The 52,026-nt window shown below is 50.1% G+C and carries 31 protein-coding genes, 2 rRNA genes and 4 pseudogenes; 13 read left to right on the plus strand and 24 right to left on the minus strand.

Going from position 1 to position 52,026, the window contains the following annotated elements:
* Positions 1–405: pseudogene (locus JMI88_RS36670) on the minus strand (hypothetical protein); the annotation flags it as partial.
* 395 nt (positions 406–800) lie between these two features.
* Here JMI88_RS36670 and JMI88_RS36675 point away from each other — a divergent pair.
* From JMI88_RS36675 to JMI88_RS36685, 4 genes and pseudogenes are all read left to right on the plus strand, one after another.
* Positions 801–1,643 carry a sulfurtransferase gene (locus JMI88_RS36675; RefSeq protein ID WP_201367041.1) on the plus strand — a complete coding sequence of 281 codons (843 nt, stop codon included), beginning with the start codon at positions 801–803 and terminating at the stop codon, positions 1,641–1,643.
* A gap of 546 nt (positions 1,644–2,189) precedes the next feature.
* Positions 2,190–2,255 (plus strand): annotated as a pseudogene (locus JMI88_RS41045) (zinc-ribbon domain-containing protein); the annotation flags it as partial.
* 51 nt (positions 2,256–2,306) lie between these two features.
* Positions 2,307–4,973, plus strand: a complete 2,667-nt coding sequence (locus JMI88_RS36680) for a bifunctional serine/threonine-protein kinase/ABC transporter substrate-binding protein (RefSeq protein ID WP_236023226.1) — start codon at positions 2,307–2,309, stop codon at positions 4,971–4,973.
* Positions 4,974–5,057: 84 nt separating this feature from the next.
* Complete coding sequence (locus JMI88_RS36685) at positions 5,058–7,946, plus strand: protein kinase domain-containing protein (protein WP_201367049.1); 2,889 nt, start codon at positions 5,058–5,060, stop codon at positions 7,944–7,946.
* Between the two features lie 106 nt (positions 7,947–8,052).
* On the opposite strand, the gene JMI88_RS36690 is transcribed toward JMI88_RS36685, so the two are convergent.
* The 6 genes from JMI88_RS36690 to JMI88_RS36715 all read right to left on the minus strand — a co-directional run bounded on the left by JMI88_RS36690 (position 8,053) and on the right by JMI88_RS36715 (position 11,260).
* On the minus strand, positions 8,053–8,310 hold the full coding sequence (locus tag JMI88_RS36690) for a DUF167 domain-containing protein (protein ID WP_201367055.1): 258 nt from the start codon (positions 8,308–8,310) through the stop codon (positions 8,053–8,055).
* 4 nt (positions 8,311–8,314) lie between these two features.
* Positions 8,315–8,602, minus strand: coding sequence for a YggT family protein (locus JMI88_RS36695; protein ID WP_201367057.1), 288 nt, complete (start codon positions 8,600–8,602; stop codon positions 8,315–8,317).
* A gap of 2 nt (positions 8,603–8,604) precedes the next feature.
* The gene (locus tag JMI88_RS36700) at positions 8,605–9,099 is read right to left on the minus strand and encodes a DUF6391 domain-containing protein (protein WP_201367058.1); all 495 of its coding nucleotides are present in this window, start codon (positions 9,097–9,099) and stop codon (positions 8,605–8,607) included.
* 63 nt (positions 9,100–9,162) lie between these two features.
* Positions 9,163–9,900 carry a YggS family pyridoxal phosphate-dependent enzyme gene (locus JMI88_RS36705; RefSeq protein WP_201367059.1) on the minus strand — a complete coding sequence of 246 codons (738 nt, stop codon included), beginning with the start codon at positions 9,898–9,900 and terminating at the stop codon, positions 9,163–9,165.
* Positions 9,901–10,265: 365 nt separating this feature from the next.
* Positions 10,266–10,670 carry a methylmalonyl-CoA epimerase gene (gene mce, locus JMI88_RS36710; protein WP_201367060.1) on the minus strand — a complete coding sequence of 135 codons (405 nt, stop codon included), beginning with the start codon at positions 10,668–10,670 and terminating at the stop codon, positions 10,266–10,268.
* Positions 10,671–10,702: 32 nt separating this feature from the next.
* Positions 10,703–11,260: a ribonuclease FAU-1 family protein gene (locus tag JMI88_RS36715; RefSeq protein WP_201367061.1), complete on the minus strand. Its 558-nt coding sequence runs from the start codon at positions 11,258–11,260 to the stop codon at positions 10,703–10,705.
* A gap of 273 nt (positions 11,261–11,533) precedes the next feature.
* On the opposite strand from JMI88_RS36715, the pseudogene JMI88_RS41050 reads away from it, so the two are divergent.
* Both JMI88_RS41050 and JMI88_RS36720 read left to right on the plus strand, forming a co-directional pair.
* Positions 11,534–11,668, plus strand: a pseudogene (locus JMI88_RS41050) (zinc-ribbon domain-containing protein); the annotation flags it as partial.
* A 78-nt stretch (positions 11,669–11,746) separates the two neighbouring features.
* Positions 11,747–15,652, plus strand: a complete 3,906-nt coding sequence (locus JMI88_RS36720) for an ATP-binding protein (protein ID WP_236023227.1) — start codon at positions 11,747–11,749, stop codon at positions 15,650–15,652.
* Here JMI88_RS36720 and JMI88_RS36725 read toward each other — a convergent pair.
* From JMI88_RS36725 to mnmE, 6 genes are all read right to left on the minus strand, one after another.
* Positions 15,609–16,598, minus strand: a complete 990-nt coding sequence (locus tag JMI88_RS36725) for an MBL fold metallo-hydrolase (protein ID WP_201367063.1) — start codon at positions 16,596–16,598, stop codon at positions 15,609–15,611. The genes JMI88_RS36720 and JMI88_RS36725 overlap by 44 nt on opposite strands.
* A 45-nt stretch (positions 16,599–16,643) precedes the next feature.
* On the minus strand, positions 16,644–17,504 hold the full coding sequence (locus JMI88_RS36730; protein WP_201367064.1) for an amidohydrolase family protein: 861 nt from the start codon (positions 17,502–17,504) through the stop codon (positions 16,644–16,646).
* 171 nt (positions 17,505–17,675) lie between these two features.
* Positions 17,676–20,641: ribosomal RNA gene (locus JMI88_RS36735) — 23S ribosomal RNA — on the minus strand.
* Positions 20,642–20,946: 305 nt separating this feature from the next.
* Positions 20,947–22,427, minus strand: a 16S ribosomal RNA gene (locus JMI88_RS36740).
* The 16S and 23S rRNA genes sit together here, the layout of an rRNA operon.
* A 660-nt stretch (positions 22,428–23,087) precedes the next feature.
* Positions 23,088–24,296 carry a hypothetical protein gene (locus tag JMI88_RS36745; RefSeq protein WP_201367065.1) on the minus strand — a complete coding sequence of 403 codons (1,209 nt, stop codon included), beginning with the start codon at positions 24,294–24,296 and terminating at the stop codon, positions 23,088–23,090.
* A gap of 214 nt (positions 24,297–24,510) precedes the next feature.
* The gene (gene mnmE, locus JMI88_RS36750) at positions 24,511–25,938 is read right to left on the minus strand and encodes a tRNA uridine-5-carboxymethylaminomethyl(34) synthesis GTPase MnmE (protein WP_201367066.1); all 1,428 of its coding nucleotides are present in this window, start codon (positions 25,936–25,938) and stop codon (positions 24,511–24,513) included.
* 294 nt (positions 25,939–26,232) lie between these two features.
* Here mnmE and JMI88_RS36755 point away from each other — a divergent pair, with 294 nt between their 5' ends.
* The gene (locus JMI88_RS36755) at positions 26,233–29,577 is read left to right on the plus strand and encodes a glucodextranase DOMON-like domain-containing protein (protein ID WP_236023228.1); all 3,345 of its coding nucleotides are present in this window, start codon (positions 26,233–26,235) and stop codon (positions 29,575–29,577) included.
* Positions 29,578–29,658: 81 nt separating this feature from the next.
* On the opposite strand, the gene fdhD is transcribed toward JMI88_RS36755, so the two are convergent.
* Both fdhD and JMI88_RS36765 read right to left on the minus strand, forming a co-directional pair.
* Complete coding sequence (fdhD, locus tag JMI88_RS36760) at positions 29,659–30,522, minus strand: formate dehydrogenase accessory sulfurtransferase FdhD (RefSeq protein WP_201367067.1); 864 nt, start codon at positions 30,520–30,522, stop codon at positions 29,659–29,661.
* Positions 30,519–30,788, minus strand: coding sequence for a hypothetical protein (locus tag JMI88_RS36765; RefSeq protein ID WP_201367068.1), 270 nt, complete (start codon positions 30,786–30,788; stop codon positions 30,519–30,521). Before JMI88_RS36765 ends, fdhD begins: the two co-directional genes overlap by 4 nt.
* 214 nt (positions 30,789–31,002) lie before the next feature.
* On the opposite strand from JMI88_RS36765, the gene JMI88_RS36770 reads away from it, so the two are divergent.
* Positions 31,003–31,455 carry a Fur family transcriptional regulator gene (locus tag JMI88_RS36770; RefSeq protein ID WP_201367069.1) on the plus strand — a complete coding sequence of 151 codons (453 nt, stop codon included), beginning with the start codon at positions 31,003–31,005 and terminating at the stop codon, positions 31,453–31,455.
* A gap of 180 nt (positions 31,456–31,635) precedes the next feature.
* On the opposite strand, the gene JMI88_RS36775 is transcribed toward JMI88_RS36770, so the two are convergent.
* Together JMI88_RS36775 and aroC are read right to left on the minus strand one after the other, a co-directional pair.
* Complete coding sequence (locus JMI88_RS36775; RefSeq protein ID WP_201367070.1) at positions 31,636–33,273, minus strand: penicillin-binding transpeptidase domain-containing protein; 1,638 nt, start codon at positions 33,271–33,273, stop codon at positions 31,636–31,638.
* Between the two features lie 369 nt (positions 33,274–33,642).
* Entirely contained in the window at positions 33,643–34,806 is a 1,164-nt protein-coding gene (gene aroC / locus JMI88_RS36780; RefSeq protein WP_201367071.1) for a chorismate synthase, read from the minus strand.
* 849 nt (positions 34,807–35,655) lie between these two features.
* On the opposite strand from aroC, the gene JMI88_RS36785 reads away from it, so the two are divergent.
* Both JMI88_RS36785 and JMI88_RS36790 read left to right on the plus strand, forming a co-directional pair.
* Entirely contained in the window at positions 35,656–37,005 is a 1,350-nt protein-coding gene (locus JMI88_RS36785) for a helix-turn-helix domain-containing protein (protein WP_201367072.1), read from the plus strand.
* Positions 37,006–37,797: 792 nt separating this feature from the next.
* On the plus strand, positions 37,798–39,231 hold the full coding sequence (locus JMI88_RS36790) for a sensor histidine kinase (RefSeq protein WP_201367073.1): 1,434 nt from the start codon (positions 37,798–37,800) through the stop codon (positions 39,229–39,231).
* A 693-nt stretch (positions 39,232–39,924) separates the two neighbouring features.
* Here the strand turns inward: JMI88_RS36790 and JMI88_RS36795 are convergent.
* Positions 39,925–40,722, minus strand: a complete 798-nt coding sequence (locus tag JMI88_RS36795; protein ID WP_201360104.1) for a class I SAM-dependent methyltransferase — start codon at positions 40,720–40,722, stop codon at positions 39,925–39,927.
* Between the two features lie 126 nt (positions 40,723–40,848).
* Complete coding sequence (locus JMI88_RS36800) at positions 40,849–42,465, minus strand: ISL3 family transposase (RefSeq protein WP_201360153.1); 1,617 nt, start codon at positions 42,463–42,465, stop codon at positions 40,849–40,851.
* 213 nt (positions 42,466–42,678) lie between these two features.
* Between JMI88_RS36800 and JMI88_RS36805 the strand changes: the two genes are divergently transcribed.
* A complete protein-coding gene (locus JMI88_RS36805; RefSeq protein WP_201367074.1) occupies positions 42,679–43,506 on the plus strand; it encodes a cyclase family protein in 828 nt (275 codons plus the stop codon).
* 336 nt (positions 43,507–43,842) lie between these two features.
* Here JMI88_RS36805 and JMI88_RS36810 read toward each other — a convergent pair whose 3' ends face one another.
* Positions 43,843–44,160: a hypothetical protein gene (locus JMI88_RS36810; RefSeq protein ID WP_201367075.1), complete on the minus strand. Its 318-nt coding sequence runs from the start codon at positions 44,158–44,160 to the stop codon at positions 43,843–43,845.
* A 264-nt stretch (positions 44,161–44,424) separates the two neighbouring features.
* On the minus strand, positions 44,425–45,306 hold the full coding sequence (locus JMI88_RS36815; RefSeq protein WP_201367076.1) for a transglutaminase-like domain-containing protein: 882 nt from the start codon (positions 45,304–45,306) through the stop codon (positions 44,425–44,427).
* Positions 45,307–45,449: 143 nt separating this feature from the next.
* Here JMI88_RS36815 and JMI88_RS36820 point away from each other — a divergent pair.
* A pseudogene (locus tag JMI88_RS36820) lies at positions 45,450–45,599 on the plus strand (HTH domain-containing protein); the annotation flags it as partial.
* A gap of 737 nt (positions 45,600–46,336) precedes the next feature.
* Here the strand turns inward: JMI88_RS36820 and JMI88_RS36825 are convergent.
* The gene (locus tag JMI88_RS36825; RefSeq protein WP_201367078.1) at positions 46,337–48,514 is read right to left on the minus strand and encodes a PAS domain S-box protein; all 2,178 of its coding nucleotides are present in this window, start codon (positions 48,512–48,514) and stop codon (positions 46,337–46,339) included.
* A 945-nt stretch (positions 48,515–49,459) separates the two neighbouring features.
* Between JMI88_RS36825 and moaC the strand changes: the two genes are divergently transcribed.
* The gene (moaC, locus tag JMI88_RS36830) at positions 49,460–49,957 is read left to right on the plus strand and encodes a cyclic pyranopterin monophosphate synthase MoaC (RefSeq protein ID WP_201367079.1); all 498 of its coding nucleotides are present in this window, start codon (positions 49,460–49,462) and stop codon (positions 49,955–49,957) included.
* 6 nt (positions 49,958–49,963) lie between these two features.
* Here moaC and JMI88_RS36835 read toward each other — a convergent pair whose 3' ends face one another.
* Positions 49,964–51,010 (minus strand): hypothetical protein, encoded by a 1,047-nt coding sequence (locus tag JMI88_RS36835; protein WP_201367080.1) that lies wholly within the window; start codon positions 51,008–51,010, stop codon positions 49,964–49,966.
* A gap of 34 nt (positions 51,011–51,044) precedes the next feature.
* Entirely contained in the window at positions 51,045–51,944 is a 900-nt protein-coding gene (locus JMI88_RS36840; protein WP_201367081.1) for a hypothetical protein, read from the minus strand.
* Between the last annotated feature and the right edge of the window lie 82 nt (positions 51,945–52,026).

Below are 52,026 nucleotides of genomic sequence, written 5' to 3' on the forward strand. Positions count from 1 at the left end.
ATCATCTTCAAATGAAGAGAGGTCCAAAGTATTCGCCTTGCGTAAAATTAAGAGCTGAATATGATTGGCCACACGATCTTGCAAAAGTTGCAGCACAACCGTATTGGTGCTTGTCAATGATCGATCCAGCAAACTCACCAGCAATTGTAAAGTAACTGGTAACCAGATCGGTGAAATCGAGTGAACACGAATGCCACGAATCACACTATCGATCACCAGCTGTGCAATAGATACGGTGACGACTGGTGTAAGGCCACGTAGAATACTCAAACAACCCAAAAAGAGCGTCAGAGGAGCATGGGCAGACCAGACCAGAGCGAAGACGCGCGGTAAACTGGCAAAGGCAATAAACACCTGAGCAATACTGAATTTCTCGTCAGAAGATTTGGATTTTTTAGCAGCCATGCACAACTCCCAGCAAACCGGAGGAAACGACTACCGCAAGAGGGCGTTCAAACAACCAGGCTATCAATATAGTGCGCATAGAGTATCGCTATTACTCATCTATTATACCAGATATTATATCTCAAGAAAAGTAATTCATGTTTAAGGAGTATGGTACCGAATATGAATTTAACAATAGAATGTAGGCAAATACTTTGACATATTATATATTGCAAATTACGGCTGGCGATTATTTAGTATGAACACTGTACGGTCAGAAATTACATAGAAAAAGGCAAAAACGATACAGTTTTCCCTTGACATCAACCATAAACAGCTTTTATACTACAGTAGAAGTTTTGAATGTTGATCTACTAAATCAACAATAGAAGGCTACATACAAGGAGGCCAGACATATGTCCGAGTATGCACATCCAGAAGCACTCGTCGATACAAATTGGGTTGCGGACCATCTAAATGATCCCAATGTACGCTTAATTGAAGCGGACGAGGACGTATTGCTATACGAAGTTGGCCACATTCCAGGCGCAGTTAAATTGGACTGGCACGTCGATGTCCAGAATCCGCTGAGCCGTGATTTTATTGACCAGGAAGGGCTGGAGAAGCTCTTTAGTAAATGGGGTATTACTAACGACACCACCATTGTACTCTATGGTGATCGCAACAACTGGTATGCAGCTTACTCATACTGGCTATTCACACAATTTGGCCACAAAAATTTGAAGCTGCTCAATGGTGGTCGCACAAAATGGGAGGCTGAGGGCCGTCCTTACACCAAAGAGGTACCTCACTACGGCCCCACAACGTACCATGCGCAGCCTGCTGATGAGAGCATCCGTGCATTCCGTGACCAGGTAATGGCAGAGCTAAAAAATCCAGAACTGCGTCTGATCGATGTACGTTCACCTCAGGAGTATAGCGGCGAACTGCTGCACATGGTTAACTATCCACAGGAAGGCGCACAGCGCGCCGGACACATTCCAGGCGCCAAGAACATCCCCTGGGCTGTAAGCGCGAACGCCGATGGCACCTTCAAATCAACGAGCGAATTGCGCGATATCTATGGCAACAAGGATGTCACGCCCGACAGGCAAGTCATCACCTACTGCCGTATCGGTGAGCGCTCTGCCCATACATGGTTCGTTCTGACGCGCCTGCTGGGCTATGAGAATGTCCGCAATTATGACGGTTCCTGGACCGAGTGGGGCAGCCTGGTCCGCTCACCAATCGAACGCTAATCATCCAGGGACGCCTGTTTCGTAGTCCCTGATACTTCAGACCCTGCTAAAGACCTTGTTCTGGCAGGGTCTTTTTTTGCGCTACTTCTCATTTTAACTTTTCACACAAGATTGCGTATGTAATAACAGGATACAGATTTTCAACATAAAATACTCGACTTATATTGAAAAATTAAGTATAATTTTTCTACTTATGTGCACAAGCATATCAGAGCTTTTCTTGTCACGCATAGTAACAAGAGTCTATAATAGAGTATTCGATGCACTAAATGAGATATAAGATAATTTATGCTCATAATGCACATAAATATTTTTGGTCAGGCAATTATTTTATCTCATTTTCTAATAGACTCTTTCTGACGTCCTTTATAAATGAGAGTGAGGACAAGAACTCAAAACGAATAGCCAGAATTAGCGCGGCACATAGAATATATAGATAATATGTTGGCCAGTATATTATTTTTACGATAAGCCGGTATAAGACGCAAACTATGGTATCAATCATAGGATACGTCTTAAATTATGTCTTAGAAGGCAGGCAGAAAGATGAAATGTCCTTACTGCGGCACGGAACTTCGAGATAACGTTCGCTTTTGCGGAAATTGTGGGAACAAAGTAAGTTCGCCCTTAGACTCTTCCACGCCTTCAAACAGCGGCAGCGTTGTGTCGAGCTCGCTTAGCTCAGGCTCACGCTTGCAGGGTGGTCGCTATATCATCAAGAAAATCCTTGGCCAGGGAGGCATGGGAGCCGCCTTGCTGGCCACTGATATTCGTCTTGATGGCAAATCTGTAGTCATCAAAGAGTTGATTTCAGATAATGTGGATCAGAACCACCGCCTGGAAGATGTGCGCAATTTCAAGCGTGAAGTCGCAACGCTAGCCCACATTGATCATCCGCTGGTACCAAACGTAACGGACCACTTTCAAGAAGGTACGCGCTACTTTATGGTGCAGGAATATGTGGACGGCGAAAATCTAGAAGAGCGCCTGAATCGTATCAATCAACCAATGAATGAGCGTGAAGCTTTGATCTGTGCCTCTGAAGTTTTGGATGTGCTTGATTACCTCTCGCAACAGATGCCACCAATCGTGCATCGTGATATCAAGCCCGCCAATATTATCATTGGGACGCGAGATCGACGTGCTCACCTGGTAGATTTTGGGATTGCCCGCGCGGATGAGGCACGCAACTCTAAGCGCAAGCAGACCTCCGCGCTAGGCACCCCTGGCTACGCGCCCCCCGAGCAATATCAGGGCAATGCTGACCCACGCTCAGATCTCTATGCTCTGGCAGCTACCCTGCACCACTTGCTTACCAACCGTGACCCGCGGAATCATCCACCTTTTTATTATCCAGCCGCGCGTTCATTGAATCAACAACTATCACCAGACATCGAACGAATCCTGACCAAAGCATTGAATAACGATATCAATCAACGTTATCAGAGTGCCGCAGCAATGAAAAACGAGATTGATACGATTCTACGGCAACGCTTTGGGATCTCTGGCAATATCGATAGCTATACCCTGGGTACATCGGGCGCAATGCGAGCCATAACGAATGCGCCAACCCGGCTATCCAATTCTACGTCGGACGCGACGTTGCCATCGACACCACAAAACATGTCGCAGCCTACCTCGCAGAACAGCGCTACGCCACCGACACTGGCACCGCCACCACCGCCAATGAATTCATCTGTTGGACAGGGCAATGCGGCAGCATCATTCACACCGGTTCAGCCATTGCCAGCATTTCCCAATCAACCAATATCACAGCCTGGTTATCCCTACCAGCCACCGCAACAGATGCAGCCTCCGAAAAAGAGACGAGGCGGACTAATATTGTTGATTGTGATATTGCTGCTGGTGCTCATCGCCGGAGGAACATTTGGAACGTATTACTTTCTGACGGCGAGTAAAGGCAGTTCGCCCATTAGTGTAACAATGATTAAGGGAGAGCCTATTGGTATCAGCGATGGGACGGCGGCCTTCGACACCACGCTAGAAGATGGTTCACTAAAAACGCAGGCAGCGCAACAACTAAAACAAGATAAGAATAATGTCAATGCGGCCATCTCGCTCTTAAATGAAGCGACAAGTAAGAATTCCAACGATGCCGAGGCACTTATCTATAAAGAGGATATCCATGTCACGCAGTCAGGCAATCCTTACGTGACGATAGTAGTCGCCACAATGATCAGCGGTGATCAGGTCCAGGTGGGTCGCGATGATCTCCAGGGAGCTTACGTCGCACAGAAAGAATTCAATGATGGGGCCAAACTACGCAACGGCACCCTGGTACGTCTGCTCATAGCTAATACGGGCAGTCAAACTGATGCCGTCGCGACGGTAGCGCAGCAGATCGTCAAACTGCAGCAGTCTGATCCTACCTTTGTGGGGGTAATGGGCTGGCCATACAGTGGACGCACCCAGGCTGCCATTCAGATCCTGAGCCAGAACCATATTCCAATGATCTCACAGACGGCATCCAGCGATGCGCTCAGCAACGCGTCGCCCTACTTTTTCCGTGTCGTACCACCCAACAAGCAACAAGGTATCCAGGCCGCGAAATACGCAGAGCAAACACTACATGCCAGGACCGTCACGCTCTTCTACGATCCACAGGATTCATACAGCCAGAGCCTGGCGCAGGATTTTCGTCAGCAGTATGAAGGGATAGACAAAAACAAAATCATCACTGAACAATACACGATAGGAAAAGCAGACACCATTGCCAGCGCCGTACATGATAGCGCCAACAAACCGACGGACCTGATCTACTTTTCAGGCTACGCCACCGATGTAAGCACAGTACTGAGCGATCTCCCTCCAGGAAATTTGCCTGTGATGGGAGGCGATGCTCTCTATGAACTGGGAGGCTATCAGAGTAGCGCACGAGCCAATTTTAGTCGCCTGCGCTTTACCTCATTTGCTTATCCTGATGAATGGGATGTGCTAAAATATAGCGCCCAGAAACCTGGCTTTTTCAATGAATACTCGTCAGCATTCAATCCCGATGGGCAGCACCCTGGAGGCGCATATGGCTTTACGCGTGCAGACAATGATGTTATTCTCTCCTATGATGCAACTGTTACTATGTTGACTGCGTACAATATTGCATTGAACATAGGGAAACAAAATCCTACCCCTCAAGATTTACGTCAGGCATTGCTTAAAATCAATGGCGCTAATGCTATTCAAGGGGTAAGTGGACAAATCAGCATTGGAGCGAATGGAGATCCAGTCGATAAAGCAATTCTCGTCTTATACGTCGATCAGACAGGGCATATCCATATGGAGCCCTCTTATCTGGGACGCTTTTTGAAATAGTGATGGGGATTGCGCTATTAATATTATGATAGTATCTCTACACGCTCGCTCTATAGCGATGAGATTGGAATAATAGGCACAACTATGAAATGTCCTTTTTGCGGTACGAATAATCCGGCCGATGAAACCTTTTGTGCCAATTGTGGTGGTTATCTGGATACATCAGCTAGTAGTCAGACAGTGGGTGGCCAACCCGGTACCAATAGCAATCAAACGGCCACACCAACTCAGGCAGCTGGTAGTGGTAGCAGTGGTGGCACTGGCACAACAACACAGGGCGGGGGCCACGGTACTTCAAGTACTCTGACGCCCAATGCGAAGCTACAAAACAGTCGCTATATCGTCGAGAAGGTGCTAGGCCAGGGTGGTATGGGCGCCGCCGTTCTGGCGAAAGATTCACGTGTCTCAAATAAACACGTGGTCATCAAAGAGCTTATCTCAGACGAAAATGATCCAAAGCAACGGCAAGAAGATGTGCGTAACTTTGAGCGCGAAGTAGACACGCTCGCCAGCCTGGATCATCCACTTATTCCAACCGTGACAGATAGTTTTCAAGAGGGTTCTCGCTATTATATGGTGCAGGAGTATGCACCAGGTGAAAACCTGGAAGACTATATGGAACGGGTCAATAAGCCGATGCCTGAACAGGAGGCACTGACCTATATTGCTCAAGTACTGGATATCCTGGCATATCTGGGTGAGCAGAAGCCACCGATTGTGCACCGGGACATCAAACCAGCCAATATTATTATCAGTAGCCGCGACAAGCGAGCCCGGCTGGTAGACTTTGGAATTGCCCGCGCCGATGAGGCCAAACATGCCCAGCGCAAACAGACCTCCGCGCTGGGTACACCTGGTTATGCGCCGCCCGAGCAGTACCAGGGCAACGCCGATGTACGCTCGGATATCTATGCGCTGGCTGCCACGCTGCATCACCTGGTCACCAATCGCGATCCACGCAACTATCCCCCATTCAACTATCCAGCAGCGCGCACATTGAATAAGCAGGTCTCTCCTGAACTTGAGCGCATACTGGAGAAAGCCCTGACTCTGGACATTAACAGGCGCTATCAAAATGCCTTACAGATGAAGCAAGATATTGACAGGCTCTTACAGCAACGCTTTCATGCTGCTGGAGATACCAGTTCTTATCTTCTCAACACATCGGGCCCCATTCCAACTCCGTCCGTAGCGGCCAAACCTGCCGCCAACAGCGCAGGTTCAGCCTATGCCGGAGGTTACAGTGGATCAAATCCACCCGTTCACAGTCAGGCAGGACAATACCCGGCCAATCAAGCGGGCTATCCTTACAGAGCAAATCAGGCTCAGCGGCCACAAAATCGTAGAGCCAACCAGCAACAGCAAATGGGTGTATTTCCTCCTGCCCAACCCCAGAAGAGAAATGACAATAGCTATATTCTGTGGAGCTTTCTGCTGCTGATCGTTGTCCTGATCATTATTGGTGCTCTCATCTTTATCCTGCCTAACATGGGGCATCCAATACCACCCGGAGGCGGTGCTCAGCCGATCAACCACACCGGTCAGACAAGTGCCAAAGGTGATCAGACCACTGCTGACCCCATCAGTGTCACCAACATCAAGGGCGAATACATTGGTTTGAGCGATGGCAAATCAGTCTTTGATACCGGGCGCAAGAATGCCGACTACAAAAAACAGGCTGTGCAGGCAATGATACAGGGTAACACGAGCCAGGCAAACACCTTCTGGAACGATGCCCTCGGTCAGGATTCCAGTGATGCGGAGACGCATATCTATCAGGAAAATATGCGCATCCTCTCTTCGGGGAAGCCTTATATTACGTTTGTGGTGGGCACGGTTCTCACCGGACCCAATGCAGGCATAGGCTACGACAATCTGCAGGGTGCCTATGTGGCCCAGCATGAATGGAATCAGCAGAATACATTGGGCAATGTCAAAGTACGTCTGATTATCGCCAATACCGGCAGTGACTCGGGCAATGCCGCCACAGTTGCCAATCAGATTGTGAAGGCGGCCGCCAAAGATCCTACCATCGTTGGAGTCATGGGCTGGTCCTTGAGCTCACATGCAGAAAACGCCTCAAATATTCTGACCGCTGCCCACATTCCCATGGTCTCGGCGACAGCCTCTAGCGATAGCCTGACCGGTCTTTCATCCTACTTCTTCCGCGTTGCACCATCGAATCAAACCGAGGCCACTGTTGGCGCAACCTATGCGAAAAATAAGCTGCAGGCGCAAAAGGCCGTCATATTCCTGGACGACGGAGATTCATACAGCCAGAGTCTGGGTAACGACTTCAAATCAGCCTTTGAAGCGCCCGCCATCGGTGGAAAAGTTATCCAGATGATTACCTATCACAAGGACGATCAGGCTTCAGTGATCGCTGGCTTGCAGCAACTACAATCGGATCCAGGTCTGATCTACTTTGCAGGTTACTCCAATGATATGGCAACCTTGCTGGGCGAGCTACCCAAGCATCCAGCACTGGCCAAGACCCAGATTCTGGGTGGTGACGCGCTCTATGAGCTGGCAGGCTATCCTGAAAGCGTAAAGGGAGAACTGCATCGCCTGCACTTCACAGCCTTCGCCTATCCAGATGAATGGGACATACTGAAACAAACCAGCAAAAAACCGGCTTTCTTCAAAGATTATACCGACGACTATAGTAGTTCAAATCCAACTGGAGTCTATGGTTTTAGACGACCGGCTAATAACGTAATCCTGTCCTACGATGCGATGACGGCCCTTCTTAGCAGTGCTAAACAGGCGCTCCATGGAGGAACCGCGCTGAAATCCACGGATTTGCAGCAGGCCTTAACCGGCGTGAAAAACCTGCAAGGAGTGAGTGGACAGATTACGTTTGGTCAAAATGGAGATCCGGTAGATAAAGCAGTCGTTGTTTTGTACTTTGATGAGCTGGGACGTATCCATATGGAAAATGACCTGGGAACAGGCAAGTTTCTAGCACAATAGCCAGACCCGTTCTGTCTCAAACAAAGAGGAAGACCTTCATTTTTATACATTGGTGCATCATTCGCGCGATGCGCGAATGATGCACCAATGTATAAAAATGAATTTATCATACCTGAGCTAGCTTCTGCTTCAGTTCTTCAGGGGTTAGCTGTTCGATATTCACCACCTTTTGACGACTGGTTGCCCCTCGTACTATGCTGATAGCGCGCCTGGGTAGCGCCAGCCGATTAGCCAGCAGGGCAACCAGGGCCTCATTGGCTGCTCCATCCACAGGAGGAGCGGTCAGGCGAGCCTTTAAAACCTCGCCGTTCCATTCCAGTTGATTGCGCGTGCTACGCGGGATCACGCGTACAGAAACTAACATGACACTACCAGCCGTACGGCAGAGCCTGTAGCAACAGCACCTGAAGTATCAACAGCCCAAACCAGGCCACGAAGAATGAGAGATCAAACATGCCTACCTGACCCACGACGCGCCGCGCCGGCACGATAAAAGGATCAGTCAGCCGGGCCAGGAAACGAATGAAGGCATAGCGCTCATCCATGCGAAACCAGGAAGCGATGGCACGAACTAGCATAGCCAGGATCAAAAAATTGATGCCATAGCGAACCAAAAAGGAAAAGATGGGCACTGGCAATGGTGGTGGCGTATACATAGTTACTCCTGAATTGTACGAACTTCGATAAAGGTAAAGCCAAGGACTTTGCGGCGCGTGATATCAGTCACGCGTACACCTGTCAAATCGGGTAGCGTGGTAAAGTGTTTCTGTACATATTCGCCTAAAGGGCGGGCAGCCATCCATCCGGCCACTGAAGATGCGGCGGCAGAGGCGACGCGGGTCCGATTATTGCTTGACACCATCCCCAGCAAGGTACCAATAGTAACCATCGAAACACCCACCGCCAGATTTGTGCCACAGTTAGGATGAATCGCCAGCTCGGCTTCACCTGCCTTCAGGCGCGTCAAGGCCTCATCTAAGGCGCGTCTTAATAATCCCAGATCAACATCACCAAAGATAACAAAGCCATCCGAGTTCGAGCGTGCGCTGGCACTCAAAGAAGGGTCCATATTACCCATGATAGTAAATGTAGCATGCTCCAGGGCATGATTTTGTCGTGTCCGTCGGCTAAACACCAGATCATCAATCTTCACGAAAAACTCCTTTCGCACCATCAACACTGTCAGATAGAAAGGCCCGCCACGAGCAGCATTAAGCTATTTTTTGACACGCTCACCAAAGATGGCACGCCCAACACGCACAATAGTTGCCCCCTCTTCAATCGCCACAGGATAATCATCGGTCATACCCATTGAAAGCTGATCCCAATTAGCATCTCCCACTTCCTCACGCAATCTATCTCGCAGGTGCCGCAGAGCTCGGAACACCGGCCGCACCTGTTCTGGATCGTCTACCAGTGGGGCCACAGTCATCAAACCCTGCACTTCTAAATGAGAGAGAGAAAGGATCTGGCGCGCGATGGCAGGTGCCTCATCAGGAGTCATACCTTCTTTGCTGGCTTCACCTGAAATATTGACCTGCAACAAAACTGGTTGCCGCACATCCTCTCCGCTAGCCTGACTCTTCTTCTCAGCAACACGTTGGAGTGCTTCAGCTACATGCAAGCTATCAACGCTATGAATGCAGCGAAACGCACCAAAAACTTTCTGCGCCTTATTAGTCTGCAGATGCCCAATCATATGCCAGTAAAGATCGGGTAGGCAAAACGCCGCTTGCTTCTCCAATGCTTCCTGCACACGGTTCTCGCCAAAATCTCTGATCCCTAGATTATACGCTATTTTCACATAATCGAGTGACTTTGTCTTGGAGACAGCGACCAGAGTTATCTCTTGAGGTAGACGTCCAACACGCTGCGCGGACTCAGCAATACGAGCACGGACATGGGCAATATTCTCAGCAATAAGCTCCTGGTTAATGGGGGACTGATTTATCACGATTTTCTCTCTACTGGCTACGCTACATCAATTTAATCTTATTATATCAATATTGTACACCAGATATGACAGAGAACACACAATATGCACAGCATTTTCTTTAACTCTAACCATACCTGGTCGACAATCGCTTTTTTCTGCTAATAGTACTACGTATATTCTCCTGCTACTGTTGTAAGACTCACGCCACACATCATTTCAAGCCATTGTATTTACCTCATATCTTGAACAAGAGCTGCGATAAGTATAACGGCTACAATCATGCGGGGACGGCACACAGGGAATGTTAAGCTAGCTCTACTCGTTGGGCAGAAGATTCAAGCATCGTACAGAGAGGTAATGCAACAAAAAGTAAAGTGCTTAATCTACTTTTCCAGTAACTCTAGCAATACGCCGTTGGTGGCTTTGGGGTGTAGGAAGATCGCTCTTCCTTCGGCGGCCAGACGCGGCTGCTGATCCAGTACAGCGGCCCCTTGATCCTTTAATTCTTGCAGAGCTCCATCAATATCCTCGACCTCCAGGCACAAGTGGTGGAGACCCTCGCCTCGCCGCTCTAGAAACTTTTGCAGGCTAGCATTGTCTGGCGTCGGTTCGATCAATTCTATCTGGCTGCCAACCGGGCCACCCAGAGGAAGGAAAGCAATACGCACCAGTTCGGTGGGGACCTCTTTGATCTCGGTAGGGGCAATTCCCAGAGTATCACGATAAAAGGTCAGGGCTTCTTCCAGATTACGGACAATAATGGCAACATGATCAATACGCCTGGGCATGCGGTCTTTCTCCCTCTTGCATCTGCTCAATGTTACAACTTGTTGCAATCAGTATGCAACTGATTCAAGTTTAACTGGTGTGGCACCACAGAAAAGAGGCCAATACTGCGCTGAATGGTGCTGGTAATCGTCTGCAGCGCCATCAATGCACTGACGCGTGTCGACTCATCATAATGCAGTATATCGGCCATGTGCTCAAATTCCATTTGCGTTAAAATTTCATAGCTCAAATCAGGTTTAATCAGCGTGCTCAAATCAAGATCGACATAAGCAATATGGTCTAGCAGAATCTGCGCGGGCCGAATGATATTGGCATACGTATGGATAAGCACATTTTCATTATAAAACGCACTGAGCATATACCAACGGTCAGGCCAGAAAAATTGAAGGCAATTATTGCGCAAATTGCGCGTACCCGATGACCAATTCATTGGAGTACCAGAGGGAAGCCACAAACGTACACATCTATCAAGCACAGGAGATTCCTGCTCATTTCCAAGTTGGAGATCAGAGCTTAATTTATACGCTCGCCACGTCCCACGCAGCATTTTATCATAGCTATGGCTCTCGACTAAAAAATCTCGCTGCATAATATATCTCCCTTCATCAACATCCATAGTACGGAACAAAGAGAAAAACGTCAAGTAGAAAATGTGGCAGCCCCTACCCTTACAAACTAGATGCTCAAAGTTATTTCATAATATACATAGTTCAAAACCCCAATCCTTAGCAAAAACTTCCAGGGACTGAAAAAACTGAAAAGGAAAGAGGAATATTTTCATTCTCATCTGAAGTGTTGTACAATAAAGAACCATAGAGTAAAATAATTCAGAGCCAAGAAAGAACAAAAAAACTGGATTTGTATGCGTTGTCCTAATTGCCAAACCCTCAATCCACCCAATGCCAAATTTTGCCTGGAATGCGGAAATCGACTGTCCGGCTGCCCCAATTGTGGCACGATCAATTCTTCAGGAGCCAAGTTTTGCATCGAATGCGGAATCGCGCTACAACCTAAACGCGAGCCTACCGCACCGCTCACCCACACGCCCGTAGTCGATGCCGACAGGACACAGCCAATGCAGCAGATTAGCGCACCTCAAATCGACGCTTCATTGCTTGCATCCGCCGAAGAGAGGCGCGTGGTGACAGTGATGTTCGCCGATATTACGGGCTCAACCCCATTGGCTGATCGCCTGGACCCCGAAGATATGCGCGCGATCCTGACGGGCTACTTTAACTTGATGACGGCACAAATCCGGAAACACGATGGGACAGTTGAAAAATATATTGGCGATGCCGTCATGGCGGTCTTTGGTACGCCGGTCACTCACGAAGACGATCCAGACCGCGCCATTCGGGCTGCACTGGATATGCAAGCAGCATTGAACAGCTTTAACGAGCATCGCCTGGCCCGCGATCCCGAGGCCACACGACTACAGATGCGCATAGGCATCAATACTGGAGAGGTGGCCACACCTAGCGCCACAGCTACGCAACACCAGGATTTCCTGATCACTGGCGACGCGGTGAATATCGCCGCTCGTTTGCAACAAATGGCTACCCCAGAAACTATTCTGGTGGGAGAACGAACATATCTTTCTAGCCGGGCGGTCTTTGACTTTAAGGCCATTGCGCCGTTACACCTCAAAGGCAAGTCAGAACCAATCTCAGCCTATGTGGTTCAGGGTCTACGCCAATCTACACTGGACATCGCCCAGCATCCGCGTGGCTTGACTGGCAGCAACTCGCGGCTAGTTGGCCGGGACCTGGAATTAACCCTGCTACATGCCAGTTATGCTCGCGTGCAGACCGAGCGGCGCCCCCATCTCATCACTATTTTAGGCGCTCCTGGCATTGGTAAGTCGCGTCTGGTGCGCGAATTTATTACCCGCGAGCAAGAACTGGTTAAGAGCACGTCTTCAATTGGCGAGATGACGCCACCACTGGTCCTTAAAGGTCGTTGTCCTCCCTATGGGGAAGGGCTGACTTACTGGCCCCTGATCGAGATACTGCGCACAATTTTGCATGTGCGGAAAGAGGATACAGACGATATTGTCCATCAGCGTTTCGTTGAATTTTTACGCTCAACCTTTGCGAAAGCCAGAATCAATGAATCACCTGAAAACATCGCTGAAACGCTGCTGCGTAGCGTTGGACGTGGCTTGCTTGGCAAGCAGATGGCGTCTAATAGCCCCGGTTACGATGAACGACCTAAGCCAGATCAGAGAACAACCATCAGCAGCAATACAGACAAGCAAAGCGGCGCTCAAGGAGCCTTACTGCGGGCATGGCGTGTGCTGCTGGAGGCGCTAGGAGAACTTCAACCGCTGATCGTAGTCATTGATGATATTCAATGGGCAGATGAAGCGCTGCTGGATCTCTTTGAGTATCTGACTGAGCGTATCACTTCTGTACCATTGTTATTTATTTGTCCCGCCCGACCTGACTTTTTGGAACATCGCCGCGATTGGGGTGGCGGCCATAGAAATTTCACAGCCATCGAACTGGATTCCCTGACCTGGGAAGAAAGCAGCGATCTGATAGATGCGCTCTTGAACACCAGTGAGTTACCCGAGACACTGCGCTATACTATTCTGGCACGCTCAGAAGGCAATCCCTTCTTTGTGGAAGAAATTGTACGCATGTTTATCGATCAAGGTATTCTGGTACGGAAAGAGAATCATGAGCGTGGTCAAAGCTATTGGCAGGTTGAATATCCCAGACATGGGATGATGGGGGAAGTAGGACAACCGGTACAGTCCGTCAATAATGAGCCTCCGGAAGAGGGATTGCTAAGCAATCCTTATTTAATCCCGCTGCCTCATGTGCCAGATACTATTCAAGGTGTACTGGCCGCACGTGTTGATCTGCTCAATCCTACTGAAAAATTGGTTTTACAACATGGTTCGATTATTGGGCGCAACTTCTGGCTGTCCTCATTGCTAGAATTATCGCAGGGCTTGAGTCCGGATGCTGTGATCGAGGCCCTGGTAGCATTGATGCGCCGTGACTTTATCGCCGAAATTAGCAACAAGACCGCCAGTCCCACCACGCCGGATCGGGCTTTTATCTTTAAGCATATCCTGATTCGCGATGTCGTATACAACAATATCCCTCGCCAGCGGCGCGCTCATGAACATGCGCGCATTGCGCTCTGGCTAGATGAGCAGGTTGCCAATCAGCAGGCTAACTTTGTCGAGTTAATTGCTTATCACTATCAGCGCGCACTAGCGGCATGGTCGCCCAACGCCGCTATCGACTATATTGAAATCTATAATCAGCATCATCCTACGGCTCCCCCAATCCGCCTGACCAGAGAAAACTTACGCGATCGGGCCGTCAAGTATCTGACTTTGACTGGAGATCAGGCCATGGATAGCTATTACGCTCTCCGTGCCCTGCAGGCCTATAATGATGCGTGTGATTTACTGAATGATGCCCATGCAGATAAGTTGACCCAGAGCATCATGCTGACCAAGATTGGTCAGGCCCATGCCCAGCGTGGCAACCTCGATGAGGCCTGGCGCCAATGGCGACGCGCGCTGCAGTTGATTCCTCAGGATAACATGGAAGCCAACAAGTCGCATTTACTCAAACTATATGAAAAAATGTCTCTGCTGGCGACACGCTGGTTGTCACGTTTTGACACTCAGCCCGATCCGCAGGAGGTCCGTCAGTATATCAATGCCGGGCTAAAAATTTTGGAAGGAACGCCCACCAGTCGCGAGCATATCGCTTTTCGTACCTACCTGGCCTTCTGGTATATTCGCCAGCTGGGAACGGCACCCAGTGATCAAAAAGCTGAGCTGGCGGAACAGGCTTTGCTCAGTGGCAATCAAGCACTACAAATGGCTGAGGAATTGAATAGTCCTCGCACGTTGTCTCTAACGCTGGATGCCATGGGATTTATCTATTTTGAGTATCATCAATATACCAGGGCGTTAGAGCTACAAGAGAGACGCTTGCAACTTGAGCACCTTATCTATGACCGTGAGGAACTCTACGACCTCTATTTCTCGTTAGGAAACGCCTACGAGCAGGTAGGAGAATATGCTACCTCGCTGACGTATTATGGTCGGGCCTGGAACAATGCACTCACGATGGAGAGCCCCTCTATGGTGCTCACCGGCATGGTAGGACGTATGCGCGTCTGGCAGCGTTGGAATCGCTGGGGTGATGCGCAACAGGTGGCACACGATATTCTACAATTTATTGAAAAATATCAGCAGGATGAGAAGCGCCAATTATGGGCGCTGGAAACACTATCCACCATCGCTTACCATCAAGGCAAGCAAGAGGACGGCGACAGATACGCCCAGCAATATAAACGCTTAATTACCCAACAGGGTGAACGCGGAGCCTACGCGGAAAGTGCTCCTCTGGAAACCAAAATGCATGCTATCCATCTCGCACAAGAGAATTGGGAACAGGCTTTATCTGACTATCGCATAAAATTTGAGCTCAGCGAACCGTTTCCCAATCCTGCGATACTGGCAACGCTGGTGGACCTGCTGGTTATTACTAATAATAGTGATGGGCAGGAAGCCTTATTCGACCGGGCGATTAAACTCTGTGAAGAGGCAGGGTCGCGCAAGAGTCTGGCGGTCGCCTTGCGCGCGCGCGGAAATATGCTTATGCAGAAGCAACAATGGGAACAAGCCGAAGAAGATCTACGTCGCTCCCTCGATTATTGTGAGAAACTGGACCTGCCCTGGGAGCGCGCCCACACCCTTTATAACCTGGGATTACTCTATCGCTCTCGCTCTGACACCCATGTCAGCAAGGAACAAAGTAACAGCGATATCCAACTCATGCGCTATTATCTGGAGCAAGCGCTAGGCTTCTACGAGTCGCTGGAGGCCCGTCCTTCCATCAGACGCACGCAGAGGCTGCTAAAAGAAGAGCAGAACGCGGAGCTAACCACCTCTTCGGGCAGGATCAGAGCCATAACTGAGTTGAGTCCCAGATCTGACCCATTGTAGGAGGAAGAGCAGAAATATGAATATGCGCCAGATTGACATGGGCCGAACGCAAATATAAACGCATACTTTCCAGAGCAATAGCTGGTGTGTTATTGGTGCGGCTCAAGTGCGCCAGCCAGAGCCAACGCATGCCAGTCTCGCACCAGATCTGCAGTATCGCCTCCCCAGCCTGATCATTCGAGAGATGGCCCGTTGGACTCAGAATACGGCGCTTCAGATGCCAGGGATAGGGGCCACGCACCAGGCGCTCTCGGTCGTGGTTAGACTCTAAAATCAACAGATCAGCATGTTGCATCTGCTCAAGCATAGCTGGCGTGACTTCACCACTATCGGTTACCAGGCAGACACGACAACCGCCAGCATGGAGCAGATAGCCGCAGGGAGCGGTGGCGTCATGCGAAATAGAAAATGAGGTGATCTCGATATCACCAATTGTCAGGCGTGAACCAACCGGGAAAATCCGATGAGGAAATGTCAACTGTGACTGAGAAGTCGTCTGGCTAATCGCGTTATCCGGTTCTGCAACGACCCTGGTTGCCGTCAGTAAGGTGGTCGTTGCCTCTACCTCTTCAGCAGCAGCTTTTATGAGTGAATGTGACATAACTTCTTCGACGCGAACTTTTGCCACCACCGTCCGACCCGCATCTGTTTTCCACACACCAGACCGTAAGCCGTCTTGAATGGCCAGTAAGGTCCTCATATCCGCAACCACCGGCAAAGCATGGCGATTGACCAGCTGGGGAAGCGCATGGACATGATCACTGTGCTCGTGGGTAATTAAAACAGCCTGAATCTGCGCTAAAGATACACCAACCGAGGCCAGGCGCATTGTCAATGTACGAGCGCTCAAACCGGCATCCAGTAGTAGTTTTGTGCGTCCCAGTGGACCAGCCTCAACCAGGAATGCATTGCCGCTACTACCGCTGCCAAGAGAAACCACTCGCATAATAAAAATACCTCGCCGGGATAAACAATCCCCCAAAATACAATGTTAGCCGCATAAAGCGGGATCATATAGACTCAATAGATTTTGCGCATTGCGCCCAAGCACCATATCCAACGCAGCGGCATCCAGATTAGTCTGCTGAATGTGTTTAATAACGCGCTCCTGCCGTAACAGGCCATAATCACTGCCAAAAAGAATACGGTCAGCACCTACTAATTGTGCGACGGTAGAAAATATTTCTGGCCGATATAAAAAAGGAGTCGCAGCCGTATCATACCACACATGCGAGGAGATCCGTTGAATTTCTGGCATCAGCGTATAAAAAGGCAGGCCACCACCCCAATGGGCGGCCACAAAACGCACTTCGGGAAAGGTCGTCAAGAATGTAATCACGTCTTGCAGCGAGACATTTCCTTTACCTGGATACAGATGACCCACTGGCTCGCTACAGTGAGAGAGAACAAGTAGTTGATAATGCCGGACTACGTCCATCAAAGGGGAAAGCAAATGGACATCGCTTAAGCGATATCCCTGTCCATGGGGCATTAATTCGCCCAGCCCGATCATTCCGGCTTTTGCACAACGTTCTAACTCATATACAGCCCGCTCACCAGCCAGAGGCTGTAAAACAGCCATCCCATAAAGACGGCCTGGATAACGTCGCAGAGCATCAATGACATAGCTGTTAGTTTCTTCAATCAGTGCAGGATCAGTCCAGCCAAAGGAAAAAGTAACGGCAGCATCAACGCCTGAAGCATCCATTTCCGCAATAAGATCTTCAGCACAGGCCAGCTGGGCGCGAGGATTAGTGTAGAGGGTACGGAACCAGGGATCACGCTCGCAATAGCGCTTACGCTGTGTACAAACTTCGGGAGGAAATATATGAGTATGAAAATCAATGAGCATTTCCCTGCTCCTTATCATAAAACACAAAAAAGGATTTGCCTGTTAGCAAATCCTTACAATGTTGTCCTGATCAACTGGAAATGGTATTCCCTCAATTTTGCCGAGCGCACTGCCATCCAGAGCATGAAGCAGAGGGCTCGCATTCTTGAGCCACGATGAAGATACAATGGGTGAAACAAGCCGTACGATCATTAGGGCGACTTCGCTCCGCCTGTTACCAGGTGTCCACGTGTCGTCTATTTACCAGGTCGTCTTCCTGGGATCTTGACTTTCCGAAGAAAGTGGGAGAACTCGTCTTGGGTGCGGCTTCGCGCTTAGATGCTTTCAGCGCTTATCCCTTCTCGACATAGCTATCCAGCTCTGGCCCGGGCAGGCCAACTGGCACACCAGCGGTCGAGCCATCTCGGTCCTCTCGTACTGGAGATGACGCCCCTCAATTCTCCTGCGCCCACGACGGATAGAGACCGAACTGTCTCGCGACGTTCTGAACCCAGCTCGCGTGCCGCTTTCATGGGCGAACAGCCCAACCCTTGGGACCTACTCCAGCCCCAGGATGCGACGAGCCGACATCGAGGTGCCAAACCTTGCCGTCGATGTGAACTCTTGGGCAAGATAAGCCTGTTATCCCCGGGGTAGCTTTTATCCGTTGAGCCACACTCCTTCCACTCGGGAATGTGGGATCACTAAGCCCGACTTTCGTCCCTGCTCGACCTGTCCGTCTTGCAGTCAAGCTCCCTTGTGCCTTTACACTCTCATGGGTGATGTCCATCCACCCTGAGGGAACCTTTGGGCGCCTCCGTTACCCTTTGGGAGGCGACCGCCCCAGTCAAACTACCCGCCTGATCCTGTCCACGTCCCGGCTCACGGTGACGTGTGAGAAACAAAACACAACGAGAGTGGTATTTCACTGCTGTCTCCCCTACCCCCACAAGGGTAGGTTCTCCGACTCCCACCTATGCTACGCACGCTCTGCCTCGTTTCCGGGTCAAGGTGTAGTAAAGCTCCACGGGGTCTTTTTGTCCTGTCGTGGGTAACCCGTATCTTCACGGGTACTTCAATTTCGCCGAGTCCTCTGTCGAGACAGTGCTCAACTCGTTACTCCTTTCGTGCGGGTCGGAACTTACCCGACAAGGAATTTCGCTACCTTAGGACCGTTATAGTTACGGCCGCCGTTCACCGGGGCTTAGATTCGCAGCTACGTGCACCGCTCCTCGTAACCTTCCGGCACTGGGCAGGAGTCAGCCCCTATACTTCCGCTTGCGCGTTCGCAGAGACCTGTGTTTTTGGTAAACAGTCGGTTGAGCCAATTTCTTGCAACCCCCTCACGCTCCTGGTAAACCAGGCTCGCTACTAGGGCACCCCTTCTTCCGAAGGTACGGGGTCAATTTGCCGAGTTCCTTAACAGAGGGTCGCTCGATCACCTGGGGAGTGTTCCCCCTGCCTACCTGTGTCGGTGTGCGGTACGGGCGGAGACGACTCTGGCGAGAGGCTTTTCTTGGCGGCCTAGGGGCCGATGACTTCCGCGGACTTGTCGTCCGCTCGCTGCACGTGTCATGCACAGGAAACCGGGATTTGCCTCGGCTTCGCACTTCAGCGCACAGACCCATCCTGTCCAATCGATGGGCTCACCTTCCTTACCGCGTCCCCCCATTGCTCGTAACGAGCATCTCCGGTGCAGGAATCTCTGACCTGCTTTCCATCGCCTACGACTATGACGTCCTCGGCTTAGGACCCGACTCACCCTGGGACGATTGACGGTGCCCAGGAACCCTCAGGCATTCGGTGTGTCTGGTTATCACAGACATGACGCTACTCATTCCGGCATTCTCACTTCTGTTCGCTCCACCAGTCCTCACGATCTGGCTTCTCTGCCCAACAGAACGCTCCCCTACCAATCCACCTTGCGATGGATTCCATGGCTTCGGTACCATACTTGAGCCTCGATACGTTGTCGGTGCCACGACACTCGACCAGTGAGCTATTACGCACTCTTTAAATGGTGGCTGCTTCTAAGCCAACATCCTGGCTGTTTGGGCGTTGTGACCCCCTTTGACACTAAGCATGGATTTGGAGACCTTAGCCGATGGTCTGGGCTGTTTCCCTTTTGACGACGAAGCTTAGCCCCCGCCGTCTCACTTGCATGCATGCTGTCCTGGCATTCGCAGTTTGCTTGGGTTTGGTAACCTGCACGAGGCCCCTAGCCCATTCAGAGCTCTACCTCCAGGATAGTACAACATACAGCTGTACCTCAATACATTTCGGGGAGAACCAGCTATCTCCGTGTTCGATTGGAATTTCTCCCCTATCCACAAGTCATCCCCCAGTTTTGCAACACTGGTGGGTGCGAGCCTCGACGGACTGTCACATCCGCTTCACTCTGCTCATGGATAGCTCACACGGTTTCGGGTCGCATCGCCGCAACATCCGCCCTCTTCAGACTCGGTTGCCCTGGGGCTCCCCAGCTTTAGCGCTGGTTAACCAGGCTACGACGATGCACTCGCCGGATCATTCTACAAAAGGCACGCCATCAGCCCTTAGTAGCTCGTGCTACAGTGGCCTCTGACTGCTGGTGAGTACGTGGTTTCAGGGTCTCTTTCATCCCCCTCTCGGGGTGCTTTTCACCTTTCCCTCACGGTACTTGTTCGCTATCGGTCGCTAAAGATGTGTAGCCTTGGAGGGTGGTCCCCCCAGCTTCCCACAAGATTGCACGTGTCTCGTGGTACTCAGGATCCTGACCCACACCAATAAACCGTTCTCTACGAGACTCTCACTCACTCTGGTCACGCTTTCCAGCGTGTTCAAGTAGTTCATCGGTGTTTGCTGTCAGTCCTACAACCCCACTGGTTCCGAAGAACCACTGGTTTGGGCTCTTCCCGGTTCGCTCGCCACTACTACGGGAATCTCGGTTGATTTCTGTTCGTCGAGTTACTGAGATGTTTCAGTTCACCCACTGCCCCCCGTCACTGCCTATGTGTTCAGCAGGCGGTCTCCAGACATCACTCTGGAGGAGTTGCCTCATTCGGATTCTCGGGGTTCATCGCTTGTATGCAGCTCCCCCCGAACGTTTCGCCGGTCTCCGCGTCCTTCTTCGGTCTTTAGCGCCAAGGCATCCACCTCGTACTCTGTGTAGCTTGTTCTCTTCGTTCAGATCTACATCATGTCTCTGAATGCTTTGACTTGTTCTCAAATCGAACAAATCGATCCTCTGCTTCAACTCTGGCTGGCATTGATCGCTCAGCAAAATTGAAGGAATACTATCTTCAGTTGTTCAGGTGCACTGTTGGTCATCATACTCCCCTGAGAGCAGAAGCTGTACCCCAACAGCTCAAGAGTGGAAACCAGCTTCGCTTCTGGCAACACAGCGACCGTGTCCTGTTCGACCTGGAAGTGGAACAACCTCGTGTGTTTATGGCTTCCATAAACGGTTGTTCAAGCTCCCTAGAAAGGAGGTGATCCAGCCGCACCTTCCGGTACGGCTACCTTGTTACGACTTCACCCCAATCACTGACCCCACCCTCGACGCTTGCCTCCCCGAAGGGTTAGCCCAGCGGCTTCAGGTGTTGCCAACTTTCGTGGTGTGACGGGCGGTGTGTACAAGACCCGGGAACGTATTCACCGTAGTGTGCTGACCTACGGTTACTAGCAACTCCAACTTCATGGAGGCGGGTTGCAGCCTCCAATCTGAACTGAGGCCAGGTTTGACGAGATTAGCTCCCCCTTGCGGGTTGGCCACTCTTTGTCCTGACCATTGTAGCGTGTGTGTCGCCCAAGGCGTAAGGGCCGTGCTGACTTGACGTCATCCCCGCCTTCCTCCATTTTGAAATGGCAGTTTCGTTAGAGAAGTTCAACTAACGACAGGGGTTGCGCTCGTTGCGGGACTTAACCCAACATCTCACGACACGAGCTGACGACAGCCATGCAGCACCTGTGAACCCGCTCCGAAGAGACAGCCCGTTACGGCTGGTGCAGGTCCATGTCAAGCCTTGGTAAGGTTCTTCGCGTTGCATCGAATTAAACCACACGCTCCGCTGCTTGTGCGGGTCCCCGTCAATTCCTTTGAGTTTTAATCTTGCGACCGTACTCCCCAGGCGGACCACTTACTGTGTTAACTACGACACTGAAGGGGTCGATACCCCCAACGTCTAGTGGTCATCGTTTACGGCTAGGACTACCAGGGTATCTAATCCTGTTCGCTCCCCTAGCTTTCGCACCTGAGCGTCAGGTGCTTCCCAGGACACTGCCTTCGCCATTGGTGTTCCTCCGGATATCTACGCATTTCACCACTCCACCCGGAATTCCGTGTCCCTCTGAAGCCCTCAAGTCAGACAGTTTCCATAGTACTTCGTCAGTTGAGCCGACGACTGTCACCACAGACTTATCTGACCGCCTGCGTGCGCTTTACGCCCAGTAACTCCGGACAACGCTTGCCTCCTACGTATTACCGCGGCTGCTGGCACGTAGTTAGCCGAGGCTGATTCCTCTGGTACCGTCCGTTCTCGTCCCAGAGAAAAGCAGTTTACAACCCGAAGGCCGTCATCCTGCACGCGGCGTTGCTCGTTCAGGGTTGCCCCCATTGACGAAAATTCCTCACTGCTGCCCCCCGTAGGAGTCTGGGCCGTTCTCAATCCCAGTGTGGCTGATCGTCCTCTCAGACCAGCTATCGATCGTCGCCTTGGTAGGCCATTACCCCACCAACGAACTAATCGAGCGCAGGCTCATCTCCGGGCGCTCTTGCGAGCTTTGCTCGTTGCCAAGCATATGCGGTATTGTCGGCGATTTCTCGCCGGTATTCCTCACCCAGAGGGAGATAACCCACGTGTTACTCACCCGTCCGCCACTCCCTTATTGCTAAGGGCGTTCGACTTGCATGTGTTAGGCACGCCGCCAGCGTTTATCCTGAGCCAGGATCAAACTCGCCATCCAGTTGTTTTTATAAACACATATCCCAACAGGATATGTGAAACAGCATGGTAAGTTGCGATCATGGCCAAGTTACATAACATTGGCATGTTTCGCAGATTCTATGGTCACCAGCGCAGGGGAACTGCGTTGGGACCGAATTGACAGGAACTGGTGCATTGTATTGTTGTTCCAGTTGCTGTTCTGCTTTCCACTCTTCAGTTGTCAAGGTACCTGGTGACCTTTCTAGAAGGATCACCGCAGCCATCGTAGTATCACATACTCCTAGGGATCTGTCAAGGCTTTTCTCAAAGAAAACTTCCTCGGCCTCATTTTTCTTTTCCGACAATTATTCAAACATTCGAAACATAGAAATGCATATCGAATATCTTCACTGCGGGGAATTTGAAATCCCTGAGGATGCCACTTTACCGTGGCTTAAATTACGAATATCTATTTTTTCGACAGCTCAATAATAATAGCACATTAAGATAGGCCTTGTCAAGGTTTTTTACCAGACTTTTGACCATATTTTAATGGTAGGGCAAAAATTGTTTTCCGCTTATACGAGGACCCCATTACGCCATGTGGCAATACCGCTGTCAAGGAGTTTTTATGAGCATGAACGGGATGTTTGATGGTCCATCAAACATCCCGTTCATGCATATGCCTTCCTGCGCAATGCTAGCCAGTTAAAATGTTGAGGTAATCGGGAGGTAGAGCGCAACCTCCGTAGAGTCGAGATAAAAGCTGTAACTGGTCAACAACAGTGACAGATTTACCGCCACAAGTGAGCGTTAGTTTTTTATCTCCCATATTCAGATCCTGGCGAATGGGCTTGGGATGGCCACTGGTACTGAGGATACCAATTGGCCACGTCACGCCCTGATCAACAAAGTCTTTGCCACTGAAATAGAAAAACGGGACTTTCAATTCTTTGACAGTTTGCACATCTGTAATTAAGGTCAGGATATGCGAGGTGGCAAGCTCATAAGCGCTATCAACGTTAATACCACATCCCTTGAAGCATCCAGTTCCTTCAATTACCCACATATGATTGCCTAGCTGATTCTTATCAATTTGAAACTGTTGTGACCAGAAATCAAAAAGGCCAGTTAGATTGTTAGACCCCCCCCAACCATTATGCCAGCTGTCGATCAGCCCGATAATTTGATTGCGCCAGCTCCAGTTTCCGCCGGGATGAACGCTGGTATTCATAGCAGTCTGCATTTGTTCTAGATAGCTCGCTTGATTTACAAGCAGTTGATAATCTGCCCCAGCCACATGAGGATCCAGGGATCCAAGAATCACTGGCGTTTCAGGGCGTACTTTGTGTATCGATTTCTCACACAAATCGTAAAATTTAGCAAACTTTGCGGGTGGTACGTACAAAAATGCAACTGATGCATCCTGCTTCATCTGCTCGTTACCACACTGAACAGCATCAGGATATGCCTGGGCGGCATCATCAAATTTCGCAGTATCAAATAAACTATTGTCATTTGATTGGCAAATGGAAAATAAAACACGAACACCTTGATGGTGGTACGCTTGAATGGTTTGTTTAAGCACATCACCACGTAAATTACCCCAACCACAGGTGGGATGGCTCAAGCGCACCCACGGTATGCCTGCATAATTTGTCCCTGGCTCGCCAGCAATACCTAAAACCTTTGAGCGATCCTGTACTGGCAAAATCAGCGGTTTGGGAGTAGGCGAAGCCTTAACGATGGGGGTAGGTGTTGGTTTGACTGGCGTGGGTCGGCTGTTAGTGGGCGTTGCAACTGCTCTCGGTTGCTCGGGCGAGGCGCTCACCAGGCGATAGGTAAGCACGGCCAATATAATACAAACGATGATTATGACAGTTAAAACAATTCCGCCAGGTTTTTTCAAAACATTCGAAATCCTGTTCAATATATTCACGTTTTCATTTACCTCTGCTTCTTTCAAAAAATAGTTGATATATTCAGGAAACGATTGATTGCTTTTAATATTGTCATAATTAGCAGAATTGTCATAGTTAGCAGATAAGAACGCATACTGGGACTGCAGAAAATCACATGTGGATCAAAACAGGCAGCACAAGTTTGAAAGGCGTCTCATCACATTATTTGCCAATGCAAAATTCACTAAAAATCTTGTCCAATAGATCTTCGCTGGCTGTCTCACCGGTTACTTCTCCCAGGGCGTCGTATGCGGCCCGCAAATCGATCGAGACAAAATCCAATGGCAAATGTTGCTCTAATGAACGGAAAGACGCCTGTAGCTGCTCATTGGTGCGACGCAATGCCTCTTGATGACGTGCACTGGTTACCAGTACGCTCTCGCTGTGAAGCATCCGACCAGCCAGAACGATATCTGCCAGAGTATCTTCTAATAACTGCAAGCCTGTGTCTGAGAAAGTAGAGGTAGAAATAAATTCTCCATCTGGCCATAATTTCTTCAATTCTGAGGCTTCGATCTTTTGCTCACGATCTGCTTTATTTAAAACGAGTAGCACGGGGCGCTTACTGGTCGCTCCTTCTTTATTGTTTGTCTGTAAGCCAAATCCCATCGCCTGCACTTCAGCCGATACCAGACGATCTTGCTCGGCCAGGGGTTCTGAACCATCAAAGACTAATAATATGACATCTGCAGTTTCAGCAGCAGCACGACTGCGCTGTACTCCAATTTGTTCAACCGGATCATCCGTGGGAGTAATACCTGCAGTATCAATTAAGTGAAGAGGAACACCACGTAAATTAGCAGCTTCTTCAACCGTGTCACGCGTGGTACCCGCAATGGGAGTAACGATCGCTCGCTCGGTACGTAAAAAGGCGTTCAGTATACTGGATTTTCCCACGTTAGGACGTCCAATAATGGCAGTCCTTACCCCCTGACGATAGAGCCGGCCCTGGTCGGAACCTGCCAGCAAAGCAGCCACCAGTTTTTGCGCTTTGGAGATCAGCGGACCTAGTTCTTCAGGTTGCGGTGTCGGAATATCGTCCTCGGGAAAATCAATGCTGGCCTCAATGCGTGCAATTACACCAAGGATTGCATGTCGCGCCTGCTGTATCTGATCTGATAAACGTCCACGTAGTTGTTGTAGAGCCAGGCGCTGACCGGCTTCAGTCTCAGATCCAATCAAGTCCATCACAGCCTCGGCCTGGGCCAGATCCAGGCGCCCATTGAGAAAGGCGCGCATAGTAAATTCACCCGGGTTAGCCATGCGTGCGCCCTGCGCTAAAACAGCATGCAGGATGCGCCGCAAAATTAGTGGGCCGCCATGACCTTGAATTTCTACGACATGCTCACGCGTGTAGGTATGCGGAGCATACATAAAGGCCACCAGCACTTCATCAAGCACTTCCTGGGTGTGTGGATCAATAATATGACCAAATGTCAGTTTGTGAGATGGAGGAAGTTCACTTTGACCAGCGGGACGCTTGAAGAGAGGCAGTACCAATTCAAACGCTTCACTTCCACTCACGCGAATAACGCCAACCCCTCCTACACCGGGCGGAGTAGCGATAGCAGCTATTGTGTCGTTATGCATACCGCGATTATATCATAAGCTCAATTTCCAAGTCTAGCAGAGCCTATGTAACCTTATATTGGCAGGATGCTTCAGGCTCAAAATAACACCCATCAAGATGTTATGATTGCGTATCTAAACGTTATATACTATATAACGGTAATTCTTACCTATTAGCGCCATTCACGTGTCTAGCTTTCTACTAAAGTGTGTTTTCTATTCGGTTTATGCTCCATGTGACCCTGCTGAATGCAATCCAGTGTTGTAGATTGCAAATTTTTTTGTTGTCTATTCATTAAAAAGGACAAAGAATGTATGAGTCATTACGGTAGGGATACCTTTGATGCGATGTCGCGTACACGTCCAATTTCCTGGCGCATATTTCTATTGTTTTGTATGCTGTTGCTCCTTCTTGCTCAGACTTTGCGCTCTTCTTCGTCAGTGAGTGCAGCCAGTTCTACAGTTGCTCCCGGTGGGCCTGGAGATCTCTCTTATTTTGACCAGGCACGTAAGGATTGCGTTGGTACGGCCAGAAACACGACCTCTAAGATCTGGTTCACACTGGCCAATGGGGTTCTGAGCGATGTCTACTATCCAACCATCGATAATACCAATGTGAAGACGTTGCAATTTATTGTGACCGATGGCAGCACGTTTACCGATCTCCAGACACGCGATACGACCTATACGGTGCAGGAACTGAACGGCCCGACCCTGGCCTGTCGTGTGACAGCGACCGCCAAAAGCGGTAAGTATCGGGTGGTGACAGACTACGTGACTGATCCTGCTCGTAACACCGTGTTGATGAGGCTGCACTTTGAGCCGCTAAGTGGGAAGCTCTCAACGTATAAGCTCTATCTACGCTATGATCCAACTATCAATGGGAACGGCGGCGGTGGCACTGGCAATGGTGGAGCGGACAATGCTACACTGGCTGCCGCGAATGGACATACGCTGCCCGTAGCGTTTGATACCCAGACCAGGACCAATGCGGTCAATCGTGATTATGGAGTTCCAGTCTATAGCGCCCTGGATGCTTCGTATCCGTTTACCCAGGTTTCGAATGGTTTTGTGGGCACAGACAGTGATGGTTTGAATCAGCTCGATACTTCACATACACTAGCTTCACTATATACCACGGCCTCCAATGGAAACGTTGTGCAGACCGCGCAGGCCGATATCTCTCATGACGGTAATCTGACCCTGGGGCTGGGCTTTGGACAGTCACAGGCCGAAGCTGTGAAGACAGTGCAAGATTCTTTGACACAGAACTTCAATGCCGTGCTGGCACAGTATACGGCTGGCTGGCTACAATACGACGCCAAATTAGCACTACAGCGCACCTTCCCTGCGGCAAAGTCCCGCTCCGATATCGATTTTGCACGCTTGCTCAATGAATACTATCTCAGTGTCAACGTCGTAAAAGCATCGGAGGACAAGACATTCCCGGGCGCTCTTGTCGCGGGCCTGGCTTCTCCCTGGGGACAGGCCACATCGGCGGGCGATCCTAACAATACCTACTTTGGCTCGTATCGCGAGGTCTTCGCCCGCGATCTCTATGAGACCTGGACGGCTCTATATACAGATGGTGATCGTGAGACAGCCCGTGACGCGGTCAATTTCCTGTTCTATCATCAGCAGCAAGCAGACGGTTCGTTCCCACGTAATAGTCTGCTGAATGGTAAAGTCGCGCCTGATTCGTTCAATACACAGCTTGATGAGAATAGTTATCCCATACTCATGGCCGATCAGATGGGTATGACGGGCAGCGATCTCTATCAAAATCATATCAAGCGTGCGGCGAATTTTGTGATCAGCCATGGTCCCTCTTTTGGCGTGGAGCGTTGGGAGGAACAAGGTGGCTATTCGCCCTCGACGATCTCTGCAGAGATTGCGGGACTGGTGGCTGCCGCTGATATCGCGCGCAAGAATAATGATCTCCAAAGCGCTAACCTATGGCTGGGTGTTGCTGATGACTGGCAGCGTTCCATCAAAAAATGGACGGTGACTACCAATGGTCCGCTCTCTTCTCAGCCGTATTTTATCCGACTCTCTAAGACAGGCGATCCGAATGCAGCTATTTCCTATAACCTGGGTAATGGTGGTCCAACCCTGGATCAGCGCTCGGTCATCGATGCCGGTTTCCTGGACCTGGTACGCCTGGGCGAGTTGTCCGCCAGCGATAAGGATGTGGTGAACTCGCTTCCCGTGGTTGATAAGACCATCAAGGTACAAACTCCGAATGGCCCCGGCTGGTATCGCTACAATGGAGATGGCTATGGGGATAGTGCGCAGGATGGACATCCGTGGGCACCCAGCGGGAAAGGTACCGGGCATCCATGGCCGGTTCTGGGAGCAGAGCGTGGCGAGTATCAGCTGGCGACCGGTGATGTGGCAACAGCGATCTCGCTATTGGATACCTTGCAGAAATCTACTTCGGGTGTAGGCCTGCTGCCAGAACAGATCTGGGAATTGCCGAATCTGGCCGCTTCGCCGTATGGCACCGATCCAACCGTTGCGTCCATTGGCTTTCAGACCGGCAAACCTGATGGTTCAGCATCTCCACTGACCTGGGCCGTCGCGTCGTATGTGCGTTTGTTCAACGACATATTGTCCAATAAGTTGCTTGAGCAGCCACAAAACACCTATAATCGCTATGTTGCGCACCCGGTTGCACAGACACAGTTGAGCGTGACGTCTCCTGCGAATCTCTCGTCGGTGAGTGCCTCACCTGTCGTTGTGACAGGAAAAACTACGTCCGGCAATAAGGTCTATGTTTCTGCGACGAATACAGATCAGCAGAATCAGACCAGCACGGTACAGGCACAGGTGGGCGCGGATGGATCATTTAGTGTCTCGTTGCCGATTACGGGGGGCACGACTGTGCTCAATACTGTAGCGGTCAGCCCTGCTGGGGCAACGGCACATGATCAGCGCACAGTCGTCTATGACTTTACACCTGGTAAGCTCGTCTATGATGCCAATGACCCTGTCAACGATGATAATGGCCCTGGTAACTACGCCTACCCGACTGCGTCTGACTTCCATGCTGGCGCTTATGATATTCAGGATTTCCGCATCTATGATGATGGAACCAATATCATCTTTAAGCTGCAAACACACGATCTCAGTCCAACCTTTGGCAGCCCGCTGGGCGCACAGCTAGTGGACGTCTACGTACACAATCCAACGGCAAGCGCGACTTCTACGGCGGCATCCTATCCGCAAAGGAACTATACCATCGCGCCTGGAGCAGCCTGGAGTCAGTTAATCGAGGTGCAAGGTTTTGGGCAACGTTATATTGACGCTCATGGTGCGACGCTGGGGACTGTACAGATCAGTGCCAATGCCATTTCGCACTATATAACCTTTAGTGTGCCGAAAGCTACCTTTGGCACGCCCGCATCCGGTTGGGGCTTTACAGTAACCCTGACAGGGCAGGATGGATATAGCCCAGATCAGGCACGCGCCTTTACGGCCACGCCGGGTGCGTATTCCTTTGGCGTCTGCGCTACCACCAGTAGCGATCCACATTGTACGGTGGATCCAAATACAGTACCAAAAGTTATGGATACACTCACCCCGGCTGGCGTTACCCAGTCTGATGAACTGGACTATACCAAACATGCCGTTGTATTACAGGATATGGTCATACCGTAAGGTCGTACCACTTAGTTATAAAAGAAGCGGGCAGAGCTACTCTCTGTCCGCTTTTCACATTTTGCCGTTCGACTATCTGGCTCAATGAATAATGCGCTCGGGATGAGCGTACACATTCATTGCCTGGTTGCGCAAAAAACCAATCAGGGTAATGCCACCTTTTTCAGCCAGTTCAACCGCCATACTGGAAGGAGCCGAGATGGCTGCAACGCAAGGAATACGCGCCAGCAGGGCCTTCTGAATGATTTCAAATGAAGTGCGCCCACTGACCATAAGTATATGTTCGTTATAAGGGAAGATGCCATTTTCCAATCCATAACCAATCAGCTTATCAACGGCATTATGCCGTCCGATATCTTCGCGTAATGCCAGCAGCTCACCCTGGCTGGTAAAGAGGCCGGCGGCATGGAGACCTCCCGTATGTCGAAAAACGGCCTGCTCGGCATTCAGGCGCGTCGCCAATCCATAGCATGTTTCAGCTGAGATACGTACTGCATCAGCTTCCAAGGCCGGTACGGATAGCATCAGGTCTACGATACTGTTCTTTCCGCACAGTCCACAGCTGGCGGAGACCGCGAAGTGTCGCTCAAATTTCGGAGCTTGCGGTTGTAAGGCTTTCTGAAAAGTTGTTCGGCGCAGCGTTACGTTGACGACATTTTCTAGCGGCAAACCATCGTCATCTTGCTCGTTCTTCACGTCTATAACATCTTGTGGTCCTTGAATGATGCCTTCAGACAACAAAAAACCCAGCGCCAGCTCAACATCATGACCAGGGGTGCGCATGATTACGGCCAGGCTTTGATGCCCGAGACGAACTTCAAACGGTTCTTCGACCGTCACATGTTCTTCCCTGGATGTAGCTGTCTTGTCCTGCCAGTGGCTAACCTGGACCTCCATGACGCGTTCTGGATCTAGCTCTGAACGCCAGCTATGAAAAAGAGTCATAAGCGCCTACTTCTTCGCCCTTCGTTGATGATTGGGTGCTCTGTTGTGATGGGAGTGGGCCTGACAAGTGATGGGCTTTGCCTTTTAAAGTAATATTTACAGGCTCCGGGTCGCACTGGATCTGGTGGCTCAATCGCTACCAGTCCCCAGCCTTCGCTTTCCAGCCAACGCCATGCTTCGTACTCCTCATCAAAATCACGCACCACATTGCCGGCAATTGAAAAAACCATTGTACCTAACAGGTAGCGATGTTCCCAGTGTACCATAATTATAACCTTCTAGAACTTTTCATGACTATTTCACTGAGAATAAACGCTCTTCTATACTTTTCTCGTAGGATTGTCTGCCAGTTGCTTCATCCTTCTGGAAGGATAACCATCCCTTCTCTGCAGGCTTACACAATACGTTGACGATCAATACTACACGTGTTAGGATATGCACAATCAATTATTGCACTCTCAATCATGATAGGAACCAGAGATGCATTCTTTTCTTCAGTCAAGTAATGATTTATTGCGCCAGCGTGGCTACCGCCTTACGCCACAACGCCATATGATTTTAAGGGTCATTCAGGAAGCTGACGAACATTTAAGCATTGATCAGATCATGGAGCGTGTCCAACAATTAAATCCGTATGTGAGCTTATCGACAGTCTATCGCACGCTTGAGCTGCTCAAAAGTGTCGGACTGGTACGTGAAAGCCATCTCCCTGGCGAGCAACCATTATATGAGACAGCAGAGGGACATGCCCACCACCATTTGATCTGCCGCCGCTGCAAAGCCACCTTTCATCTTGATGAAGAACTGTTGGGCAATCTGAATGAACAACTACAAAAGCAATATCACTTTCATGGCCTTTCTTTAGAACTGATGGCCGCCGGATATTGTAATGAATGCTGGCATAAGATTCAACAAGAACAGACTCAAGAATAAACTGCTCTGAGTGCTCCAATATCTCTGATATGCACTATTCTACGTGATTGTCTCCATCATTTTTAGCCCATCCCAAACTACCGGTAATCATCTCTCTTCTTGAAACATATTCTATTCAATGAAACAAATATTGCGTTTCGAGCCTTCAGCCCCAGGCTGGCAAATCATTTCATCCCGAGCTCAAGAACGTGTTTGCCATAATCCCTGCTGTAAACAATACTGGTAAGGATTATTCTTAGGAGGCAAGCTTGTCGTAACATATCCGTTGCGAAAAATATCACGGTACATGGGCCAGATGGCGGGGCCAACGACGTATGCGCCTTCGCCAGCATTCTCGCGCATAGCCACAATAGTTAAATTCGGCATCTGGTCTGGATTATCGAGCCAGAAAGGTGCCTGCGTCACCATCCAGCCATGGGGCGCCACTCCATCACCGATCTCAGCCGTTCCTGTTTTCCCAATGATCGCATCTGCATAACTAAAAGCCTTGTTGATACGCCAGGAGCTACCACAAGTAGTTACTCCATACATCGCTTGTCGTACTTGATAGGCTGTGGCCTTGCTCACTACAGTGCTCAGTACCTGAGGGCTGGATATTTGCACCGGATTGTCGTCTTTATCCAGTATTTTCGCAACCAGCATAGGTCTCATTAAGACTCCATTATTGGCTACTGCATTATCGATTAGAGACATCTGAAAGGGTGTGATATCATCGACGCCTTGTCCAAAGGCATTGCTCGCCAGTTGTAATGTTGATAGCGGACGCTGGTCCTGATTCTGCACGCTGCTCTGGACGGCTGGTAAATCAAACGGCACCGGCTGATCGATATAAAAGCGATGGGTATACTCTAACCACTTCTCACGGCCAATACTGACTCCCAGTTGAGCAAAGACGACATTGTCCGAGTTGGCATATGCATAGGTGGTGGTAATCGGGAAATGGAAGGTATATATGCCATACTCTAGATTGTCGCCCAGGATCGGCCATCCATCGTAGACCAGTGGTCCCATGGCCTCCCTCTGAGACCAGGGACGATCCAGTGTGGTTATGCCCGTATCCAGTGCGGCCAGCAGGGTTACGGTCTTAAAAATTGAGCCGGGCACATAGCGGGCATTGAGGGGCCGCATAAGCAAAGGCTGATCAGTATCATGGTTTATCTGGTTAAAATAGGAGAGGTCACCGTGGGCCAGTGTCTCAACCATGCGATTGGGATCATATCCAGGTGTGCTGACCATGGCTAAAATTTCTCCTGTCTGAGGATTTGAAACGATCACAGCTCCTCGCCTGGATTCATAAGCCATGCCTCGGAAAAAGGGGCGCCGGTAGAGTGCATCGGTGGTTGGGTGATAGTTCGTAAAGTATTTATTGACCAGGCGTTGAATGCGTACATCAATGGTCAGATAAATATCGTTGCCAATGTAATGGTTGTGCAGGGTCTGGTTGATCAAATCATCTAACGGAATGTGATTCTCCACCCCGTCTAAAATGGCGCTGTATTGCTTTTCAATGCCTCCAACCAGGCCATATTCAGGCACATAATAGCCAATAACTCCGGCTAACGATGGCTCGCTATAGTAGCGAATATATCCACATGTGGCTGTTTTGTCAGGAATAGATTGCGCCAGCACCACTCCATTGCGGTCCAGTATGCGTCCTCGCAGAGGAGCGTTTTGTAGCAGGCAACGGCGCTGATTGTGTATACCGGCAGTAATCGCAGGCGCGGCTACTACCTGCCAGTACACCAGGCCCAAACTCAGGAGCAGAAACAGCAGTAGAAAAATGTGTGCGACACAGCGAATACCCTTATTTAGGTTCATTAGCCTCCTCCACCCTCTCAACATCACATCCATCATAAGTATGCTATCACAAATTGTTGCTGCATTTCTTCTCACTATTATTATTCCAGCATCTTTTAAAAAGACGGAAAGCGTTGAACGGCCGCAAAAATTTGTTTTTTTATGCATAAAAAAGGAAAAGCTTTTTGAGCCTGGAAAGCTTTTCCTTTTGAGAATGGATCTGAAGTCCATCACCATGGGCCAGGTGCCCCCGTACGGGCTGGTGCACCCACACTTGATCCTGTTTTATTGAGCGCCGAAGGCGCGTAGCGTCAGGGGCCGAAGGCGCGAACCCTATGGCTTTCAGCCATGCTCCGAATTATGAGGAGAGCTACCAGCACGAACAGCGTTTTATTGCTGGAGATAGGAGCGGTAGTTGCGTAACGTTTCCTCGATGCTATCACCACCAAATTTTTCTAGCAGAGCCTCTGTTAAGACGATAGCCAGCATCGCTTCCCCCACCACACCCGCGGCGGGCACTACACAGACATCACTGCGCTCATACCGGCTCTGATCAATATTTTCATTAGTGGCGAGGTCAACCGAAGGGAGTGGATGAGCCAGAGTGGGAATTGGCTTGACACCGACACGGACGACAATTGGCTCTCCATTGGAAATGCCACCTTCAATGCCACCTGCATTATTAGTTAGATGCGACCAGCCACCATTCTCTTTATGACGCAAAACATCGTGTACATGCGATCCAGTAGTGCGGGTCGTTTCAAAGCCAGCTCCAATCTCCATAGCCTTCACTGACGGAATACTCATCATCGCCATACCCACCCGCGTACTCAAACGTCGGTCCCATTGGCTGAAAGATCCCAGGCCAATAGGGGCACCAAAAGCCACAACCTCAAAGACTCCTCCGCAGGTGTCCCCTTCACGTTTGGCCTCTAAAATGCGCGCAATCATTTTCTCGGTCAAGGATGCATCGGCACAACGCATTGGCGACTCTTCAACCTGACGCCACATGTCCTCTGAATAGGCATCTGCGGTCATCGCACGGGAATTATCATAACCGACCCCTGCGACAGAGAGGACATGGCTGCGCACGCTAATACCAAATTGTGACAGAAACTGGCGGCATAGACCACCTACAGCTACGCGCGAAGCGGTCTCACGTGAGCTAGACCGTTCGATGACGTTACGGACGTCGTCATGACCATATTTGACCGAACCGGTAAAATCCGCGTGCCCGGGTCGGACGCGCGTGATTGGCTCCATCTCAGCTTCAACTGGAGCTGCACTCATACGCTCTTCCCAGTTTACCCAATCCAGATTTTCTATCTGCATTGTGATTGGTGAGCCTAGCGTTTTACCGTGACGTACACCAGCCAAAAAACGGATGGCGTCCTTCTCAATCTTCATCCGTCCCCCGCGTCCATAACCTCCCTGGCGCCTGCGTAAATCAGCATCGACAGTCTCTTTCTTGACCTCTAAACCCGCGGGCAAACCTTCAACGATCATAGTTAAGCAGGGTCCATGCGATTCTCCTGCTGTTAAGAAACGAAACATAATTGAGCACTCCTCAAACCTGAATACTGCCTTATCCACTACGCACAGGGCCAGTTTTTACACACTAAAAATATCCTGAACCAATTTCTTGATTTTTACTCATTGCTACCAGCTGCAATTTGTTCCCCAACACCTTCAGCGTACAGATTCGAATCGATAACTTGCATATGGCATTGGTTAATATCTCAATTGTACAACAAACAACATTTTGACCCCAATAATTTAACGATATTGTAAAAAAAACTCAACATTTTCGTCAACAGACCGACCATCTATTGGAGTTCTGTATCAACACTGTTATAATAAACCAGTTGATCAGAAGTTACTTCTCTATATATAACGTCTCTAATATCAGTACACCTATAGCTTCCTCGCTTGTATATTACTGAAAAAAAGTAGAACTAGCCCGGCTGATAATTCCCATAACTTGTGTAATAAGCAACCTGTTTTAGTTGAGAGCAGATACAACTATTTCTCATTCACCTGGCCCGGTAAGCTTGATGTATAAACGTCCTTCCTACCTGCTTTCAGCATAAATTTGCTAGAAAGCAAGCGGTAAAAATACAGCAAAAAGCGAACTACTCGCACGATAGCTTGAGCACATAGAATTATCTTTCTGATGGCTTGACTAACCTGATTATTGAAGCATGCACTGATTACATCATCATTAGGGGAGTAAATTAAGAACTGTACTTGTAACACAAGCTATCATCTATCAGTATCTTTCTAGTGCAGATTGCACTAACATATTGACATCATACATAAGTGTATTTTACAATACATTTGATCAGGATTTTGTGTATTTATTGACTCTCTCACTTAAAATTTTTTTACATTTAGGAGGTCAACATGTCCCCTGAGCAACCATCAGCTAAGATTGGCAAAACAGTAGGGGAAAAATTACGGGCGGCGCGCATCACCCAGCACTATACTCAGAGTCAACTTGCTGCCCCTGATTTCTCAGTCAGTTACATCTCAGCCATAGAACGCGGGCAGATTCATCCTTCACTTCGTGCGTTAGAAATTCTTGCGAGCCGCCTTGGAATGAGCTCTACTCAGCTCCTTCCCACTAAATCTCAACAGGAAGAACGAGCCAGTGCGGCTGCAGCTTTGAGCGAACGAGAAGAGGATGAGGTAGAATTAGATTTACTTGATGCGCAAATTCTAATTATACAAGGAGAAGCTCAATCGGCAATCACACTACTCGAACATACCTCGACCAGGCGCTTGAAACGGCAGCATCAATTGCAGTTACGCTACATGTTAGGCTGGGCATACTATAAAATTAATCAGTACCAGGAGAGCGAATATATTCTGTCTGAGGCTACGCAGATAGCCAAAGAGTTGAACGCGCAATATCTACATTTGCGCATTCTTCATCAGTTAGCATTGACGTATGCTGCCATGCGCAATTATGCACAGGCTTTGTTGGCTCATCAACGCTGCCTTAATCAATTGGAGGAGAGTGGAGCACAGGATCCGTTCTTTAGCGCTCAAATCTATATTCAGATGGGACAACATTATACCCATCTGGAAAATTTTGAACAGGCCTTAGATGCCTTTCACAAAGCGCTTTCTATTACTGAAGAACTGACAACTACACAAAGTATTCAGGCAATTTACACAAATCTTAGTCAATATTATGCTTTAGCAAAAGATAATGAACTGGCTATGTTGTATGCCTATAAAAGCATTCAATTACACAATTTTGATATCATGAAACGCTTACGTAGTGAGCTCTATCATTACCTGGGTCATGCTGTGATGCAGACAGATAGCCAGCAGGCACGTAGCTATCTGGATGCTGCACTACAATCTCCTGCGGTTATCCAGGACCATTTGACGCAAGCTAGCTTGCTGGCTCGCAATGCCGAATGGTACTTCGCCCAACAGGACCTCAAGGAAGCTGAAAGCAATGCTTTGCAGGCCTATCAGCTCGCGCAAACCTTTGGCGATACAATCATTACGGCGGATACATTGATCGTTCTAGGTAGAATCGAATATGCGAAAAAAGACTATGATCAGGGGGGGAGGCATTTTGTGGCTGGACTGGATATGTTAGAGCGTCTGGGAAGCCACGAAGAATTGGCGGATGAATCTGTTCGTTATGCTCAATTACTTGAAGAAATTGGCAATGAGCGCGAGGCTTTTACCCATATCAGACGCGCCTTTCAGAGCCGCCAGAAACTCGGAAGATAAGCTGTTTTACTACGTACGATATTGACAATCGAGTGGTCTACATATTCTGATGGGTGTTGGATGAGGGTGCCTTCATGATTGTCAGTATCAAATATATTATGCCATTCAATCGTATAAGTGATAAGTGAGACTACTTTCCACAACCTGGTCCGTTGTTATCGCTGAGAATTTTTGTTTCTACCACTTGCAAACCCGTAGCGTTGACATACACATTTTAGAACATGCTATACTGTGCTCGGAAAGGGGGTACAGTGTATGTCAACGCTATCCCATGATCAACCCGAAAAACCTGCTCAACTTACGCATCTTGATGAACAGGGCAATATTCATATGGTCGATGTCACCAGCAGATAGCAGAGCTAAAATAAAAAGCCATTCAACCCGCTTCTATCCTAGCTCCTCAGACACTCAACCCCAACAATCCTCAAATTGACAGCATTCGTGCTATTTATCCTCTATAAATGAGTGGGAAGTCGACCTTACACAACTGTAGTAAAGCGAAAGTGGCAGAGCTACGAAACCCCTTCCAGGCATCGCCATGAGAGCGCAGGGGCATTTGCAATCCCCGCTGCGGGTGGGCTTTTCTCACTACGTTTGTGCGAGAACTTTTTCATTCACAAACTTCCATCTCACGTATTAACCGAAGACAAGCTCATAAAGAGGCTTATCATTCTAAAAGATGTAATTTCCCTATATTCCAGATTGACGAGATTGCACTCTTTTCACTCCATAGCGTACAATATATCAGTGCCTTCTGATGTTTTTTTCCCATATGTAAAAAAGGGGTGCGTGATGGGAAAGAATTCACAGCATAGCGCCAAGTGTAAACAGGAAAAACAAGAGACGAAGCTGGCAAGGAAACATGCTCCACAGAAAAACATGGGACACCTCCACCTGCAACAGGTTCACGAGGCGGTTGCAGCTCTCAACATGGCTATCGCGTCCCTTCCTGTCTATGACGCCCAGATGCTACCTGAAGAGCCCTTTTTCCCCCATCATCAGATCTCCCTTGTTGCCCTACCGCTAGTAAATATGATCGGTCAGGTCCTGGATGGTCATCGGGTGGTTCTTCTCGCTGTGGGGTCTGCAGGGCAGTTGTCGTATATCGCAGGCAGCGGACTTACTGCTGAACAAGAACAGGTCTTACGGGAATCAAAGGAAGCAACTGCCTCAATGTTTTTCGACGAGCAGGTGCTCGCTCGTCTCTCTGCGCACCAGGAGGTGCTTCTGCCTTCCCAAGATCTGTGCAAACGCCCATCATTTGCTCCAGCATTTGATGCTGAGAACCTCTTGGTGCTACCCCTCTTTCTGGAGGAGCAGTTTGCCGGGGCGCTTACCGTCTTCAAAGCAAGTTCTTCCAATGGGTACACACGTGAGGAAACGGAGCTCGCAAAAGTCCTCGTGGCAGAGATCGAACTGCTCGTGGAATGCTTGGGCATCTTGCGTGAGCGAATCAAGTCTGGGACCCAAGCCCTCGTGCAGCAAGAAATCGGTCGTCTGAGCAATGATTTCCTGACACTTGCCAATCATGAGCTGAGAACCCCTCTCACCGGGATCATGGGCAACATCCAACTCGCGCAGCAGCGGTTAACCAAGCTAAAGCGGCAGATCAGAGAGCAATCAGAAAAAGCGAGCATGTATATTGAAAAGATCGAGAACCCGTTAGCCTCTGCCATTGTGAGCGCACATCTTCAGCAACGCGTCATCAACGAGATGATCGATGCCCTCTCTATTCCGACAAATCCCGTCGAGTCGCGCATGAAGGAGGAAAATCTGCTCACGCTGCTGCAAGACACACTGGCCAGACTACAACGAAGCGCTCCTAAGCGCACGATAGAGTTGAAACTTCCACCCAAAGTACAAGAGGTCCTCGTCCGTGTCGATAGTCAGCAGATCATCCAAGTGCTCACCAACTACCTGGTGAATGCCCTGAACCATTCATCGACCGAGCAGCTTGTGACGGTCGAGTTGGTGATTGCAGATACTGTGGCCTTGATCTTGGTACATGACGAAGGGCTAGGCACGATGACCGAAGAACAAAAGTCTCTCTGGCAGCGCTTCGCTCAGAGGGAAGGCCATGCGATCCAGTACGAAGTGGATGTTAACTTAGGAACAGGCTTCCATTTGTGCCAGATGCTCATTGAGCGGCATCATGGCCACGTTGGAGTCCAGAGTCATCCTGAGCAGGGAACGACGTTCTGGTTTACTTTGCCGATTGAAGTATAGTTTGAGCAATAAGCCGAAAAGTCGTTCTTGCACAAACGTAGCGAGAAAAGCCCACCCGCAGCGGGGATTGCAAACGCCTCTCCGCAGTAAGGAATTTCTTTTGCTTCCCTCTTAAGAAGGCTCATTTCTTCCCTCCACCGCTACCCTTTACAACCTCGTTGCGCAACCCGTGGGTTTATCGTCAGATTTTTGGGGATTCGACAGCAGTCTTCTGTGGTCATCTCTAACCTCATCGGGAGTGGTGCGCCTGCGGCGCATGACGTTTCAAGAGTGAGCCAGAACCACATTTCGGGTCATTTACCAGTTGTCGCTTAAATCAACTACTCCCGTTATTGTTCAGAAACATTGCTTGTCTGCTTTTCGTTCTAGCTATAGGGCCCTGTGTTGTTGCCCTGTTGCCTTAGAGAGTGAGCAGCGAACACCGAAACCATCATTCCGAACGTTGATACTGCTGACAAACCTTTCTCACCGCTTCATCTCAGCAGTGCTGAGATGAAGCGGTGCAGCGCCGAGAGCCGCGGCTGAAGATGGATGGTGTCGTTTGACGTAATTCTCGGCTCTTGTCCACTCTTGGGGTTTTCTGTTTGCTTGCTCGCTCTTCTCCCCATGCCATGAACTTGACACAAAGAAGCATTTTCAGGTGTTTGAAACACCTGAAAATGCTTTTCAATACAGTACGGCGAGAGGCGAGAATCAGGTGCGTGGACAGTAGGTAGCCCAGAAGCCGAACCAGGGTGGAGCATAGGCAACAAAATGATCCCAGGTTCCCGGCTCTGCTTCTCCGTTTGGAAACAGGTGCAGATCCTCGCTCAGATGCTGAAGAACAAAGCCCTCATCGCTCAGGCCATTGATCAGCGAACTCAGCGTATGGCGGTACTCGCGCAAGATGGGAATGGGCTCGCCATGATAGTTCTCACGCGCGTAGGCCCAAGGTTGATCCTCGCTTTCCAGAAGCATTCCCTCGATGTAGGGATACTTCAGGCTGTAGCTATTGCCATTCCAATCCTTGGGCGTCAGGCCACAGGTGAAAGGATTGGCACACTGCATATGGTAGATCCCACCAACATGCAAGACCCGTGCAACTTCGTGAAAAACGGCGCGTGCATCAGGGACGAAGTTCAGCGAGTAGGGGTGCCAGACGATATCGAAGGATGTCGAGGCTATGGCCGAGAGGTCCCGCATGTCACCTTGCACCGTCTTGATGGCGACATGATAGTGTTCTGCCACCTGTTGATCACGTGCAAGTTGGCCCTCGGCGATATCCAGCACCGTCACCTCAGCGCCGAGCAGCGCGAAAGCGGCTGATTGCTGACCGCCGCCGCTCGCCAGGCAAAGAACTTGTTTCCCCCGTATACTCCCCAATCGCCCCTCTGGATCAATGTTGCCCTGCGCACTCTTCGCATCGAGCTCTAACGCTGGTCTGCTAAAGAGTGCATTCGCTCCTGCCAGTGCATTCCAACGCTTCTGATTATGTTGGGAGATGTTGTCCACGAGAAAATCCTCCTTGTTGTTTTCACACGTCCCATTGCCTCTGACTCAAGAAGAGAGATCGCGAAGATGTTGAGGAGACGCTGGTATTTCATACAATCTCTCATCTGCCCCTCTCTCAGGCGTCTCCTACACTGCATGAAGCACCCGTTGGCGGAGCAAGGCAAAACCAGCTCTGCCATACATCGTTCGCTTGATCAGCTTCAATTTTGTCACATGGCCCTCAACCATGCCATTGTTAATCGCCCAGGTTAAACCAGCTTGCACCGCATCTTTGTCCTTTTCTACCCCAGCAGCAAATGACTGAAGTTCTGGCAGCTCGCTCTCTGCAACCCTGACCAGCCAGGCATCTAACCGCTGCCCTTCTCGTTTGTGGACCATGGATAAAAAATCTTGCAGGAGGTCATACGCCTTTTTCAAGGGGGCACTTGCCTCACAGAAAGCAGCCAGATCCTCGCGCTCGATCTCATCGAGCTTTTCTGGATCACGTACAAACAGCCAGATGGCGGTATTGGCGGTCCATTTTTGCAGACGATGCACGTCGATTGAAGCCCTCACCTCAGCCTGTTTGAGTGGTTCCAGATAGCGGTAGACGGTGCGCTCCGAGCCATCGTAGCCTTGCTCCTTGATCTCGCGATAAATCGCCAGGCCGTTTCGCTCACCGGCTTGCCAGCGCGAGAGGACATAAGACGCGTAGATCTCGAAAGAACCAGGTCGCCGCCGCCGCCGCTTGGCGTCAGGGAAGGTGTCGGCTTTCAGCCAACGCTGAATGGTTCGTCCTGTTACACCGAGAATCCTGGCAATCTCTTGGGGTGGTTTTCCGAGACGGTTGAGTTCGACTGCCTGTTCATAGCGTGCCGAGCGCTCAGATCGTCTGGCTCGTTGCACGCGCTCTATATGAGCTGGGATTTTCGGACGCCATTCTTCGATGGAAATGAAGGGTTTGTTTTGTTCATCCTGGCTTGGCTCGTCCGGTTTCTTTTCTGTCAGGATTTCGGCCTGACAGCGCGCCAGAAGCACCTGAACAGCTTCGGTCAGGTTTTTCACCACGTGGAACCTGTCTGCGCACTGGATAGCCTGGGGAGCGCCTTCTCGCGCAGCGGAGGCATATTCGCCTCCTCGATCACGACTGATCACCGCCAGATCTGGCTGTTGGTACATCCACCGGGCTGCGGTTTCCGCCCGGCGGTCGGGTAAGAGATCCACTACGCGGTGGCTTTCCAGGTTGACCAGGATGGTGCCGAACCGATACCCACGTCGAAGACTAAAATCATCGATGCCCAGGTACACAACGGAACTCCCAGAAATATCTGGCAAAGCCATGATGCGGCGCAGGATCGTCGGACGCGTGGTTGGTATCCCCAGGCGAGCGGCGAGTCTGGCTCCCCCTTTGCCGCAGGTCGCTAACCCGATCGACGTAATGTGTTGGCAGCAACGGATCGTCATCCTGGCCCACGGCTCGACAAAGGAAGGAAGCCGCTCGGTAAACACTTTCTGGGAGCAGTATGGATTACGGCAGTAGAATTTGCGCACAGTCAGGATCAGTTGAACCTGGCGACCCACACAGGGAGCATCTCGTAACGTGCGGCGATAGTGCGTCTTGATGGAATCTGAGGATTGAGTACACAGTGGACAACACGATGTGGGATGCGAAGCCTCGACTGCAATCACCAAACCATGTTCAGTGATTTGGATCTGCTCGACACGCATCCCTTCTGGTAAAGAAAGTAGAGATGCCTCTTCCATCATGGACTCCCTCTTGCGAGAAAAACACATGTTTAGATGAGACTATATCACCATTTCCCGATATATAGCAAAGCAAGCGAGCAGAAAACCCCAAGAGTGAACAAGAGCCAAATTTATGTGACAGAAGCCTTTTTCTCCGGCGCTACCAGCAGAGGTTTCACCAAAGTTGTGTATGAGCCGAGAATTGATTCAGACGACAGATGGCTACTTGTTATGGACAAAGAACTTTTTTTTGAACTCTTCTCTCAGACACGAGTGTATGACCTGGAGCAACCACGCTCCTCTGGGGCTCCGCTTCTTCCTCTGCTTGTGCCAGGATTTACCTACACGTTACATCGTCGCCATGAAGAGGGAACGGGGGACCCTCGAACGGCTGCCTCTGGCTTCATTGCGACCACTGAGCACGCTGGTACACATATTGACGCGCTCTGTCATGTCGCCGAGGATCTCTGCCTGTATGGTGGGGAAAAAGTGACCTTCCGCATACAAACCCCGACCGGATTTACCCGGTTGGGTGCAGAGACCATCGCACCACTGCTAAGTCGAGGGGTGCCACTTGATATCGCGGGGTATCGTGGCGTCGATTGGATCACAGCTGACCAACCCATCTCGCGCCAGGATTTAGAAACCGTCTGTCTGCATCAGAACGTGACGCTTCATGAGGGAGATGTGGCTCTGGTACGCACGGGAAACGGAACACGATGGCATGATCCATCCGGCTATCTGAGTAGCGGTGGTGTACGCGCCGATGCCTCCCAATGGCTTGCCGACCAGCATGTCAGAGCCGTTGGTGCGGACCATATCAGCTGGGATACGGACGGTCGCGTTGACCCGGATCTGGGCACCTCTTTACCTGGTCACATTATTTTGCTGGTTCGTCACGGCATTTACATCATGGAAAATCTCTTTCTTGAAGACCTGGCCAGGGACCAGATCTACGAATTCCTTTTTGTCTGCCTGCCACTCAAAATACAAGGTGCGACCGGTTCACCGATACGTCCCGTGGCCATTGTGCCTCAACAGAAAAGCAAGAATGTATGAGCATGGCGCAAACCATTCCTGTAATGTGTTAAACCAAACTTTAGGCCTGTCTGTGTGGAATTGACGAAAAAGAACACCAATTTACAAGGCGTCGATGGAAGAATCCAGATGGAGAGCGGTTTGCCCAGGCACGCACGTTCACGCCAGTGCTCAAGATTGGGGGCAAGTGCTCACGTTTGAGGGCAAAACCTGTCTACTTTTCGAAACTGGCTCGTGCAAACTATTTTTCCGCCTTCAGGCAGTTGAGTACATCATACCGAAGGAGACAAGGAGGTGGCTCATGACCATGCCTGCGCTGCTTCCACAAGATCGTGAGCCGGTCTGGTGTCTGTCGCGTTAAATGTGGTTCTTCAATTCTCCTTTGTGCTTTATATAAGTACTGATACGCACAGTGAGAGGGCAATGTATGTTTTCTATCCAATATGTCAGGTAGTCCGCCAGTTTCATTGTAGCCTGAGATTTAGTTATCAAAGTTCCTTTCTTTTGATCAAACAAAGCTTGCTGGAGCTTCTTATAAGCTTCTTCTTGAGTTGCTCCATAGAGGTATTTCCTCTTACCAGTTTCTTCAATAATAAAACTACCTACCCACCGCCCATCTTTCCGCTGATAAACAGAGCCAGCCCCACGAATAGGGCGTCGTGATTTCCTTGGCATAAGTAAATTCCTCTCATACATGCAAAAATGCACCAGAGGTATTTACAGACATACCTTCTGATGCATTTACAATCGAAAAAGTAAACTAGGAGTCAGCGTATCGATAGGTGAAAACTGTACGCTAAGCCCGATTGGGATCGAGTGAGAGAAAATTCGTTTTTTCGCGCAACACCGTAAGATCAGTCAGCTCAGCCTGAAGAGCCAGTTTCGTCGTTCGTGAAAACATGCTGAGGGGCGTTCTACCGAAGCGCCCCTCAGGACCTCTTAGACGAGTGAGCCATGGAGCAGGCGAAAATCACGCTCCGTTTCCCAGATCGTTTGGAGTCGGGCGAAGTTTTCGTCGGGCTGCAGCATGAGGCGTGCAAGGGCATCAATCGCCCGCAATTTCTCTTCCTCAACCGTGTTGAAATCGATGGCAATGAAAACGGGAGCCTGCGTATAGGGAATCTCGTTATTCATCAGGCAATGGAAGTCAAAGAAGACCTGTGTTGCAAGATTTTCCAGAGCGCTCACGCCGTGGTCGGTGTAGGCGTTTGCGTTCTGGCGGCCCTCGCGTACGGCCAGCCAGGTCTTCGCTGCGAAGCCAAAGGTATCAGGCGGCATGTCGAAGGGATCGAAGGGACGATGTTCTAACGAGGTATCAGCGTCAATGGTCATCCAGCGTTCAAGGGGCGCGTGCCAGTACTGGGTGATCCAGTGGACTTCGATCGTGTCAGCGCCAGGGCGAATGTAGGGAGCATAGCCAGCGCGGACACGAGCGGGTATCCCCCTGGTCTTCAAGATTGAGGCCATGAGAATGGCCACAAAACGACAGGTGACGATGAGTTTGTCTTCAACTGCTCGATCTGGCACAAAGCCACGCGGATCGCGGTGGTATAGTTCGGCAAGCATGGCCACAGCAGTTGGGAAGTAGTCATCTTCCCCCTGTCGATACCAGGGCACTTCGCGTATATTCCCATAGACGGGATTGATCTGGGCCCCCTCTCTTCCCAGAGACAACGCGATGCTATGGATGACCTGCCGCTTGACGAGACGACCCAACTGCCCAATGTCAGTGGGGAGATCGTGCTGCAATCTTTCCTGATAGAGGCCGGGATAGGTGAACTGACTGAAAGCACGGTAGTGGTCGAATACGTTCTGCTGCATGAGATATCCTTTCTTTGCATCTCAGTGTGTGTTGAGGAGAAAAGCATACATCCAAATCCTGACGCCTTTTGACAGGATTTGTGTGGTATACTGAGTCACATCGTACACACGTGTTTCCACATAACACATCATGGAGGGATTCCTTGCGAGCAGATCGACTTCTCTCACTTCTTCTGCTCTTACAGAGCAGGGGACGCATGACCGCGCAAGCACTGGCGGAGCAGCTGGAGGTTTCCGAACGGACTATTTACCGTGACATTGAGGCCCTCAGTTTTGCAGGCATCCCGCTCTACACCTTTTGTTGGGTGATCTAGTGGATATGCGTTGCAGGTTTGCAGGTTTGATGTGGGCCTGGCGAACGAGTAGAGGGCGCGAAAAGGAGGCCTTCGTGCGGCTTCCCATGCGCTTTAGGATGGTATTTTGGTGCTTTTTTTGCTCCTTTTGGGGCATATAAACCTGAGAAACCTGCAAACCTGCGTTTTTTTATTTTTTGGGATTAAGGAAAACGATTGGAGTTGCGCACACACATCGTTTTCCTTCTTCAAAGAACGCGCGGGAGCGCGCGCCGCTCTGAATGCTTCCTCCCAATCGTAACGCCTGGCCAGCTGCCGGGTGCGGCAAGTTTTTTTGCGCCGGGCCCATTCAGATCACGAGAGCAAGATCGGTCTCCGGCGTTTCCAGAGCTTCTTCGCCTGTTGCTGACGAAGGGCCTGTTGGCGACATCGATCAGAACAGAGCGTTTTCTTAGTCCTACAGTTGTAGATGTATGTCTGGTGAGAGTACCTGGGCGCATGTCGAGGTCTTGCCGCGCAAGCGTTGATACGTGTGTCATCGGCATGACCAGGTAAAACTGGGGGCACAAGAGCGTGTAGGCCTCTGTGGTGCGCAGCAAAACCGCCGGATTCAGGCAGATCGTATCCAAGCGATGGTGTTCGCAAGAATCTAGTCGGTGATGGCAGTGCTATCCGTGCCTAAACCGTTTCCATCGCCATCTTCGGTTCAGATAACGCGAGTGGCGCACTTTCCGCGCTCAGACATCCCTGGTACGGGGAAAGGTCACCGTAAAAGTTGATCCTTCCCCGATGGTGCCGTCCACCGTAATGATTCCCCCATGACGCTTGACGATCTCCGCCACAATGGACAACCCCATACCCAAACCGGGAACCGCGATCTGCCTGGGACCTGCGGCCCGGTAGAAACGCTCAAAAATCTTGTCGCGCAGCTCTCGCGGGATGCCCAGGCCATAATCGCGTACGCTGATCGTGACCGTCTCTGGGGAAGCGCTGAGGTCAATTTCGACCGTCTTGGCATCGGGAGAATACTTGATGGCATTGCCAATCAGGTTGGTGAAGACCTGCCTCAGCCGCTTCCGATCCCCGATCAGCGTGGTCTGTGCTGCTCCACGTACCACGAGGGTGTAGCTCGGGTTGAGGTATTGCATGGTGTCGGTGATCTCCCGCAGCAACGCGTCGAGATCCACCATCTCCTGCCGATACTCCAGTCCGCCTGTCTGGATCTTGGAGATATCCAGCAACTCTCCGACCAGATATTCGAGTTGCGTCACAGGCGCTTCCAACCCTAAAAGATCCGCAGCTGCTTCGTGCAACCTTTGCTTGACCAGGCGCCTTCTCACTATCTGGGCCTGCAGCTTAACAGCAGTAAGTGGAGTCATGAGTTCATGACTGGCCATATTGATAAGGTCATCCTTGCGTTGTTCCAGTTCCTTGCGAGCCGAATTATCCAGCACAAAGCCGATCCCTTGGGACGGATTGCTCTGTAATGAGACACGTCCTACCACCACCGGAAGGCGACTGCCATCTTTGCACACAAACTCTTTCTCATAGGGCGTCACCGACTGCTGCGTGTCAAATTCCTGTTGCGCCTGCAGCGTCCGGGCCAGATATTCTGGAGGCGTCATCTGCATCAAGTTGATGTTCCCGGCCCGCAAGTCTTCACGGGTATAGCCCGTCATGCGCAGAAACGTGTCGTTGGCGTCCACAATCTGCTCGCCTTCGTTGATGTCGATCCCGATAATGCTGGAGTCCATCAGGGTATTTGCCTGCTCCTGACTCTGGCGCAAGGCGTGCTCCAACCGTTTCTGCTCGTCGATATCGGTAACTGTGCCAAACCACCTCACAATCTGGCTCTGGGCATTTTTGAATGGCACTGCTCTGGCAAGAAACCAGCGATAGGCTCCGGTGCTCCCATTCCGAAGGCGCAGTTCCCTTTCATAGAGGGTGCCTGTGTGGAGAGACGTTTGCCACGCATCCTGGACACGTTGTCGGTCATCGGGATGCAGTGCCTGCATCCATCCGTCCCCTTGGGCCTGTTCGGGGGTCATACCGGTATAGTCACACCAGCGCTGGTTATGGTATTCAGAAAAGCCATCGGGGCGCTTGACCCAGACGAGTTGGGGAATGGCATCGATCAGCGTACGCAGTTCGTTTTCGGCGCGCTTGCGTTCGCTGATATCCTGGCTTGCACATATGAGGTACTCGACCTGCTGGCGGGCATCACAATGGGAGGTAATCGTCATCACCATGTCCGGAGACAGGCCGGTTCGTGGATGGATGCTGGCCTCAAAGCGCACGGTTTCTCCCTGGCTGGCTTGCGCAATGGCGGCACGAAATTGCTGTTGGACCGCAGGGTCATGGGACCACACAGGCAGGTCGGTGAGCGGTGTGCCGATCACCTCCTCCCGCCGCCGGTGTACATCTGCCAGGGTATGCTGATTGATGTCGAGGATCAGCCCATCGGGGGTCACAATCGTGACATCATCAGCGAAGCTTTCCAGCAGATCCCGATACATCCGTTCGTTCCGGTTCAAGGCATCCTGGTGGTGCAGTGGTTCCGGATAATCATGGAAAAAGAGCGCGAGGCCTTCATCGGTCGGAGAGAGGGAGACGTGCAACCTGCTATTGGTGGCGGGAGACACATACGCGACGTTGGTTGGGTTTCTGGTCTGTTTGGCCTGCTGGACCGCCTGATAGAGTTGGGGACTCACCAGCTGGGGAGCACAGCGCCACAATGACGTACCAACGACCTCCCCTGGTGTGGCTCCGGTCATAGCCTGTGCATGCGCATTGGCATACACAATCGTCGCATTATCATCGATAACAAATAAGGCACCGGGAAGCGTCTCAAGAATGTGTAGGAGTATACCACGAGACGCATGCGTGACGCGTTGGGTCTGCTTTGCATTTGACATAATATGTAGGTATCCCTTTCCTGCCCCTCATCCCCGAAAATGAAGACGCATTCATACTCTCACTCGAAGACGCATTCATACTCTCACGCCTAGAACGATACTCTCATGATGTAAGATAGTTAAGAAACAAGCAAGCTGTACTTTGGGTAGCGGTGAAATTACCCGTCCATCTGGAGTCAATATGATACGTCGGTGGTGTCCTTATCTACAACCGTAGGATTAGGCCCTACCTCGCGCAAAAAAACTTGTCGCACTCCAGCTTATGGTCAGGTGTTACGATTGCTGTTCCTCCTTATCTGATCAGACACTATAGCCTGGTACAAATGCTTTACGCCCCTTACTTCAATCACACACTTCGAATTAAAGAGCTTGTCATTCGTTGCCATGGACTATTAGGAGCCGTGTGCTTGGACTCCCTCCAAAATGACACGGCTCTCTATCACTATACCCAGGCAGAGGCCACAAAGAAATGTAGCAACTCTGTAGCAACATCGGCAAATATCTTCGTTGAGCCAAAAATATTGGAGTACAAAAAACGCGAATTGCAAGCTTGAAAAATACATAAGAGCATAACCAAAAACAACAGGTCATGGGTTCAAATCCTCTCACCCGACTAACAGAAGCTGAGCGGCTTCTGTGTGGTATCATGTACATGAATGTTTAGTTGCAGGTGACTCGATCCGCTTGAGTCGTCTTGGTAAGCAGTTGAAGTTTATCTTAGATGCAGAAATTCTGAATCATTCTTGGTCGCTACATATAAAGGTGGTTTAGCTGAATGGAGAAAGACACAGAAAAAACCCTCCAATTCTCGTAAACAATGACTTCTATTATGGCTGTTACTTTCTACAAATTGACAGCAGAAATGACAGCACCACGAACAGATTCAGTAGGATAAAGACGAACTAAGACGGATAACTTGAAACGTTTAGAAAGAAAGATTTGAGCATGAATACATCGGAAAAAGGCCAGCTTACCCACCTGGATGAACAGGGCAATATTCATATGGTCGATGTCACCAATAGACCTGAAACCGTTCGTGAGGCGATCGCCCATGGACGCGTGCGCATGCAGCCAGAGACGATCCATTTAATCGAAAATAATCAGATTTCAAAAGGAAGTGTGCTTGAAGTAGCCAAGATTGCTGGTATTATGGCGGCCAAGCAGACACCACAAATTATTCCTCTCTGCCATCCTCTGCCAATGACCCATATTGATCTACAGTTCACTTTTGAGAGCGAGGCCGGCTTGATCTTTATTGAGGGACGTACCCGCACCAATTATAAAACTGGCGTCGATGTTGAGGCATTAACAGCTGTGACCGTGGCCGCACTCACCATTTATGATATGTGCAAGGGGGTAGATACAACTATTACCCTGGAACAGGCCTATATTGCACAAAAAAGTGGTGGCAAGAGCGGCACGGTCACATTTCAACCCGCTTAGTTATTTTTAAATCTTGCGAACTTCCAGTAACATAAACATGGCTTCCAGCAGGTTGCGCTCTTCAGCTTGAGTCAGGCTCAGCTCTGTTTGTCCGATTGGAGTGATCAGCATGCCATTTTCGTTCACCGGAACCACGCTACGGATGGCATGCGGATTTCCTCCTAGCCAGCGTACAGGTTCCAGCAGCGATCCCAGAAAAACTGAGATGGTAACGTATTGTCCACGCAGGGATGGGTCTAGATCCTGCAGGTGCAATTCCAGCGTTTCTCCATGTTGAATTACGCTACCTTCCAGATTTTGTGCCTGCAGGTGGATGATAGCCTGGTCAGCCGGGTTTGTGCGCAGGTTGCTTTCTGCACGCGTTAAGGTTTTGCCGCGACGTACGCCGCCCCCACCGGCCATCACTGGTGTATATGTGTACGTGTTGGAGGTGGAATCTTCTGGTGCAGTGGCTCCTCCGAATAGGGTGGCGACCCGTACCAGGTCCTTTAATGCCTGCCGGCGTAGCGAACTCTGGGTGATATGGGCGCTGACCCGCAAGGCCAGTTGCAGTAGTGAACGCGCAGCCTCATCATTATCATTATGTTCATGGCGAGCCTGGCGCAGAATGGCTTCGGCCTGACTGATCAGAGATTGGCTGAGATGGCTGAGCATACGATGGGGTGTGGCCGACAGGGTACGTGTCCCTTGTCCCAGTAAAGCCCGCGTTCCTAGCGGATGTACGGCTGCGCGCATGGAATCATAGAGGTCCAGATAAGCATGATGACATTCCTGGCAACCGGCCAGGTGAAAGAGGAGGGGCGCATAGTGAACTGTGGCCTGGGCATCATTGTTGAGTAGAGCCATGATAAAATCAGGAAGTTGCTGATAAAAGGAGATATGATAATTCCCGCTCAATTGAAGCTCTAGCTGGCTGTCGTTCTCCTCTACCAGCTCTCCTGCTTCACTGCTTGTTGTATCGGGCGTCTGCAAAACCTGTTGGAGCCATTGCCCCAGTTTGCTGTAATTTCCACGGATTTCAGAGGCCCCCCCAAAAATTGTCTCGTCGTTCATTATGATTCTCTCCTTCAGAGTCGGATATCTGGCTCTACTCTTCTTTATAGAAACGCGATAGACGCTTCAACTGCGCTGAGGTAAGCTGTACTATCTCCTCGCCATGCCAATCGAGGAGACCCTCGGAAACCAACTCTTGCAAGCCTTTACATACATCTTGCTTTGTCAGGTCGTGCTGAGCGAGTGTTTGAACGTCTACCTCGTATACATTCTTATTAGTGGAATGTTTCGTTGTATACATGGTTAAACGCAAAGCAATGGTAACTGTCAAATTTGAACTTTGCTGCTGTAAACAGTTGCGTAGTTTCTTGTGTGCATGATCTTTGTGCTGGCTGATATGGGGATTGGGCTCGGCGGCAAAGCTGAAATCTAGTTCTTTAGATAACGCATCAACCAGGTCATCAGCTCCTATCTCTTGTAATTCTTGCATGACGGCTTGCAGTTGATTGGGTGCTGCACGCAACACGGTAATGCAGTGTTTCAGAATATTCCGTAATTCTCGCTGAGAGGCGATATGTAAGCTGATCTCTTCGGGTGTGGAGAAAGGTGTTTCACCCCATATCGACTCTACCGCATCTGAAAGAGGATTATCTCCCTCCTCTTCATCCGCTCCTTCTAGTTCAGCCGTCGTGTTGACCTGTAGTCGCCTTTTCCTTAGACGGTCGATGGCTTTATTTCTTACGCTGCGACTGAGAAAGGTGTAAAATTGGGCATCGGTCAACCAGTCTAGCGCAGTCTTTGGAGTCCGATCTTCTCCCCCTAAGATACCCAGGCGCACAAGCTGCTCTACCACGTGCCCAATTACTGTATCAACTTCAAATGCATCATATTTTAAAGCGCCTAAATATCGTTGTGCATTCCTATGCAGGTACGCATACAGTAATGGATAGCTTTGCTCTGCCCGATACCTCAAATCATTGGCTGTAAATGGCATGGCAGGATTTTCCTCCGAGGTGCCGATCCTATGAACATGTATGTATCTCTATCTCTGTTAGACGATAGAGATGGATCAAAAT

It is taken from the genome of Dictyobacter formicarum (assembly GCF_016587435.1).

Bases quoted from the DNA above. Each gene is read 5' to 3' on its own strand.
- JMI88_RS36755 (WP_236023228.1), top strand. From the start codon at position 26,233: ATGAGTCATTACGGTAGGGATACCTTTGATGCGATGTCGCGTACACGT.
- mce (WP_201367060.1), bottom strand. From the start codon at position 10,670: ATGCCCAGGCGTATTGATCATGTTGCCATTATTGTCCGTAATCTGGAA.
- JMI88_RS36790 (WP_201367073.1), top strand. From the start codon at position 37,798: ATGGGAAAGAATTCACAGCATAGCGCCAAGTGTAAACAGGAAAAACAA.
- JMI88_RS36805 (WP_201367074.1), top strand. From the start codon at position 42,679: ATGGACAAAGAACTTTTTTTTGAACTCTTCTCTCAGACACGAGTGTAT.
- JMI88_RS36675 (WP_201367041.1), top strand. From the start codon at position 801: ATGTCCGAGTATGCACATCCAGAAGCACTCGTCGATACAAATTGGGTT.
- JMI88_RS36835 (WP_201367080.1), bottom strand. From the start codon at position 51,010: ATGAACGACGAGACAATTTTTGGGGGGGCCTCTGAAATCCGTGGAAAT.
- JMI88_RS36825 (WP_201367078.1), bottom strand. From the start codon at position 48,514: ATGTCAAATGCAAAGCAGACCCAACGCGTCACGCATGCGTCTCGTGGT.
- JMI88_RS36810 (WP_201367075.1), bottom strand. From the start codon at position 44,160: ATGCCAAGGAAATCACGACGCCCTATTCGTGGGGCTGGCTCTGTTTAT.
- JMI88_RS36775 (WP_201367070.1), bottom strand. From the start codon at position 33,273: ATGAACCTAAATAAGGGTATTCGCTGTGTCGCACACATTTTTCTACTG.
- JMI88_RS36685 (WP_201367049.1), top strand. From the start codon at position 5,058: ATGAAATGTCCTTTTTGCGGTACGAATAATCCGGCCGATGAAACCTTT.
- JMI88_RS36800 (WP_201360153.1), bottom strand. From the start codon at position 42,465: ATGGAAGAGGCATCTCTACTTTCTTTACCAGAAGGGATGCGTGTCGAG.
- moaC (WP_201367079.1), top strand. From the start codon at position 49,460: ATGAATACATCGGAAAAAGGCCAGCTTACCCACCTGGATGAACAGGGC.
- JMI88_RS36690 (WP_201367055.1), bottom strand. From the start codon at position 8,310: ATGTTAGTTTCTGTACGCGTGATCCCGCGTAGCACGCGCAATCAACTG.
- JMI88_RS36730 (WP_201367064.1), bottom strand. From the start codon at position 17,504: ATGCTCATTGATTTTCATACTCATATATTTCCTCCCGAAGTTTGTACA.
- JMI88_RS36770 (WP_201367069.1), top strand. From the start codon at position 31,003: ATGCATTCTTTTCTTCAGTCAAGTAATGATTTATTGCGCCAGCGTGGC.
- JMI88_RS36815 (WP_201367076.1), bottom strand. From the start codon at position 45,306: ATGCAGCAGAACGTATTCGACCACTACCGTGCTTTCAGTCAGTTCACC.
- JMI88_RS36785 (WP_201367072.1), top strand. From the start codon at position 35,656: ATGTCCCCTGAGCAACCATCAGCTAAGATTGGCAAAACAGTAGGGGAA.
- mnmE (WP_201367066.1), bottom strand. From the start codon at position 25,938: ATGCATAACGACACAATAGCTGCTATCGCTACTCCGCCCGGTGTAGGA.
- JMI88_RS36715 (WP_201367061.1), bottom strand. From the start codon at position 11,260: ATGCAGCGAGATTTTTTAGTCGAGAGCCATAGCTATGATAAAATGCTG.
- JMI88_RS36765 (WP_201367068.1), bottom strand. From the start codon at position 30,788: ATGGTACACTGGGAACATCGCTACCTGTTAGGTACAATGGTTTTTTCA.
- JMI88_RS36725 (WP_201367063.1), bottom strand. From the start codon at position 16,598: ATGCGAGTGGTTTCTCTTGGCAGCGGTAGTAGCGGCAATGCATTCCTG.
- JMI88_RS36720 (WP_236023227.1), top strand. From the start codon at position 11,747: ATGCAGCAGATTAGCGCACCTCAAATCGACGCTTCATTGCTTGCATCC.
- JMI88_RS36840 (WP_201367081.1), bottom strand. From the start codon at position 51,944: ATGCCATTTACAGCCAATGATTTGAGGTATCGGGCAGAGCAAAGCTAT.
- JMI88_RS36695 (WP_201367057.1), bottom strand. From the start codon at position 8,602: ATGTATACGCCACCACCATTGCCAGTGCCCATCTTTTCCTTTTTGGTT.
- aroC (WP_201367071.1), bottom strand. From the start codon at position 34,806: ATGTTTCGTTTCTTAACAGCAGGAGAATCGCATGGACCCTGCTTAACT.
- fdhD (WP_201367067.1), bottom strand. From the start codon at position 30,522: ATGACTCTTTTTCATAGCTGGCGTTCAGAGCTAGATCCAGAACGCGTC.